Genomic DNA, 46,826 nt, shown 5'->3' on the forward strand with positions numbered 1-46,826 from the left:
GAAATTTGGCAAATGCCAAAACCATGACGCTGCGCACAGTGACAACATGTAACCGAGGTTACACTTCTGTAAAAGAACTGGCTAAAACAACATCAAAAATCCAAGCCAGCCTCAGAGACGCTCATCAGTCATCTTTAAATCAGCCGCCAATAACAAGAAGCGGCCGCGGTGAGATGTGACTATGAGTAAACCATTTTATTCGCTTCTCCTCCTGCCTTTACTGGCCTCGGGGGTCAACGCCGAACTGCGCCCGATTTCAGATCGACAGATGTCTGAAGTCACAGGGCAGGCCTTTGTATCGGTTGACCGCCAGTACCATCCTGATGCCAACGACAACACCGCCTATACCCGGGTCAATCTCGGAATGGACATTGAAATCCAGACCAATGTGGATGTGCTGAAAATGGGCCGTTACGACCGGGAAGGTGAGAAACCGGGCACTTCGGATGTCTATATTGAAGATTTTGCCCTTGGTTACATTAACAATCAGGCTTACTTTGACGCCAATCCCAAAGCTCCGAGACAGCGAAAGCCCGATGGCAGTGCCTATGCAGAGGGGGAAATCGTTCCTTTTTTGATCCAGAATCCGTTTCTGGAGTTTGCCTTCGATGAACAAACTGAAGAGGTGGTCGGCTTCCGACTGGGTTTCGGTGAATCCATGGGTGTCCTGTCCGGCAAGATTGAAACGCTGACTGGCAATGTGAACGTGGACATCATTGACCGCGGTGAAGGGCTGAGCCAGGCCAGCTCAAGCGGTAACCTTTTTGACCAAATCATCGTGCTCCTCACCCCTCTACTCGAAGGCGGTAGTCCATTATCCACCAAGGCAGAGCTGGTTTACGGTGCGGAGGGCGATCCAAACATTGGCTCCCTGGACCCGGTAAGAGCGGAATACATCGGTATACCGGATGGCGAACGGTTCATTCTCGAAGGCGCAAGCGGCTTTACCCGCTGGTCGGTAAAGAATCTGATCGGCTGGGGGTCGAGTTCCCGAATCGAGGTTCCGGATTGTTCCTTTTTCAGCTGTTCAGGCGGTGACATTTATGTTTACGCGGAGGACTGCCTGGTCCTTGGAATAGATTCCTGTTTCGACCTGGATATCTATAACAGCTTCCCGGTAGGAGAGGTTGGTGAGGTCAATGGCGAGCGACGTATCACCGGGCCGGCCGACGGTGCTTTTATCTCATTCCAGACCAAAGATCTTGATTGGCTGAAGGATGTAAAGAAAACAGACTTCACGCCCGAAGATTTTATCAAGGCCACATCAGGTGCCTTCTTCAATATTCCCAACGGCGCTACTGAGGTCAATCTCAACGAGGCGCTCTATGGCACCCAGCGTTACCGCACCGAATACATCGACCGCGGCAAAGGTCTGTTCTGAGGAGCTTCGTATGAAATGGTTGAGTTTCAGTCAGCTTCCTGTTTTCGCGCGGCTCCTTCCGGTGATGGCGGCTGTTCTGCCCGCCCCAGTGCCTGTTGAGGCGGAACTTCAGGGGCTTTCGGAAACTGAAATGTCCTCGATTGATGGAGCCGGGATCGGCCTTGTACTGGAGAATTTCAAATTCTCCCATGGAACGGATGAGCCGGATGCCTCGGGAGAGCAGGCACGCATTTTCCGGATTGGCGGGATCAAAAGCACCGACGGCCGTGATGTCGATATTACGGTAAACCATCTCTACATCGCCGGGGCCAATAGCAACTACGGAGAGACCCTGGGCCCGGTCAATCTCGGGAGACTCCTGAACCCGTGGAAAATTGATGTGGTGGATGGCAATGATATTGGTATCGCTAACAAGGCGGTGCTGGAGTTCGCAGCCAGTGCCATGGTCAATAGCGACCAGGGTTATGACTGCATGGACTCCGGGGCCGGTCCTGGCAGCGGCACCTGCTCGAGTCGCCCGGCGTCCGCTGGATACATCGGGGAACGAGCGGACATCGGCATGCAGATGAACGTGGCAGTTGGTGACGACCGGTCTGCCAATATCAATATCCACGCAAAGAGTGCTGTCATCGATGGGAGCTATCTGCGCCTTTGGGGCGATAACGATCGGCGCCAGATGGTCGGCCAGTTCAAGCTGAATTTCTATTCCCCGGAACTTTCTATCAATGCCTGCGCACAGGACGGTTCTACCTGCGGATCACGAATACTGATGAGCAATTTTGCGCTCGAACTGGCGATTGGCAACCAGCTTCAACCGGTATTCTTCGACGTTGATGGCAGTGGAAACTTTGTAGTGGAGGTTGCTGCAATTCGGCGCCCTCAGCCGGGCGAGATCGGTGCCGACGGTCTCCGCGGCAGCAGTGATGTGGACGCCTGGGATTTCTACGAGTCCTACTACACGAACCCGGAGTTTCGCAGCAATCTCAAGATCGGAAATTTCAGTGTTGGCGACCGCGATTTTGGTTCGGCCCGTGTACAGGGAATGCTGATACAACACTTGAACATTAAGACCAGGGATCTGAGCCAATGAAATCCTTTCTGCGCAGAACAATACTTGCTCTCCCTGTTTTTCTGTTTTCACTCCCCAGCCTTGCCGAACTCGCCCGCCTGGGAGATGAAGCTCTCTCGCATATCTCCGGACAGGGTGGAATCTACCTGTCCGGCGACATCAGCATCAATGAAATGGGTGGCCCGGTTGAGAACAGCTATTTCGGACGCTGTGATGATGCTGACAAGAAGTGCGGTGCCCGCTTTGCCTACCGTCTGAAAGAGGACGGGGGATGGGTGGTTCTTGATGATATTCGGGGCAATTTCGCGTTTGAGGGCCTGACACTGCGGGTCCGCAAAGTCGATTCCGGATTCGGTGGTGATGGCGAACTGTTCAATCGGGATGTGCTGGAGCTTGGGCTACCCAATACTGTTCGGTTCAACGACGTTCAATTCAAGATTTCTTCCAGCAGCACGGCCCGGCCCACCGACCCCGGCTTTCAGCAGACCGACATATTCTCTGTTGATATGCGAGGGGACGTTGTGATGGAAGGAAACCTGCTCGTGTTTCCGGCGGGGAATCCGTGAGATTGAAGAGGTTAACGGTTATGGGCGCGCCAGACAGAATCAAACAACTTGCCCCGATGGCCACTGGGCTGTTTTGTGTGGTCCTCGCCTTGCCGGTGGTCGCCGACATGAAAAGCCTGGACGATTCCACGCTGGCAAACATCAGTGGCCAGAGTGGTTTGTCGGTAGAGCTCGATCTTGGCCTGACGGCAGATCGACTGTCCTATGTTGATGATGGCAGCAGCATCCATCTGGACGGTTTTCGCATTGGGTCCGCCGTTGATCCTTCTGGTCAGGCATTCCACCTGATTCGCATCGATGTTGAGGAGGATGCATCCCTTAACCTCGATTACCTGGTGAAAGACCGACGGATCGAGTTCGGTGATATCCGGCTCGCCGGGGCCCCCGGTGTCAGTATGGGGGGGATCTTTTTCGATCATTCTCTGGAAGGGTATTTAAATATAAGGCAGGGCAGCTCCGTTGGCGGGGCCGGATATACCTTTGACTCCGCCTACACGATGACTGGCGGCCGTCTGGGATATCGCACCAATGGCAATGAAGTTTTTCTGGACGATATCACCATGAATGTGGAGGCACTGGGAGTAACCCTGGATGTGGTCGGCGACACTCTGGCTCTGAATGCGCCCAGAATAACCGGGGATTGGGAGGTCGGCGCGATTCGTTACAGCAGCAACCCCCTGAATCATGGCGTATCTGTCGATTCCGGCAACGGACAGCCTCTACCCAGCTATGGCAGCCTGAGTGGAAGTTACGAGCTTTCCTCCAGCACCAGCCTGACTGCCGGCGGCCGATCCGGAGAGGGCCTGCGAATCGATAATGAGACCGTTATACACTCGGCCTCTTTTCTGTACAGGGATGACGGAAAGGCCCTCGCGCTTCGAGACATCACTGGCGTCTATCGGATTAACGACCTCCGGCTCGATGTGGCGACCGACTGGCAGAATAGACCGGCCCTGGCCCTGCCCCTTGGCTCCATGGATGGTGAATTCAGCATTGGCGCTATTGAGGTGGGTGGCAATGGCAAGAGTATCGGTCAGGTGAATGTCAGCTTTCTGCTTGAAGATCAGGTGTTCAACGGCCGCAGCTATTCCAATGCGATCTATCTGCAGGGGGGTGGACACCCTGACGCCGGGCCGCAGGGCTTGCGACTTGCCACTGAATGGAGTCTTCGGCTTGCTGATTTCAGCTACACCGAAGACGGCAACCGGGTGATCTTCAGTGGCCTGCAGTCCTGGGGGCAGGGCGATGTAACGGTCAATGTAACTCGCGATGGCGTCACCAACGATACCGAGTTCTTCGATGGTCTGCGGATTGGTTTCGAGGACATCAGGGCCGGCTACCGGATCAACGGTCTGCGAGTAGGAAGTGATGACGCCCCCTTGCAGGGTGGCACAGAGCTGCTGCTGGCACTGGGGTTCTATCCGGCTTACGAATTCGAGCTTGATGGCCATGTGACGCTCGGTGCAGGCGGCGCATCGGGTGAGGGGATAACCATCAATTCCGATGTCAGCATCAGGAACGGCAAGGCGGCGATTATCGCGGTGCCCTACGATGAAGGTAATGGTGAGATTCCCCAGAAGGGTCTCTGGATTACCGAACTGGATTATGACGCGCATGTGCGTGACATGACCGTTGATGTCAGCCAGGAGGGGCTTGCGGTGATCAAGGGCGAATCCTGGAGCACCATGGATATCGGCAATCTGAGAATCGGCGACAAGGAATCCGGTCAGAGTTTCGGGAGGTTCGTGATTCAGAAATACGAAACCGGCAGCAGCATGACCGTCGTCCCCGGCGGGGCCGGCGATGTCTGCGCCGGTGGCATGGGTGATAGCCCATCCGCCTGTGCGGCTTCCGGAGGCGTCTGGGAACCCCGGGGTGAGGAGGGGCTGACGGTCCGCCTGAAGCAGGTGCTTGCCAAGGCCATCAATGAAGCCCGGAAGAACTCGCTGACCTGGGAAACCAACCGGCAAAGCAGCGGTGTTGGTGAGGCCATGAACGGAACCGGGACGAGCCTCGTTCTGAACGATATCCATACCAGCGATGGTGGGGACTTTGATGGTGATGGCGTAGACGACAACTCGTTTGGGCTACGGACCGATCTTTCCGTGGATGTCTATCAAACCCGGGTTGTGAAGAAGGAGGACGGTCCGGATGCAATGGGAGTGACAGGCAACCGGGGCGATGAAAAAATCATGGATGGTTCGTCCACTGCCGGTTACCGCTATGTCTCCAATCCAACCCTCGCCGAGGCCGACAACAGACCGCTCGGGTTTGCTGTGAAGGCGAGAAGCCGGTTCAAGGAACTCTCGATCAACAATATCGACCTGGTTCATCCCGTTGGTGGTGCTCAGACGGCCGTCTATGGCGTCAAAATGCAGAACTTTGATATCAAGGCCAATCTGACCGCAACCCCGATTCCCTGATCTTCCCGCAGGCGGTTCGCAAAGCGACGCCGTCAACTTTGTCTTTTTCCCTTCCCTGGTGTTTAATCCGGCCTTACCCAATTTCATGGCTGGATGCATCTTATGAAATCCAAAGCACTTATAGAGCTGCTCAGTGACGGTCAGGTTCACTCCGGAGCCGCGCTGGCCGAAAAGCTCGGGGTTAGTCGTACCGCAATCTGGAAGCAGATTCGTCGCGCGATGGAGGAAGGTGCTGACATTGCCACGATTCGCGGACGTGGATATCAGCTGGTGTCCCGGGTCGACCTGCTCGATAGGGCACGGGTGCTTCGTGAAATTGCCGCCGGCCGGGAACAGGAGCTTTCACTGACAGTCCTCGACGAGGTTGACTCGACCAATGCCGAGGTGATCAGGCAGATTAACGCCGGAAGCAAGGGTGTCCCGGTGGCTATCGCCGACTGTCAGACGTCCGGCCGAGGCCGACGGGGGCGTGTATGGCAAAGCCCCCGGGGCGAAAACCTGTACCTGAGCATGGGGCTCACCTTCCACGGCGGCTTCGGAGTACTGGATGGGTTGAGTCTGGTGCTCGGCGTTGCGGTGGCCAATGCCCTGGAACGACTGGGAGTGCCGGAGGTCGGACTCAAGTGGCCAAATGATATTTTTCTGCCGGACGGCAAGCTTGGCGGCATCCTGGTGGAGCTCCAGGGTGAGCTGGAGGAAGGCGTGGTGCAGGTAATTGCGGGTATCGGGCTGAATGTACATATGTCCCGGGCTGATGGCGTCGATCAACCCTGGAGCAGCCTCGCCAGGGCCTGCCCTCAAGTCGGGTGGTCGCGCAGCCAGATCGGTGGTGCAATCATCGATGCTGTATTCGATGCTGTCGCGCTGTTCTCGGATATCGGGTTTGCAGATTTTCGGGAGTCCTGGCAGCGTCGCGATGTGTTCATGGGAAAATCGCTCAAGGCCCGGGGCGGTGATGTCGAAGGTGTCGGTTGTGGCATTGATGACGCCGGCAACTATCAAATCCGGACCGAAAACGGGCTTGTTCCGGTGCGCGCAGGGGAAATCAGTCTGCGAGTGGCAAAATGAATCTGTTTATTGACGCGGGTAACACCCGGCTGAAGTGGTGTCTTGCAAACCAGGATGAGGTTCTGGCCTCGGGGACCGGCTCTCTCGAAGACGAGAACCCCCTGGGCATGTCGGGAGAACTGATCGGAAAGGTTGTGTCTGTCGCCATATCCACCGTCGCCTCTGAAGAAAGGCGAACTCATTTGGCGGGCTCCGTCGAGAAGCTGTGTCAGGCGCCGGTTCGCTTTTACTGGTCGGAACAGTCCCGGAATGGCCTCATGAACGCCTACCAGGATGTCTCGAGAATGGGGGCTGATCGGTGGCATGGAATGTACGGTGCCTGGCTCGATCACAGGCAGGGCTTTGCGGTCTTGGACGCAGGCAGTGCCGTTACTGTCGATTATGTTGATCGGCATGGTCAGCATCTGGGTGGTTATATTCTTCCTGGCCTGCAGATGATGCTGCGCAGTCTCCGGACCGATGCCGCCCGGATCTGGTTCGACCCGGACCAGGGGCTGGCAACGGACCCTGGCAAGAGTACCGGAGAGTGCGTGAACCATGGTCTTGCCTGGCTGTCTGCTGCGATGATTGAGCGGGTGATCGCTGACGCCCGAAAACTGTCACTGTCTGAAATTCTGGTTACTGGCGGCGATGCTGACCGGCTTATCGGTCTTGGTCTGCCCGGTATTTCTCGCCCGGATCTTGTGTTGTCGGGACTTCGTGCAATTCATGCGGAGGAAACCTCCGGATGAGGTGGTTGGCGTTGGTGCTGGTGCTGGTGAGTATTGCTATTTATTACCTGCCGGACTTCGTGGGGCCATCGGGCGGCATGGCCAATGTTGCCAGTGGCAGCCTGCCAAGGGTGGCCAGCCTCAAATCGCCGGGGCCGGCAGACTCCGGTGTCGGGCCTGGTGCACCCGCCGACGAATCCGAAATGTCCTGTGCCCGCCTTGGATGGATTGAAACCGCGGAGCGCGCCCGAAGCCTGGTGGACAGTCAACCTCTCGCGGAGGAGGCGGGTTTCAGGATTGAAGAAGTCGAAAGAGAGCTGGCACCCCTGCACTGGGTTCTTATTCCACCCCAGCCCGAGGCTGTCGCCCTGAGCCAGTTCCGTGACATTCAGAGGCAGGGGATCGACTCCTATCTGGTTACCGAGGGCGAAAACCGCAATGCCATTTCGCTGGGGCTGTTCGAGTCCCGCGAATCTGCAATTTCCGTGCTGGAAGAAAAAAACGTCAGAATCTTAATGCGGTACTGGTCAACTTCCCCCGAAATCAGATAAGCTACGCGCTCTCTTTTGAGGCGGAACCAGAACTCGCTGAAGAACTGGTTCAGGCGGTGAAAGCGGATTACGGCAGCAATTTTGATTTCGTTGAAATCAGGCCTTGTGAAGGTGTTGCAACGCCAGAAAAAAATCCGTAGTATACCGCCCTCGCTGACGAGGCGAATGTGAGCTGGCGTAGCTCAGTTGGTAGAGCAGCTGACTTGTAATCAGCAGGTCGGGGGTTCGATTCCGTCCGCCAGCTCCACTTTAAGTTTTGACGGATTCGCTCACGCGAATCCGACTCGGAGGGGTTCCCGAGTGGCCAAAGGGATCAGACTGTAAATCTGACGGCATCGCCTTCGCAGGTTCGAATCCTGCCCCCTCCACCACTAAATTGCTCGCGGGCATCGTATAGTGGCTATTACCTCAGCCTTCCAAGCTGATGACGCGGGTTCGATTCCCGCTGCCCGCTCCAATTTGTTTTGTAATGCTCATGTAGCTCAGTTGGTAGAGCACACCCTTGGTAAGGGTGAGGTCGGCGGTTCAAATCCGCCCATGAGCTCCATTATTTATCCGGTCAACGTTACGATCCTGGTTGATTAGGGAGATTGGTCGAATGTCTAAGTCTAAGTTTGAACGTAATAAGCCGCACTTGAACGTAGGCACCATTGGTCACGTTGACCATGGTAAAACCACTTTGACTGCTGCCCTGACCCGTGTATGTCACGAAGTTTGGGGTACAGGCTCTGCGAGTGCCTTCGACCAGATCGATAACGCACCGGAAGAGAAGGCGCGTGGTATTACCATTGCGACTTCCCACGTTGAGTACGATTCCCCGAATCGCCACTACGCTCACGTAGACTGCCCGGGCCACGCTGACTATGTGAAGAACATGATCACTGGTGCAGCGCAGATGGACGGCGCGATCCTGGTTTGCTCCGCAGCTGACGGCCCCATGCCGCAGACCCGTGAGCACATCCTGCTGTCCCGTCAGGTTGGCGTACCTTACATCGTTGTGTTCCTGAACAAAGCGGACATGGTAGACGATGAAGAGCTGCTCGAGCTGGTTGAGATGGAAGTTCGTGACCTGCTGAGCCAGTACGACTTCCCGGGTGACGACACTCCGATCATCACCGGTTCTGCGTTGATGGCGCTGGAAGGCAAAGACGACAACGAGATGGGTACTACCGCTGTTAAGAAGCTGGTAGAAGCTCTGGATGACTACATCCCCGAGCCGGAGCGTGCGATCGATCAGCCGTTCCTGATGCCGATCGAGGACGTTTTCTCTATCTCTGGTCGTGGTACTGTTGTGACCGGCCGTGTTGAGCGTGGCGTTATCAAGACTGGTGACGAAGTGGAAATCGTTGGTATCAAGGATACCGTGAAGACCACTTGTACTGGTGTTGAGATGTTCCGCAAGCTGCTGGACGAAGGTCGTGCCGGTGAGAACATTGGTGCGCTGCTGCGTGGCACCAAGCGTGACGACGTTGAGCGTGGTCAGGTTCTGGCGGTTCCGGGTTCCATCACTCCGCACACCAAGTTCGAGTGCGAAGTGTACGTACTGTCCAAAGAAGAAGGCGGCCGTCATACTCCGTTCTTCAAGGGCTACCGTCCGCAGTTCTACTTCCGTACCACCGACGTAACCGGTTCTTGCGAACTGCCGGAAGGTGTGGAAATGGTTATGCCGGGTGACAACGTCAAGATGAGTGTTACCCTGATTGCTCCGATCGCCATGGAAGATGGCCTGCGCTTCGCGATTCGTGAAGGCGGCCGTACCGTTGGTGCCGGCGTAGTCTCCAAGATTATCGAGTAATAGACTCGAGAGTAAGTGCACTGAGTTGTTTCGGTGCAGGCCAGTAGCTCAATTGGCAGAGCAGCGGTCTCCAAAACCGCAGGTTGGGGGTTCGATTCCCTCCTGGCCTGCCATTTTTTAACATCCGGATACATAAGTTGATTCCTATGGAGTCAAAAGCCGTTCAGTCAGCCAGCCGTTTCGATTTCGTGAAGTGGCTGGTTGTTTTCGTTCTGATCGCCATCGGTGTGGTGGGGAATCAGTATTATAGTGCCGAGTCTCTGCTGTATCGGGTTCTGGCTCTTGTAGGTCTCGCAATTGTGGCGGCGCTTGTTGCCCTCCAGACCGACCGTGGTCGTCGCTTCGCGACGCTGCTGAAGGAAGCGAGAGTAGAGATCCGGAAAGTGGTATGGCCCACCAGGCCCGAGCTCGTGCAGACGACAGCGATTGTTGTGGTGTTTGTGCTCGTTGTGGCTCTGTTGTTGTGGGGTATGGATTCGCTGATCAGCTGGCTGGTCGCCGGGTTTATCGGTTAACAGGAGTGGGCAATGGCTAAGCGCTGGTACGTCGTTCATGCGTATTCTGGCTTCGAAAAGCAGGTAATGCGCACTCTCAGGGAGCGCGTCGCGCTGCACGAGATGGAAGACCGTTTCGGCGAGATCCTGGTTCCGACCGAGGAAGTCGTCGAAATGCGAGAAGGGAAGAAGCGCAAGAGTGAGCGCAAATTCTATCCCGGGTACGTACTGGTCCAGATGGAAATGGACGATGCGACGTGGCACCTTGTGAAGAACACCCCGCGTGTTCTTGGTTTTATTGGTGGTACCAAGGATAAGCCTGCACCGATCACCGAAAAGGAAGCGGAAGCGATCCTTCGTCGAGTCGAAAGCGGTGCAGACAAGCCCAAGCCGAAGACGCTGTTCGAGCCGGGTGAGATTGTTCGCGTTGTTGAAGGTCCTTTTGCGGACTTCAATGGTGTGGTTGAGGAAGTTGACTACGACAAGAGTCGGGTCAAGGTTGCCGTTCTGATCTTTGGTCGTTCAACTCCGGTAGAGCTGGAGTTTGGGCAGGTCGAAAAAGACTGACCGGTAACGGGAAAGCTGAAAGCTCGCGCGCTCAAGCGACGCGGGCTTTTTGTGTCTGCTCTTAGCAGTTGTAAAAACGGGGAGCCGAGAGGCGTTTGAACCCACAGGAGATCTATCATGGCAAAGAAAATTGAAGCGTACATCAAGCTTCAGGTTGCTGCCGGCAAGGCCAACCCGAGTCCCCCCGTTGGTCCTGCACTGGGTCAGCGCGGCGTAAACATCATGGAATTCTGCAAGGCGTTCAACGCCCAGACTCAGGACATGGAGCCTGGTCTGCCGATTCCGACCGTGATCACCGTTTACAGTGATCGCAGCTTTACCTTTATTACCAAGACTCCGCCTGCACCGGTTCTTCTCCTGAAGGCCGCTGGCATCAAGAGTGGCTCCGGTCGTCCGAATACCGAGAAAGTCGGTACCGTGACCCGCGAGCAGCTTGAAGAAATTGCCAAGACCAAAGAGCCGGACCTGACTGCAGCCGATATGGACGCAGCGGTACGTACCATTGCAGGAACAGCCCGCAGCATGGGCCTGAACGTGGAGGGCCTGTAACATGGCGAAGCTGAGCAAGCGTCAGAAGCTTATTCGTGAAAAGGTAGACTCTACCCGTTCCTACTCTGTCGACGAAGCAGTTGCACTGCTGGTTGAGCTGGGCCAGAACGTGAAGTTCAAAGAGTCTGTCGACGTAGCCGTCAATCTGGGCGTTGACGCACGTAAATCCGACCAGGTTGTCCGTAGCAGCACTGTTCTGCCTCACGGCACCGGCAAGACCGTTCGCGTCGCTGTATTTACCCAGGGCGCCAATGCCGAGAAAGCAACGGCTGCTGGTGCAGACGTTGTAGGCATGGACGATCTGGCGGACGAAGTTAAGAAAGGCAACATGGATTTCGACGTGGTTATCGCCACTCCGGACGCCATGCGTGTTGTTGGTCAGCTGGGCCAGATTCTTGGTCCCCGTGGCCTGATGCCGAACCCGAAGGTGGGTACTGTGACTCCTGACGTCGAGACTGCGGTCAAGAACGCCAAGGCCGGTCAGGTTCGTTACCGCACCGACAAGAACGGCATTATCCACGCTCCGCTGGGTAACGTTGAATTCTCTGCGCAGAACATCAAGGAAAACCTTGAAGCTCTGGTAGCAGATCTGAAAAAGGCCAAGCCGTCGTCGGCGAAAGGCGTGTATCTCAAAAAGATCACCATTTCCTCGACTATGGGTCCTGGCCTGACTATCGATCAGAGCGGTCTCGCTATTTGATCCTTTGATCGGTGGTTACTTTGTAGTCTGGGCGGAAGCCAAGGCTGTCAAAGACCGCAGGCCCCCGAAGCACTTTCGGTCTGACTGGAAGTGCTGCAAGGGTTAAAGCAACGCCTGCGCAGACGGTGTGAAGACGTTCTCTCTGAACCCAAACACCGTTAGGAGCCCCGCGAGGGGTATATGTGGGTTTGCCGGGAAGACCCGGCGAAATCGAGGAGAAATCCAGTGGCAATTAGACTCGAAGACAAGAAAGCGATCGTCGCTGAAGTCAACGAGACTGCCGGTGGTGCTCTGTCTGTGGTTATGGCTGACTACCGTGGTGTTACCTCTGGTGACATGACGGCGCTTCGTGCCAAGGCTCGTGCCGAAAACGTGCGTCTGAAGGTTGTTCGTAACAACCTGGCGAAGATCGCGATTCGCGGTACCGAGTTCGAGTGCATCGACGAAGCCCTGGTCGGCCCGACCATTCTGGCATTCTCTATGGAAGATCCGGGCGCGGCAGCGCGTCTGTTGAAGGATTTTGCGAAAGAGAAAGAGGCGTTCGAGATTAAGGCACTGGCCGTCGGCGGAGAGCTGATGGGTGCAGACCAGATCGACCGTCTTGCCAAGCTGCCAACACGTCACGAAGCGCTGACAATGCTGGCCGCAGTAACACAGGCACCGATCACCAAGCTGGCACGGACACTGAACGAAGTTCCTTCGAAAGTGACTCGTGCTGTAGCGGCAGTTCGCGACCAGAAGCAAGAAGCTGCTTGATTCTGTTGAACACCATTTTTTATATTTTTGGGAGAAAGTCATGGCTCTGTCTAACGAAGACATTTTGAACGCAATCGCTGAAATGAGCGTAATGGACGTAGTTGCGCTGGTTGAAGCAATGGAAGAAAAATTCGGTGTTTCTGCCGCTGCAGCCGTTGCTGCTGCGCCGGCAGCTGCTGGTGGTGGCGAAGCCGCTGCTGAAGAGCAGACCGAGTTTGACGTTGTACTTACCGGTCCTGGTGAGAAGAAAGTAAACGTAATCAAGGCCGTTCGTGAACTGACTGGCCTGGGTCTGAAAGAAGCCAAGGAAATGGTCGACAGCGCTCCTTCCGTTATCAAGGAAGCAGCTAGCAAAGACGACGCTGAAGAAGCCAAGAAGAAGCTTGAGGAAGCAGGCGCTTCTGTTGAGCTCAAGTAAGAGTCGGCTGTTGATCGAAACCGTGCGATAAGCATGGACAGGCTGGTGGCTTTGGGCCACCGGCCTTTTTCTGTTGTATATGCTATAGAGTCTGGTGAGCAATTGCAGGTTGATGTCAGATCTATAACCTACAGCCAGAGTCTTGTTCAAGACGGCGCGATAAGCCGAGCAATTCGGCCCCGAAGCAGAACATTGGTTGCTTCTTGATACCAGGTATCAGGTCTAAAGCTGGGGAATGCAGATGACTTACTCCTACACTGAGAAAAAGCGGATTCGCAAAGATTTTAGTAAATTGCCTTCCGTGATGGACGTCCCCTATTTGCTGTCTATTCAGCTGGATTCGTTCCGGGACTTCCTCCAAATGGAAGCCGCTCCTGAAGACCGCCGGGAAACCGGTCTTCACGCAGCATTCAAATCCGTATTCCCGATTGTCAGTTACTCTGGCAATGCCGCGCTCGAATACGTGAGCTATCGTATTGGCGAGCCGGTTTTTGATGTCAAGGAATGCCAGCTTAGGGGCGTAACCTATGCAGCGCCGCTGCGGGTGAAGGTCCGCCTTATCATTTACGATAAGGAATCGTCCAACAAGGCGATCAAGGACATTAAAGAGCAGGAAGTCTACATGGGCGAGATGCCCCTGATGACCGAGAACGGTACCTTCGTTATCAACGGTACCGAGCGCGTTATTGTTTCCCAGCTCCACCGGTCTCCGGGTGTGTTCTTCGATCACGACAAGGGCAAGACCCATTCCTCCGGCAAGCTGCTGTATTCTGCCCGGGTGATTCCTTACCGTGGTTCCTGGCTGGACTTCGAGTTTGATCCGAAGGACTCCGTGTTCGTTCGTATCGACCGTCGTCGTAAGCTTCCGGCATCCATTCTGTTGCGTGCCCTGGGCTACACCTCCGAGCAGATGCTGGAGATGTTCTTCGAAACCAGTAAATTCAGCCTGGGCGCGGAAGTGTGCAAGCTGGAGCTGGTGCCGAGCCGTCTGCGTGGCGACATCGCGACCTTCGATATCAAGGACAATGACGGTAACGTGATTGTCGAAGAAGGTCGCCGGATTACGGCCCGCCACATCAAGCAGTTGGAAAAAGCCGGCATCAACGAGCTTGAGGTGCCGACCGAGTACCTGTACGGCCGTGTACTGGCGAAAGACATGATCGATCAGGGTTCCGGTGAAGTCCTGGTGGAGTGTAACTCCGAGCTGACAGAAGAGCTGGTCACCAAGATTCTCGACGCTGGCGTGAAGGATATCGAAACCCTTTACACCAACGATCTGGACTGTGGTCCGTTCATGTCTGACACCCTGCGTATCGATCCGACTCGCACGCCGCTCGAAGCGCTGGTTGAGATCTACCGGATGATGCGCCCGGGTGAGCCGCCCACCAAGGAGTCGGCTGAGAACCTGTTTAATAACCTGTTCTTCTCTGAAGAGCGCTATGACCTGTCTGCGGTTGGCCGGATGAAGCTGAACCGCCGTCTGCGCCGTGAAGAAAGCACAGGTGAGGGCACCCTGACCCACGAAGACATCATCGACGTTCTCAAGACCCTGATCGACATACGTAACGGCCAGGGCAATGTGGACGATATCGATAACCTGGGTAACCGTCGTGTTCGCTGCGTTGGCGAAATGGCCGAAAACCAGTTCCGCGTTGGCCTGGTTCGGGTTGAGCGAGCGGTTCGTGAGCGTCTGAGCCTTGCTGAAAGCGAAGGGCTGATGCCGCAGGACCTGATTAACGCCAAGCCGGTAGCAGCCGCGGTTAAAGAATTCTTCGGCTCAAGCCAGCTGTCGCAGTTCATGGACCAGAACAACCCGTTGTCCGAGGTCACGCACAAGCGTCGTATCTCTGCGTTGGGCCCAGGTGGTCTGACCCGTGAGCGTGCAGGCTTTGAGGTTCGTGACGTACACCCGACCCACTACGGTCGCGTATGCCCAATCGAGACGCCGGAAGGTCCGAACATCGGTCTTATCAACTCGCTGGCGACTTACGCGCGCTCCAACTCCTACGGTTTCCTCGAGAGTCCGTACCGGAAAGTTGAGAACGGCGTGGTAACCGATGAAGTGGTTTACCTGTCCGCTATCGAGGAGAGCAACTACGTCATCGCCCAGGCCAGTGCTGCCATGGACGAGAAGACCAAGCGTCTGACCGACGAACTGGTTACCGTTCGCCACCAGAACGAATTTACCGTTACTCCGCCGGAGAGCGTTAACTTCATGGATGTATCTCCGCGCCAGGTAGTATCGGTCGCGGCATCCCTGATCCCGTTCCTGGAGCATGACGACGCCAACCGGGCACTGATGGGTGCGAACATGCAGCGTCAGGCGGTTCCGACACTCAAAGCCCAGGTTCCCCTGGTAGGAACCGGTGTTGAGCGTACGGTTGCCCAAGACTCTGGCGTCTGTGTATCGGCTCGCCGCGGCGGTGTGATCGAAAGCGTTGACGCTTCGCGCATCGTGGTTCGTGTCAATAACGAGGAAACCGAAGCGGGTGATGCAGGTGTGGATATCTACAACCTGACCAAGTACACCCGTTCGAACCAGAACACCTGTATCAACCAGCGCTCCATCGTGCGTCAGGGCGACATTATTGCCCGTGGCGACGTGCTGGCAGACGGTCCCTCTGTGGATCTGGGTGAGCTGGCACTGGGGCAGAACATGCGCATCGCGTTCATGCCCTGGAACGGTTACAACTTTGAGGACTCCATCCTCATTTCCGAGAAAGTGGTGCAGGAAGATCGCCTGACCACCATCCACATTCAGGAACTGACCTGTGTGGCTCGGGACACCAAGCTGGGTAGCGAAGAAATCACCGCGGATATTCCGAACGTTGGTGAAAGTGCGCTGTCCAAGCTGGATGAGTCCGGTATTGTTTACATTGGTGCTGAAGTGGGCCCCGGTGACATTCTGGTAGGCAAGGTCACACCGAAGGGTGAGACCCAGCTGACGCCTGAGGAGAAGCTGCTGCGTGCCATCTTTGGTGAGAAGGCGTCCGATGTTAAGGACACCTCCTCCCGCGTGCCGACTGGCACCCGCGGCACCGTTATCGACGTGCAGGTCTTTACCCGCGACGGTATCGAGAAGGATCAGCGTGCCCAGTCCATCGAGAAAGAGCAGCTGGACCAGTATCGCAAGGATCTGAAAGACGAGTACCGGATTGTTGAAGGTGCGACATTCGAGCGTCTGAACAGTGCGTTGAAAGGGCAGGAAGTGATCAGTGGGCCGGGCCTGAAGAAAGGCGCCACCCTCGAAGAGAGCTACCTGGCCGAGCTGCCGCGTTCTGACTGGTTCAAGCTCCGGATGAAAGACGAGAGCCTGAACGAGCTGCTGGAGAAATCCGAGCAGGGTCTGGAAGACCGCAAGAAGGAACACGAAGCGCGCTTTGACGACAAGAAAGGCAAGCTTCAGCAGGGCGACGACCTCGCACCGGGCGTACTGAAGATCGTCAAGGTATACCTGGCTATCAAGCGTCGTATCCAGCCGGGTGACAAGATGGCCGGTCGTCACGGTAACAAGGGTGTTATTTCCTCGGTGATGCCGATCGAAGACATGCCTTACGACGAGCACGGCAACACGGTTGACGTGGTTCTGAACCCGCTGGGTGTTCCCTCGCGGATGAACGTAGGTCAGGTGCTTGAGACTCATCTGGGTGCTGCAGCCAAGGGTCTGGGTGAGCGTATCAGCCAGATGCTGGACGAGCAGCGCAAGGTGGCTGAATTACGCAAGCTGCTGGATGAGATCTACAATCACTCAGACGAAGTGTTCAAGGTGGACCTGGATTCCCTGTCCGACAAGGAAATCCTGGAGATGTGCCACAACCTTCGCGGCGGTGTGCCCATGGCAACGCCGGTATTCGACGGTGCCAAGGAAGCCGAGGTCAAGCGCATGCTTGAGCTTGCGGGACTGAGCACTACCGGTCAGACCATGCTGTATGACGGTCGTACTGGTGATATGTTCGACCGCCCGGTAACGGTTGGCTACATGTACATCCTGAAGCTGAACCACCTGATCGACGACAAGATGCACGCTCGTTCCACCGGCTCTTACAGCCTGGTTACCCAGCAACCGCTGGGTGGTAAGGCGCAGTTCGGTGGCCAGCGCTTCGGTGAGATGGAAGTGTGGGCTCTCGAGGCCTACGGTGCAGCTTACACGCTGCAGGAGATGCTCACCGTCAAGTCTGATGACGTGAACGGTCGGACCAAGATGTACAAGAACATTGTCGATGGCGATCATCGGATGGAGCCGGGCATGCCCGAATCCTTCAACGTTCTTGTCAAGGAAATCCGCTCGCTGGGTATCGACATCGAGCTGGAATCCGAGTGAGCCGAATTGTTTTTGGCAGCGTGAGCGGGCACGACCAGTGCCCGCCCGAGATTAACGCCATCCGGAGCTTTTACTGATGAAAGATTTGCTGAATCTTCTCAAGAGCCAGAACCAAAGCAAGGAATTCGACGCCATCCGTATTGGCCTGGCGTCGCCTGACATGATCCGTTCCTGGTCCTTTGGCGAAGTGAAGAAGCCTGAGACCATTAACTACCGTACCTTCAAGCCGGAGCGCGACGGTCTTTTCTGTGCCAAGATCTTCGGCCCGATCAAGGACTACGAGTGTCTGTGCGGTAAATACAAACGCCTCAAGCATCGCGGTGTTATCTGCGAGAAGTGTGGCGTTGAGGTTGCGCTGGCCAGTGTCCGCCGTGAGCGCATGGGCCATATTGAGCTGGCCAGCCCGGTCGCGCACATCTGGTTCCTGAAGTCACTGCCGTCCCGTATCGGTCTGATGCTGGACATGACCCTGCGCGATATCGAGCGGGTCCTGTACTTCGAATCCTTTATTGTTATCGATCCGGGGATGACCACCCTGGAGAAGGGCCAGCTGCTGAACGATGAGCAGTACTATGAAGCCCTGGAAGAATTCGGCGACGAGTTCGACGCCCGCATGGGTGCCGAAGCGGTCAAGGAGCTCCTTGAAGGTATTGATCTGCAGGAAGAGGTCGATGCCCTGCGTGAGGAGATTCCGCAGACCAACTCCGAAACCAAGATCAAGAAGTTCAGCAAGCGTCTGAAAATTCTTGAGGCGTTCCTGTATTCCGGCAACAAGCCAGGCGACATGGTCATGACCGTGCTTCCGGTGCTTCCGCCGGATCTGCGCCCGCTGGTACCGCTGGACGGTGGCCGCTTCGCGACCTCTGATCTGAACGATCTTTACCGTCGGGTGATCAACCGGAACAACCGTCTCAAGCGCCTGCTGGAGCTGAACGCTCCGGATATCATCGTGCGTAACGAGAAACGGATGCTGCAGGAAGCCGTTGACGCGCTGCTGGACAACGGGCGCCGTGGCCGGGCCATTACCGGCACCAACAAGCGCCCGCTGAAGTCCCTGGCTGACATGATCAAGGGTAAGCAGGGTCGTTTCCGTCAGAACCTGCTTGGTAAGCGTGTGGACTACTCCGGTCGTTCAGTGATCGTGGTCGGTCCGTACCTGCGCCTGCACCAGTGTGGTCTGCCAAAGAAGATGGCACTGGAATTGTTCAAGCCGTTTATTTTCTCCAAGTTGGAGCACCGCGGCCTGGCGACCACCATCAAGGCCGCCAAGAAGATGGTCGAGCGCGAGGAAGGCGTGGTCTGGGATATCCTGGACGAAGTCATCCGTGAGCATCCGATCATGCTGAACCGTGCGCCGACCCTGCACCGTCTGGGTATCCAGGCATTCGAGCCGGTTCTGATCGAAGGCAAGGCGATCCAGCTGCATCCGCTGGTGTGTGCGGCCTACAACGCCGACTTTGACGGCGACCAGATGGCGGTTCACGTACCGCTGACCCTGGAAGCCCAGCTCGAAGCCCGTGCGCTGATGATGTCCACCAACAACGTGCTGTCGCCGGCCAACGGCGAGCCGATTATCGTGCCGTCCCAGGACGTGGTACTCGGCCTGTACTACATGACCCGTGAGCGCAAGAGCGCCCTGGGTGAGGGTATGGTGTTTGCCGACGTCAAAGAGGCGCATCGTGCCTACGGCGCTGGCAAGGTCGACCTTCAGGCGATCGTCAAGGTTCGCGTGAAGGAAGTGGCGATTGCCGAAGATGGCTCCCGTACCGAGCAATACAAGATTGTTGATACCACGGTTGGTCGTGCTCTGCTGTTTGACATCGTGCCTGATGGCCTGTCCTACGAGCTGGTCAACAAGCCGATGGTCAAGAAGGCAATCTCTAACCTGATCAACACCTGCTACCGTGATGCCGGTCTGAAAGACACCGTCATCTTCGCGGATCAGTTGATGTACATGGGTTACCACTATGCGACCGTTTCCGGTATCTCTATTGGTTTCAACGATTTCGAGATTCCGCCGGAGAAGTACGAGCTGGTTGATGCCGCATCCGCTGAGGTGAAGGATATCGAAACCCAGTACGCGTCCGGTCTGCTGACCCAGGGCGAGAAGTACAACAAGGTTATCGACATCTGGTCACGTGCCAACGATAAAGTTTCCAAAGCCATGATGGAGCGTCTGGCGAAGGAGCAGGTTATCGGGCCTGACGGACAACCGGTGAAGGGCGAGGACGGCGAATACCTGATGCAGGAGTCGTTCAACTCGGTTTACATGATGGCCGATTCCGGCGCCCGGGGTTCCGCGGCCCAGATCCGTCAGCTGGCCGGTATGCGTGGCCTTATGGCCAAGCCGGACGGCTCTATTATCGAAACGCCGATCACTGCGAACTTCCGTGAAGGTCTGAACGTACTCCAGTACTTCATCTCCACTCACGGTGCCCGTAAGGGTCTGGCGGATACCGCTCTGAAGACCGCGAACTCCGGTTACCTGACCCGTCGTCTGGTAGATGTCTCCCAGGATCTGGTCGTTACCGAGCCTGACTGTGGTACCGACGAAGGTCTGCTGATGACGCCGCACATCGAAGGTGGCGACGTTGTAGTACCGCTGGGTGACCGGGTTCTGGGTCGTGTGACCGCCCGTGATGCGTTTACTCCGACCGACAAGGATAACGCCGTTATCGAAGCCGGCACTCTGCTGGACGAGAAGGCCGTTGAAACCCTCGAGCGGGCCGGTGTGGATGAAGTCTGGGTTCGCTCTGCGATCACCTGTGAAACCCGCCACGGTATCTGCTCCAAGTGCTACGGCCGTGATCTGGCCCGTGGTCACGAGGTTAACGTCGGTGAAGCTGTGGGCGTTATCGCTGCGCAGTCCATCGGTGAGCCGGGTACCCAGCTGACTATGCGTACCTTCCACATTGGTGGTGCGGCCAGCCGGGCGTCCGCGGTGGACAATATCCAGGTCAAGCATGGCGGTACCGTCCGTCTGCACAATATGAAGTCGATCGAGAAGGCCGACGGTACTCTGGTGGTGATTTCCCGTTCCTCCGCGTTGGCCATTGCCGATGACCAGGGTCGTGAGCGTGAATGGTACAAGCTGCCATACGGTGCTGTTCTATCCGTCAAGCACGGTGATGCGGTTGAAGCGGGCGTTGTGGTTGCCAAGTGGGATCCGCACACCCACCCGATCATCGCCGAGGCTGGTGGTACCGCGAAATTCGTCAACATGGACCAGGGCATCACTGTCCGCACCCAGACCGACGAATTGACGGGCCTGTCCACCATGGAGGTCATCGACTCCAAGGAGCGTCCTGCAGCTGGTAAGGACATTCGTCCTGCGATCCAGCTCATTGATGAGAAGGGTGAAGAAGTGGAGCTGCCAGGTGGCGGTACTGCGATCTTCTTCCTGCCGGCAAACGCTCTGGTCACCATGGCCAACGGTGCGCGGATCGAACTGGGTGACGTGGTAGCACGGATCCCGCAGGAAAGCTCCAAGACCCGGGATATCACCGGTGGTCTGCCGCGGGTTGCCGACCTGTTCGAGGCCCGTCGTCCGAAGGAATCCTCCATCCTGGCTGAAATCAGCGGTATGGTCTCGTTCGGCAAGGAAACCAAGGGCAAAAAGCGTCTGGTTATCACACCGAAGGATGGGGATGCTTACGAAGTTCTGATTCCGAAGCACCGTCAGCTCAACGTCTTCGAAGGCGAGACCGTTGAGAAGGGTGAGGTAATCTCGGACGGTCCGTCCAACCCGCACGATATTCTGCGTCTGCTGGGTGTGGTTGAACTGGCCAAGTACATCACCAACGAAATCCAGGACGTTTACCGGCTGCAGGGTGTTGTCATCAACGATAAACACATTGAGGTTATCGTTCGTCAGATGCTGCGGAAGGTGGAAATCACCGATCCCGGCGATACCACTCTGCTCTCCGGCGACCAGGTGGAAATCACCCAGGTGCTGGAAGAAAACGAGAAGGCCGATGCCGCCGACAAAGAGCCTGCACGGTTCGAGCGTCTGCTGCTGGGTATCACCAAGGCTTCCCTGGCCACCGAGTCGTTCATTTCTGCGGCTTCGTTCCAGGAAACTACCCGGGTACTCACCGAAGGTGCGGTTACCGGTAAGCGTGATTACCTGCGCGGCCTGAAGGAAAACGTTGTGGTTGGTCGACTGATTCCGGCCGGTACCGGTCTGGCATACCACAACGAGCGTCGTCGCAAGCGTGACCTGGAAGAGCAGGGCGTAACCGCGGCCGACGTGGAAGAAGCTCTGAGTGCCGAGCTCAACCGCGAAAGCTGAGTTGGGACGACGCGCCGCCTCCGGGTAGTTACCTACCCGAGAGGTGGTCAAAAAGAGACCAGTCATCTTGACTGTCCGGGGGCGCAGGCTTACACTTGCGTCCCTTAAATTTTACCCCCTGCACAGGGGGTAAGTTTCATTGATATGGTTTTTTGGAGTTTGCTTACATGGCAACGATTAATCAGTTGGTGCGTAAGCCTCGTAAGCGCAAGGTAGCCAAGAGCGATGTTCCTGCTCTCCAGGCCTGCCCTCAGCGCCGTGGTGTGTGCACTCGTGTGTATACCACAACGCCGAAGAAGCCGAACTCAGCACTGCGTAAAGTGTGCCGTGTTCGTCTGACCAACGGCTACGAGGTTTCCTCATACATTGGTGGTGAAGGTCACAACCTTCAGGAGCACAGTGTTGTGCTTATCCGTGGCGGTCGAGTAAAAGACCTTCCGGGTGTGCGCTATCACACTGTTCGCGGAACGCTGGACACCCAGGGTGTACAGAACCGTAAGCAGGGCCGCTCCAAGTACGGTGCAAAACGACCCAAGTCCTGATGTCCCGAGCGGGTGTCTTTTATCGTTGCTTGTCAGAACGGTAAGAGTAAGGCTGAGTAGCATTTGCTATCTCAGGGGTTCCTGAAGACCTTTTAGATATATAAGGGCTTATCGATGCCTAGAAGAAGAGTTGCAGCTAAACGGGAAATTATCCCGGATCCGAAATTCGGCAGTGCACGTCTTGCCAAGTTCATCAACCACGTGATGGAAAGTGGCAAGAAGTCTACCGCAGAGCGCATTGTTTACGGCGCTCTGGACATTGTTGCCGAGAAATCCAAAGAAGAGCCGATCGACATGTTCGAGAAGGCCCTGGAGAACATCCAGCCGATGGTTGAGGTTAAGTCCCGTCGTGTTGGTGGTGCTACTTACCAGGTGCCTGTCGAAGTACGGCCTTCTCGTCAGAACGCGTTGGCAATGCGCTGGCTCGTAGAATATTCACGGAAGCGCGGTGAGAAGTCCATGGCTCAGCGTCTGGCTGGTGAAATCCTGGACGCCGCTGACAGCAAAGGCTCCGCTGTTAAGAAGCGTGAAGATGTTCACCGCATGGCAGAAGCCAACAAGGCGTTCTCTCACTTCCGTTTCTAATCAGCCGAGGTTTATACAGTGGCACGCAAGACTCCTATCAAGCGTTACAGAAACATTGGTATTTGTGCGCACGTTGATGCGGGCAAAACCACGACCACCGAGCGGGTACTGTTCTATACAGGTATTTCCCACAAGATCGGTGAAGTTCATGATGGTGCAGCTACCATGGACTGGATGGAGCAGGAGCAGGAGCGTGGTATTACCATCACCTCTGCTGCGACTACGACATTCTGGCAGGGTATGGACAAGCAGTACCCGGAGCACCGGATCAACATCATCGACACCCCGGGGCACGTTGACTTCACTATCGAAGTAGAGCGCTCCCTGCGCGTACTCGACGGTGCGGTTGTCGTGTTCTGTGGTTCCTCCGGTGTTGAGCCGCAGTCCGAGACTGTATGGCGTCAGGCCAACAAGTACGAAGTTCCGCGCATGGTGTTCGTCAACAAGATGGACCGTGCCGGTGCAAACTTCCTGCGCGTCGTCGAGCAGATCAAAAAGCGTCTCGGTGCGAACTGCGTTCCCATCCAGTTGCCGATCGGTGCTGAAGACAACTTCGCCGGTATCGTTGACCTGATCCGGAACAAGGCCATCTACTGGAACGAAGCTGACTCTGGCGCAACTTACGAGCAGAAAGACGTTCCCGCGGAAATGGAAGACGAAGTCGCCATGTACCGCGAGCAGATGGTTGAAGCTGCTGCAGAAGCCAACGAAGAGTTGATGGAAAAGTACCTCGAAGAGGGTGAGCTCTCCATCGACGATATCAAGAAGGGTCTGCGTATGCGTACCCTGGCGAACGAGATCGTTGTTGCTACCTGTGGTTCTGCGTTCAAGAACAAGGGTGTCCAGGCGGTTCTGGATTCCGTTATCGAGTTCCTGCCGGCGCCGGACGAAGTCAAGGCCATCCGTGGTGAAGTTGACGAAGACGGTACCGAGGAGCTTCGTGAGGCGGATGATGATGCGCCGTTCGCGGCACTGGCGTTCAAAATCGCCACAGACCCGTTTGTGGGCACGCTGACCTTCTTCCGGGTTTACTCCGGTAAGCTTGAGTCCGGTAATGCCGTCTACAACTCGGTCAAAGGCAAGAAAGAGCGCGTCGGCCGTATGGTTCAGATGCACTCCAAGGATCGCCAGGAAATCAAAGAAGTACTGGCGGGCGACATCGCTGCTGCGATCGGCCTGAAGAGCGTAACCACCGGTGACACCCTGTGCGACGAGAATCACAAGATCATTCTCGAGCGCATGGAATTCCCGGAGCCGGTTATCTCTGTTGCCGTTGAGCCGAAGTCCAAGGCGGACCAGGAAAAGATGGGCGTTGCACTGGGTAAGCTGGCTCAGGAAGATCCGTCGTTCCGCGTTCGTACCGACGAAGAATCCGGTCAGACCATCATCTCTGGCATGGGTGAGCTTCACCTGGACATCATCGTTGACCGCATGCGTCGCGAGTTCAAGGTAGAGGCGAACATCGGCAAGCCGCAGGTGGCCTACCGTGAGCGCATTCGCAAGTCGGTAGACGTCGAAGGCAAATTTGTGCGTCAGTCTGGTGGTCGTGGTCAGTACGGTCACGTCAAGATCAAGCTTGAGCCGTTGCCGCTGGATGATGAAGATGGTGAAAACTTTATCTTCGTGAATGAGATTGTTGGTGGTGTTGTTCCCAAGGAATACATCCCGGCAGTTCAGCAGGGTATTGAAGAGCAGATGCAGAACGGCTGTCTGGCCGGTTATCCGCTGCTGCGTATCAAGGCAACCCTGTACGACGGTTCCTACCACGACGTCGACTCGAACGAGATGGCCTTCAAGGTCGCTGGTTCCATGGCAATGAAGAAGGGTGCCCTCGAGGCGAACCCGGCACTGCTCGAGCCGATCATGCGTGTTGAAGTTGTGACGCCGGAAGATTACATGGGTGATGTTGTAGGCGACCTGAACCGTCGTCGCGGCGTTATCCAGGGCATGGACGAAGGTCCTGCCGGTAAGGTCATCCGTGCAGAGGTTCCGTTGTCGGAAATGTTCGGTTACGCCACCGACCTGCGTTCTGCAACGCAAGGCCGGGCGTCCTATGCGATGGAGTTCTCTGGTTATTCAGAGGCACCTTCGAACATTGCCGAAGCGATCATTAAAAAGGGTTGATCCCCAGGACTTAAGAAACAGGAAGAGGTGTAACCGTGTCTAAATCTAAATTTGAGCGTAATAAGCCGCACTTGAACGTAGGCACCATTGGTCACGTTGACCATGGTAAAACCACTTTGACTGCTGCCCTGACCCGTGTATGTCACGAAGTTTGGGGTACAGGCTCTGCGAGTGCCTTCGACCAGATCGATAACGCACCGGAAGAGAAGGCGCGTGGTATTACCATTGCGACTTCCCACGTTGAGTACGATTCCCCGAATCGCCACTACGCTCACGTAGACTGCCCGGGCCACGCTGACTATGTGAAGAACATGATCACTGGTGCGGCGCAGATGGACGGCGCGATCCTGGTTTGCTCCGCAGCTGACGGCCCCATGCCGCAGACCCGTGAGCACATCCTGCTGTCCCGTCAGGTTGGCGTACCTTTCATCGTTGTGTTCCTGAACAAAGCGGACATGGTAGACGATGAAGAGCTGCTCGAGCTGGTTGAGATGGAAGTTCGTGACCTGCTGAGCCAGTACGACTTCCCGGGTGACGACACTCCGATCATCACCGGTTCTGCGCTGATGGCGCTGGAAGGCAAAGACGACAACGAGATGGGTACTACCGCTGTTAAGAAGCTGGTAGAAGCTCTGGATGACTACATCCCCGAGCCGGAGCGTGCGATCGATCAGCCGTTCCTGATGCCGATCGAGGACGTCTTCTCTATCTCTGGTCGTGGTACTGTTGTGACCGGCCGTGTTGAGCGTGGCGTTATCAAGACTGGTGACGAAGTGGAAATCGTTGGTATCAAGGATACCGTGAAGACCACTTGTACTGGTGTTGAGATGTTCCGCAAGCTGCTGGACGAAGGTCGTGCCGGTGAGAACATTGGTGCGCTTCTGCGTGGCACCAAGCGTGACGACGTTGAGCGTGGTCAGGTTCTGGCGGTTCCGGGTTCCATCACTCCGCACACCAAGTTCGAGTGCGAAGTGTACGTACTGTCCAAAGAAGAAGGCGGCCGTCATACTCCGTTCTTCAAGGGCTACCGTCCGCAGTTCTACTTCCGTACCACCGACGTAACCGGTTCTTGCGAACTGCCGGAAGGTGTGGAAATGGTTATGCCGGGTGACAACGTCAAGATGAGTGTTACCCTGATTGCTCCGATCGCCATGGAAGATGGCCTGCGCTTCGCGATTCGTGAAGGCGGCCGTACCGTTGGTGCCGGCGTAGTCTCCAAGATCATCGAGTAATCTGCTCGTTTGATCAGGAAAAAAGGGGCTGATTCTTCAGCCCCTTTTTCTGTTTCAGCCGCAAAGCCAGCCTGACCCGGTCAACCAGTATTGCTGTTGACAGGGTTGGGTATTATGCATACAATGCGGCTCCTTTTTTTGAAGGTCGGCTAACTAGTAGCTGCTACGAGTGGAGTTTGGTGCATCATGCAAAGCCAAAAAATTCGAATCCGGTTGAAGGCGTTTGATTATCGCCTGATCGACCAGTCCACGCAGGAGATCGTCGATACCGCCAAGCGGACCGGCGCTCAGGTGCGTGGCCCTATCCCTCTGCCGACGCGGAAGGAAAAGTACACCGTATTGATCTCTCCGCACGTCAACAAGGACGCGCGCGATCAGTATGAAATTCGTACGCATAAGCGTTTGCTCGACATCGTTGAGCCGACGGAAAAGACAGTAGATGCTCTGATGAAACTGGACCTGGCAGCAGGTGTAGACGTTCAGATCAGCCTCGGCTAATACCGCCCGGTATTAGTCTGTGTAACTGTCATAAGGCCATAGAGGGTGAGAGCCCCGTACACTTAAGAGGTGAAACATGGCAATTGGTGTTGTCGGTCGTAAGGCCGGTATGACCCGTATTTTTACGGAAGATGGGCAGGCGCTGCCCGTAACGGTAATTGAGGTTGAGCCCAACCGCATTACCCAACTGAAAACTCTTGAAAGCGATGGCTACCGCGCCGTTCAGGTGACTGTCGGTACTCGTCGTTCCTCTCGTGTTACCAAGAGCGAAGCGGGCCACTTTGCCAAGGCGGGTGTTGAAGCCGGTCGTGGTATGTGGGAATTCCGTCTTGCCGATGGCGAAGGTGAGGATCTGGCCGCCGGTGGCGAGATTACGGCTTCTGTATTCGAAGACGGTCAGGTGGTAGATGCCATCGGCCAGTCCAAGGGTAAGGGCTTCCAGGGCGGTGTTAAGCGCTGGAACTTCTCCATGCAGGATGCCACTCACGGTAACTCTCTGTCTCACCGTGCTCCGGGTTCCATTGGTCAGAACCAGACTCCGGGCAAGGTATTCAAGGGCAAAAAGATGGCGGGCCAGATGGGTAATGCTCAGGTAACTGTGCAGAACCTGAAAATTGTCCGTGTCGACGCCGAGCGCAACCTGCTGCTGGTAAGTGGTGCCGTTCCCGGCGCAACTGGCGGCGATGTTGTCATCAAGCCTGCAGTTAAAGCCTGAGGAGCGGTGCGATGGAATTGACTATTACAGGTAGCGGCAAGGGAATTTCTGTTTCCGACGCTGCATTCGCCAAAGATTTTAACGAGTCGCTGGTTCACCAGGTAGTGACTGCCTACATGGCAGGCGCCCGCCAGGGTACCAAGGCTCAGAAGACGCGTTCCGAAGTAAGCGGTGGCGGTAAGAAGCCATGGCGTCAGAAGGGCACCGGTCGTGCCCGTGCCGGTACTATCCGTAGTCCGATCTGGCGCTCCGGTGGCGTTACCTTTGCAGCCAAGCCTCGCGGCTTTGAGCAGAAGGTAAACCGCAAAATGTACCGCGCAGCGATGCGCTCCATTTTTTCCGAGCTGGTTCGCCAAGAGCGTCTGGTTGTTGTTGACGACATGAACGTTGACAGCCCGAAGACCAAGGCATTCAACGCCAAGCTGAAGGATATCGGTGTGACCAATGCGCTGATCCTGTCCGACAACGTCGAACAGAACCTGCATCTGGCCTCACGCAACATTCCGCACGTTGACGTGCGTGATATTGCTGGTCTGGATCCGGTTAGCCTGGTTGCCTTCGAGAAGGTCGTTGTGACCGTTCCCGCTCTGAAGAAGATCGAGGAGATGCTGGGATGAATCAGGAACGTATTTACAAGGTCCTGCTTGGGCCGCACGTATCGGAAAAAGCGTCTCTGGCAGCAGAGCGTGGCCAGGTGGTGTTTCGTGTAGCACCTGATGCCACCAAGCCCGAGATCAAGAAAGCCGTTGAGCAGCTGTTCAACGTCACCGTAGAAGGTGTTCAGGTTCTGAACCGTAAGGGTAAGCTCAAGCGCACTATCCGCGGGTTCGGCAAGCGTAATGACATTCGTAAGGCTTACGTAAAGCTGGCAGAAGGTCAGGACATCGATTTTCTGGATGTGGAATAAGGTAAAGGGGTCGTAATATGCCGATCGTCAAAACCAAACCAACATCTGCCGGACGCCGTCACGTTGTAAAGCTTTACAACCCGGATCTGCACACTGGGCGCCCCTACGAGCCGTTGGTAGAAAGAAAGAACAAGACGGGTGGTCGTAACAATGTAGGCCGCATCACAACCCGTCACACGGGTGGTGGCCACAAGAAGCACTACCGTGTCATCGATTTCAAGCGGACCAAAGATGGTATCCCGGCGACTATTGAGCGCCTGGAATACGATCCGAACCGCTCTGCGCACATTGCACTGTTGAAGTATGCCGATGGCGAGCGTCGTTACATCATCGCTCCCAAGGGTATGCAGATCGGTGATCCTGTGCGCTCCGGTATCGACGCGCCAATCAAGGTGGGTAGCACGCTGCCGCTCCGGAATATCCCGGTCGGTTCTGTGATCCACTGCGTCGAACTCAAGCCTGGCAAAGGTGCACAGCTGGCTCGCTCTGCGGGCGCATCCGTACAGCTGGTTGCCCGGGAAGGTGCTTATGCCACCATCCGCCTGCGCTCAGGTGAAATGCGTAAGGTGCTTGTTGACTGTCGCGCAACGTTGGGTGAAGTGTCCAACAGCGAACACAGCCTCAAGCAGCTTGGTAAAGCGGGTGCATCACGTTGGCGCGGCAAACGGCCAACAGTACGTGGTGTTGCTATGAACCCAGTTGACCACCCACATGGTGGTGGTGAAGGGCGTACCTCTGGCGGGCGTCACCCGGTTACTCCGTGGGGTGTTCCGACCAAAGGGCATAAGACTCGTAAGAACAAGCGTACTGACAAGATGATAGTACGTCGTCGTTCGGCCAAGTAAACGACTACATAGAGGTAATTGCTGTGCCACGTTCTTTGAAGAAAGGTCCTTTTATAGACCTGCATCTGTTGAAGAAGGTCGAGGCAGCTCTGGAAGCTAACGACAAGCGGCCGATCAAAACCTGGTCCCGCCGGTCGACAGTCTTTCCGGAGATGGTAGGCCTGACCATTGCAGTCCACAACGGCAAGCAGCACGTGCCGGTTTATGTCACCGAAGATATGGTTGGACATAAGCTGGGTGAGTTCGCGGCAACGCGTACTTATCGTGGTCATGCGGCCGACAAGAAAGCTAAACGCTGATTCTGAGGTAATCAAAATGGAAGTAGCAGCCAAGTATAAGGGCGCTAACCTCTCAGCTCAGAAAGCACGTCTTGTCGCTGACCAAGTACGTGGCAAGGCTGTTGAGGATGCCCTGAACATTCTGACTTTCAGCCCGAAGAAGGCGGCGGTCGTGATCAAGAAAGCTCTTGAGTCCGCCATCGCCAACGCTGAGCACAACGAAGGTCTGGACGTTGACGAACTGCGGGTTTCCACCGTGATGGTGGATGAGGGTCCGACGCTCAAGCGAATCAAAGCTCGAGCCAAGGGGCGCGCTGACCGTATTTTCAAGCGCACCTGCCATATCACCGTCAAGGTCGCCGACAAGTAGGAGATGCTCAGATGGGTCATAAAGTAAATCCAACCGGCATTCGCCTGGGTGTGATCAAAGAGCACAACTCAGTCTGGTATGCCGACAAAAAGGAATACTCCAAGAACCTGCTGAATGATATTCAGGTTCGCGAGTTCCTCGACAAGCGTCTGGTTAAGGCGTCTGTCAGCAAGATTGTGATCGAGCGCCCTGCTCAGAACGCCCGTATCACGATCCATACTGCCCGTCCCGGTATTGTTATCGGTAAGAAGGGTGAAGATGTTGATCGTCTGCGTCGCGAAGTCAGCGACATGATGGGTGTGCCTGTGCACATCAACATCGAAGAAGTCCGCAAGCCGGACCTCGATGCCCGCCTGGTAGCGCAAAACGTTGCCGGCCAGCTGGAGCGTCGTGTGATGTTCCGTCGCGCTATGAAGCGTGCGGTCCAGAACGCCATGCGCCAGGGTGCCAAGGGTATCAAGATCCAGGTTGGCGGTCGTCTCGGGGGTGCTGAAATCGCGCGTTCCGAGTGGTATCGCGAAGGTCGTGTTCCGCTGCACACACTGCGTGCAGATATTGATTACGCAACCTACGAAGCGCATACCACTTACGGCGTAATCGGCGTCAAGGTATGGATCTTCAAAGGTGAGATTCTTGGTGGTATGGAGCAGGTCCGTGCTGACAAGAAAGCCTCTGGGAAGAAAGGTTCTAAGTAAAGGGGCACTCTTATGCTGCAACCAAAACGCACCAAATTCCGCAAGGTAATGAAAGGCCGTAACACCGGGCTTGCTCACCGCGCCAACAAGGTGAGCTTCGGTGAATACGGATTGAAGGCTACGAGCCGTGGGCGTATAACTGCGCGCCAGATTGAGGCAGCGCGTCGTACCATGACTCGTCGCATCAAGCGGGGCGGTAAGATCTGGATTCGGGTATTCCCGGACAAGCCGATCACCGGTAAGCCGCTTGAAGTTCGAATGGGTAAAGGTAAGGGTTCTGTCGAGTATTGGGTGGCTGAAATCCAGCCTGGCCGTATGCTCTACGAGATGGAAGGTGTTTCCGAGGAAATCGCTCGTGACGCATTCACTCTCGCAGCGGCCAAACTGCCGGTACAGACCACCTTTGTAACGAGGACGGTGATGTGATGAAAGCAACAGAGCTGCGTGAAAAGTCAGTCGAGGAGCTGAACAAAGAGCTGATCGACCTCCTGAAGGAGCAGTTCAACCTGCGCATGCGTAAGGCGACAGGTCAGCTGAATCAGTCTCACCTTCTCGGCAAGGTGAAGCGCGACATCGCTCGCGTGAAAACAGTATTGAACGAAAAGGCAGGACAGTGACATGACCGAAGCTACCCAAACTGCCAGAACTCTGAGCGGCAAGGTCGTGAGCAACAAGATGGAGAAGTCCATCGTGGTGCTGGTCGAGCGTCAGGTGAAACACCCGCTGTACGGTAAGTACATGAAGCGTTCAACCAAGATCCACGCTCACGATGAGAGCAATCAGTGCAACATCGGTGACACTGTGACCATTCAGGAAACCCGTCCGGTCTCCAAGACCAAGAGCTGGGCCCTGGTGGAAGTCACTGAACGTGCATCCAAGGTGTAATTCGCCCGGAGAACAACCATGATTCAGACTCAAACAATGCTTGAAGTCGCGGATAACAGCGGTGCGCGTCAGGTGATGTGCATCAAGGTCCTGGGCGGTTCACATCGGCGTTATGCCAGCGTAGGGGATATCATCAAGGTGACCGTCAAGGAAGCCATCCCCCGCGGTAAAGTGAAGAAAGGCCAGGTCCTGAAAGCTGTCGTGGTACGCACCCGCAAGGGTGTTCGCCGTCCCGACGGTTCGCTGATCCGTTTCGACGGAAACGCGGCGGTACTTCTGAACAATCAGGACGCACCGATTGGTACCCGTATCTTCGGACCGGTTACCCGTGAACTGCGTAATGAAAAGTTCATGAAGATTATCTCACTGGCACCCGAAGTACTTTAAAGGACCAGAGGCCGGTTATGAAAAAGATCAAACGAGATGACGAAGTAATCGTCACCACGGGGAAAGATAAAGGCAAACGTGGTAAAGTCCTGAAGGTTCAGGACGATGGCCGCATGGTGGTTTCTGGGATCAATATGATCAAGAAGCACACCAAGCCGAACCCGATGCTGGGCTCCCCAGGTGGCATCGTCGAAAAAGAAGCACCTATCCAGGCTTCCAACGTGGCTATTTTTAATCCGCAGACCGGCAAAGCCGATCGTGTAGGCTTCCAGATCAAGGAAGACGGCGCGAAAGTGCGGATCTTCAAGTCCACGAATGAAGCTGTCGATAACCAGTAAGCGGTGGTGGTTACGATGCTTAACATGAAAGAGCAGTACAGTAAGGAAGTGGTACCCGCCCTGCAGAAAGAGTTCAGCTACAAGAACATCATGCAGGTGCCGCGTATCGAAAAGATCACCCTTAACATGGGTGTCGGCGAAGCGGTTGGTGACAAGAAGCTGATTGAGAATGCTGTGGCGGATCTCGAGCGCCTGGCAGGTCAGAAAGCGGTTGTTACCAAGGCTCGTAAATCCGTCGCGGGTTTCAAAATCCGTGAAGGTTGGCCTATCGGTTGTAAAGTTACCCTGCGCGGCGAGCGTATGTGGGACTTCTTTGATCGTCTGGTTCACATTGCGGTTCCCCGCATTCGTGACTTCCGCGGTCTGAATCCCAAGTCGTTCGACGGTCGCGGTAACTACAGCATGGGTGTGCGTGAGCAGATCATTTTCCCCGAGATCGAGTACGACAAAGTCGACAAGATCCGTGGTCTGGATATCACCATTACCACCACTGCCGGTACCGACGATGAAGGTCGCGAACTGTTGAAAGCCTTTGGCTTTCCGTTCAAGAAATAAGGAACGAGTGTAATGGCTAAGGTTTCCATGAAAAACCGTGAGCTCAAGCGCGAAAAGACCGTTGCGAAGTTTGCAGCGAAGCGTGCCGAGCTCAAGGCGATTATCAAGAACCCGAATACCAGCGATGATGACCGTTGGGACGCACAGATGAAGCTTCAGCAGCTTCCTCGCGATGCTTCTCCTTCGCGTCTTCGTAATCGTTGCCAGGTGACTGGTCGTCCCCACGGCGTTCTGCGCAAGTTTGAGCTGTCACGGATCAAACTCCGTGAATACGGCATGCGCGGTGACGTTCCGGGCCTGACCAAGGCAAGCTGGTAAGATAGGCACCCTGACCTCGGTCGGGTGCCTGTTGGTAAGCGGTGCGGCAAGCCGCTGCACAACTAAAAAGATCAGGAGCCTCATACCAATGAGTATGCAAGACACGCTTGCGGATATGTTTACCCGTATCCGTAATGCACAGATGGCATCGAAAGCAGACGTTACGATGCCGTCTTCAAAAATGAAGATCTCCGTAGCCCAAGTCCTCAAGGACGAAGGTTACGTCGACGATTTCTCCGTTTCAGCCGACGCGAAGCCCGAGCTGACGATTACTCTGAAATACTTCGGTGGCAAGCCGGTTATTGAAGAGATCAAGCGGGTCAGCCGTCCGAGTCTGCGCCAGTACAACGGCGCTGGGGAACTGCCGAAAGTATCCGGTGGTCTGGGAGTCGCGATTGTCTCAACGTCCAAGGGCGTTATGACAGACCGCGCCGCACGAGCTGCTGGCGTGGGTGGCGAAGTCATCTGCACCGTATTCTAGGAGATACACATGTCCAGGGTTGCCAATAATCCTGTCGTGCTGCCTTCCGGTGTTGAGGTTAAGCTGAACGGACAGGAAATTAGTGTGAAGGGCTCCAAGGGAGCGCTTCAAATCACCATTCACCAGGCGGTTGAAGTAAAGCAGGAAGAAAATGTTCTGCGCTTTGCGGCCCGCGATGGTGCTACCAAGTCCCGCGCTCTTGCTGGTACTACTCGTGCACTGGTCAACAACATGGTGACCGGTGTTTCCACAGGCTGGGAACGTAAACTCCAGCTGACGGGCGTAGGTTACCGTGCCCAGGCGCAAGGTAAGAAGCTCAATCTGACTCTGGGTTTCTCACACCCGGTCGAGTATGAGCTGCCCGAGGGGATTACCGCAGAAACTCCGTCCAATACGGAAGTTGTAATTCGCGGTATCGACAAGCAACAGGTTGGCCAGGTCGCTGCGGAAGTCCGCGCGTTCCGTCCGCCCGAGCCTTATAAGGGCAAGGGTGTTCGTTATGCGGATGAGCAGGTCAGACGCAAAGAAGCCAAGAAGAAATAAGGCGGGACTATGAGCGCGAATAACGAAAGATTGCGTCGCGCACGCAAAGTGCGCATGAAGATCCGTGAACTGGGTACTACTCGTCTGTGCGTTCACCGCACGCCGCGTCACATGTACGCCCAGGTCACCACTGCAGACGGCAGCAAAGTGCTGGCTTCTGCCTCCACGTTGGATAAGGAACTGCGCCAGGGTGCAACCGGTAACGTGGACGCTGCCAAGAAGGTTGGTCAGCTGATCGCTGAGCGTGCCAAGGCGGCAGGTGTTGAGCAGGTTGCTTTTGACCGCTCCGGTTACCGTTATCACGGGCGTGTCCAGGCTCTGGCCGACGCAGCCCGTGAAGCTGGCTTGCAATTCTAAGAGGTGGAGAAGATGAGCGTTAACGAACAGAAGGCGCCTGAGCTCCAGGAGAAGCTGGTCCAGGTCAATCGTGTCGCCAAGGTTGTTAAAGGTGGCCGTATTTTCGCCTTCACCGCACTGACTGTAGTGGGTGATGGCAAAGGTCGCGTTGGTTTCGGTCGTGGCAAGGCGCGTGAAGTGCCGGTCGCCATCCAGAAGGCCATGGAAGCTGCACGCAAGAACATGGTAGAGGTTCCGCTTGACGGCACTACCCTGCAATACCCGGTCAAGGCTCAGCATGGCGGCTCCAAGGTCTACATGCAGCCGGCGTCCGAAGGTACTGGTATCATCGCCGGCGGTGCGATGCGTGCAGTACTGGAAGTGGCGGGTGTTCAGAACGTACTGTCCAAGTGTTACGGGTCTACCAACCCGGTGAACGTTGTACGTTCCACCATCAAGGGTCTCCAGGCGACACAGGCGCCTGAAGATATTGCAGCCAAGCGCGGTAAGACCGTGGAAGAGATTCTGGGTTGAAGTCATGGCGAACGCAAAAACGATCAAAGTAACTCTGACCCGCAGCCCGATCGGCTGTCAGCCCAAGCACAAATTGTGTGTGAAGGGCCTGGGTCTTCGTAAAATCGGTCACACCGTGGAAGTGGAAGACACACCGTCCATCCGCGGCATGATCAACCGGGTTAACTACCTGGTTCGGGTTGAGGAGAACTAAGATGCGTCTGAACGAACTTAGTCCAGAGCCCGGTTCACGTCCCGCCGCACGGCGCGTCGGTCGTGGTATCGGTAGCGGTCTCGGTAAAACCGGTGGTCGCGGTCACAAAGGTCTGAAGGCACGCTCCGGTGGCAGTGTAGCGCCCGGTTTCGAGGGCGGTCAGCAGCCGTTGGCCCGTCGTCTGCCGAAGTTTGGCTTCACGTCCCGTCAGCAGCGCTACGTTGCTGAAATTCGCCTGAACGAGCTGGCGAAGGTCGAGGGCGATGTGGTTGATCTGGAAGCCCTGAAAAAGGCAGACATCATTCGCGGAGAGATTCGCGAAGCCAAGGTTATCCTGTCCGGCGAACTGAGCCGTGCGGTAACCGTGAAGGGACTTCGGGTAACCAAAGGCGCGCGCGAGGCAATTTCTGCCGCGGGTGGTAAAGTCGAAGACTAAGGCGAGTCGAGGACTAAATGGCCAAGAACGCATCATTGCCTGCGGGCGCGGGTAAAGGACTGGCGGAGCTGCGATCGCGGCTCTGGTTTGTCTTCCTGGCATTGCTGGTGTACCGGATCGGTGCCCACATTCCGGTGCCGGGTATCAACCCCGACCGTCTGGCGGCACTGTTTGAACAGAACCAGGGCACAATCCTGAGCATGTTCAACATGTTTTCCGGTGGTGCGCTTGAGCGCATGAGTATCTTCGCTCTCGGTATCATGCCGTATATCTCGGCCTCCATTATCATGCAGCTCATGACTGCGGTCAGTCCGCAGCTTGAGCAGCTGAAAAAGGAAGGCGAAGCTGGTCGTCGCAAGATCAGCCAGTACACGCGGTATGGTACGGTTATCCTGGCCCTGGTTCAGGGCTTTGGTATTTCTGTCGGTCTGGCATCGCAGGGTGTTACCTTCAATGACAGCTTCAGCTTCCACTTTGTGGCGGTTGTGTCATTTGTAAGTGGCGCCGTGTTCATGATGTGGCTTGGCGAGCAGATCACCGAAAGGGGTGTTGGCAACGGCATCTCGCTGCTGATCTTCGCTGGTATTGTCGCCGGATTGCCCGGCGCTATCGGCCAGACGCTCGAGCAGGCCCGTAATGGCGAGATGAGCTTGCTGGTGGTTCTTGGTATCGGCGTTCTCGCGGTCGCTGTTATCGGCTTCGTGGTATTCATGGAGCGCGGTCAGCGGCGGCTGACGATCAACTATGCCAAGCGCCAACAGGGCCGCCGGGTGTTTGCCCAGCAGTCCAGTCATCTGCCCCTGAAAGTGAATATGGCCGGTGTTATTCCGCCCATCTTTGCATCTTCCATTCTGCTCTTCCCGGCATCCCTGGGGCAGTGGTTTGGACAGGGTGAAGGCATGGAATGGCTGAGCGATGTCTCTCAGGCTTTGGCGCCAAGCCAGCCGTTGTATATCATTCTGTTTGCGGCAGCAGTGGTCTTCTTCTGCTTCTTCTACACAGCTCTGATGTACAACCCGAAAGAAGTTGCGGATAACCTCAAGCGCTCTGGAGCGTTTATTCCGGGCATTCGTCCAGGTGATCAGACCGCCAAGTATATCGATGGTGTTCTGACTCGACTGACGCTGTTCGGTGCAATGTACATTGCAGCAGTTTCCCTGTTCCCTCAGTTCCTGATGGTGGCCGGGAATGTACCGTTCTATCTGGGCGGCACCTCTCTGCTGATTGTTGTAGTCGTGGTGATGGATTTCATGGCGCAGGTTCAGTCGCACCTGATGTCTCATCAGTATGAATCGCTGATGAAGAAGTCCAATCTCAAGGGCTATGGTCGGAACGGCTAACCCCGTTCCCCTTGAAAACTGGAGTCGACAATGAAAGTACGCGCTTCGGTAAAGAAAATTTGCCGTAACTGCAAAGTAATTCGTCGCAATGGCTCGGTACGGGTCATTTGCTCGGAGCCTCGTCACAAGCAACGCCAGGGCTGATTCCGAAAGGAATCGTTCCTGACATTGTAGGGTTTCGGAATAATGGCGCTTGACTCCATGCGGGGTCAGGCGCTATTATTTCGCGCCCTTTTGTGGCGGAAAATTCACACAGCAAAGCTTTGAACGCGGAGTAATTTGGATGGCACGTATAGCCGGTGTCAATATACCCGATCACAAACATGCTGTTGTCTCGCTGACCTACATCTTTGGTGTTGGCAAGACCACAGCCCAGAAGCTTTGCGACGCTACCGGTGTCAAGCCGGACCTTAAGGTCAAAGACCTTAGCGACGAGCAGCTTGAAGCACTTCGTACTGAAGTGGGCAAGGTGTCTGTCGAAGGTGATCTGCGTCGTGAAGTACAGATGAACATCAAGCGTTTGAAGGATCTCGGATGCCACCGTGGTCTGCGTCATCGTCATGGACTTCCTGTCCGTGGCCAGCGCACCAAGACCAACGCACGCACCCGTAAAGGTCCACGCAAACCTATTCGTAAGTAACAGGTAGGCAAACATGGCAAAGCCAGGTACACGTACCCGTAAAAAGGTGAAAAAGACGGTTGTTGATGGCGTCGCGCACATTCACGCGTCCTTCAACAACACTATCGTGACCATTTCTGACCGTCAGGGCAACGTCCTGTCCTGGGCCACTTCTGGTGGTTCCGGTTTCCGTGGGTCACGCAAGAGTACACCTTTTGCTGCGCAGGTAGCAGCTGAAAGAGCCGGTAATGCGGCTGCTGAATACGGCCTTAAAAACCTGGACGTAGAGGTTAAGGGTCCTGGGCCCGGACGTGAGTCTGCAGTTCGCGCGCTGAATGCGTGTGGCTACAAGATCACCAACATCACAGATGTGACGCCGATTCCCCACAACGGCTGTCGTCCGCCCAAGAAGCGCCGCGTCTAACACAGGAGACAGTGAATTATGGCTCGTTATATAGGCCCGAAGTGCAAGCTGTCTCGTCGTGAAGGGACAGATCTTTTTCTGAAGAGCGGTGTTCGCGCGCTCGATTCCAAGTGCAACATCGAGACTCCGCCGGGTATGCACGGCGCGCGTCGCGGTCGTCTGTCCGAGTACGGCGTACAGCTTCGTGAGAAACAGAAAGTTCGTCGTATCTACGGCGTTCTCGAGAAGCAGTTCCGCAACTATTACAAAGAAGCAGCCCGAGGCAAAGGTGCAACTGGTGAAAACCTGCTGCAACTGCTGGAAGGCCGTCTTGACAACGTTGTATATCGCATGGGCTTTGGTTCTACCCGTGCAGAAGCCCGTCAGCTCGTCTCTCACAAGGCGATCCTGGTCAATGATAAGCCGGTTAACATTCCGTCCTATCAGGTCCGTCCGGGTGACGTTGTGAGCTTGCGTGAAAAGGCGAAGAATCAGCTGCGTGTTAAAGGCGCACTGGATCTGTCTGCAAGCCGTGCACCGGTGAGCTGGGTAGAGGTCGACGCCAACAAGATGTCCGGCGTTTACAAGTCAGTACCTGAGCGTACTGAGCTGCCGGCCGACATCAACGAGAACCTCATCGTCGAGCTTTACTCCAAGTAAAGCCCAGTTAGCAACGATAGCAGATAGGGGCGTCTATGCAGCGTTCAGTACATGAGTTATTGACACCTCGTACCATTGACGTGAAGGAATCAAGCGCCACACGTGCCAAGGTTACGCTTGAGCCTCTGGAAAGGGGCTTTGGTCATACCCTGGGCAGTGCACTGCGCCGGATTCTCTTGTCTTCGATGCCGGGCTGCGCCGTGACTGAAGCGCAGATTGACGGTGTCCTGCACGAGTACAGCGCCATTGAGGGTGTCCAGGAAGACGTCATCGAGATTCTGCTGAATCTCAAAGGCGTTGCCGTAAAAATGAACGGTCGGGACGATGCCGAGCTCACGCTCAGCAAGAAAGGCCCGGGCGTTGTGACAGCCGGTGATATCAAGCTGGATCATGACGTCGAGATTGCCAACCCGGAGCACGTGATCTGTCACCTTAGCGAGAATGGTGAAGTGAACATGCGTCTCCGTGTTGCTCGCGGTCGCGGCTATGAGCCGGCAGACCAGCGTGGTCTTGACGAGGACGAAACTCGCGCCATCGGACGCCTGCAGCTGGATGCAACATTCAGCCCGGTTCGTCGTGTGGCTTACGCCGTGGAAAGTGCACGGGTAGAGCAGCGGACCGACCTGGACAAGCTGGTTATCGACCTGGAGACCAATGGCACCATCGACCCGGAAGAAGCAATTCGCCGGGCGGCCACCATCCTCCAGCAGCAACTGGCGGTGTTTGTTGATTTCGATCATGAGAAAGAGCCCGAGCGTGTTGAGGAAGAGGAAGAAATCGATCCGATCCTGCTGCGTCCGGTTGATGATCTGGAATTGACAGTGCGTTCAGCTAACTGCTTGAAGGCTGAGAACATTTACTACATCGGCGATCTTATCCAGCGCACAGAAGTTGAGCTGTTGAAGACGCCTAACCTTGGTAAAAAGTCGCTGACCGAGATCAAGGACGTTCTGGCGTCCCGTGGTCTGTCACTGGGCATGCGTCTTGATAACTGGCCGCCGGCTAGCCTTCGTGGCGACGACCGGGTTCTGGGCGGTTAATCGCCGATTAGTTTAAGGTAAGGAATCAGAGCAATGCGTCATCGTAAGAGTGGTCGTAAGTTCAGCAGGACCAGTGCGCATCGCAAGGCCATGTTCCGTAACATGACTGCGTCACTGGTTGAACACGAGCTGATCAAAACAACGCTGCCGAAAGCCAAAGAGCTTCGTCGGGTAGCTGAGCCTTTGATCACGCTTTCCAAGAATGATTCGGTCGCGAATCGTCGTCTGGCGTTCTCACGCCTGCGTGACGATGCAGCGGTTGCCAAGCTGTTTGACGAGCTTGGTCCTCGCTACAACGAGCGTCCGGGTGGATACCTTCGTATCCTGAAGTGCGGCTTCCGTGCTGGCGACAATGCCCCTATGGCATTCGTTGAGCTGGTCGGTCGTCCGCTGGATATCGAAGCGGAAGAGGTGGACGAAGACGAGGATTAATTTCTTCGGCTTTGGCCAACCACAAAAAACCGGGTTCCGTGAGGTTCCCGGTTTTTTTGTGCCTCGGTTGTAGATAACTCCTAGCCTGGAAGTATGGGGGCTGGCAAGGGGGTGGAGGTTTATTTTCTTTGGAAAAATAACTCGCTGCGCTCAGACATCTTTTTCCGGCAGAAAATAAACCTCCACCCCCTCGCCGACAGAGCTATTCCTTGCCCGCCAGTTACTTCGTCAACATTGGCTTCAGATAGCGGCCTGTGTGAGAAGCGGGGTTCTCGGCGACTTCCTCCGGCGTTCCCTCGGCAATGATCTGGCCGCCGCCAGAGCCGCCTTCGGGGCCCAGGTCGACAATCCAGTCGGCGGTCTTGATCACGTCCAGATTGTGTTCGATGACCACGATGGTGTTGCCATGGTCCCGCAGCCTCTCCAGAACGTTGAGCAGTTGCTGGATGTCGTAGAAGTGCAGGCCGGTGGTTGGCTCGTCAAGAATGTAGAGTGTCTTGCCTGTATCCCGCTTGGAGAGCTCTTTGGCCAGTTTAACCCGCTGGGCTTCGCCACCAGAGAGGGTGACCGCGCTCTGCCCCAGTCGGATGTATGAGAGGCCGACATCCATCAATGTCTGTAGTTTGCGGGCCAGGAAAGGCACGGCATCGAAGAACTCGCGCCCTTCCTCAACGGTCATTTCAAGTACTTCGTTGATATTCTTGCCCTTGTAGCGGACTTCCAGAGTTTCCCGGTTGTAGCGCTTGCCCTTGCAGACGTCGCAGGGCACGTAGACATCCGGCAGGAAATGCATCTCTACCTTGATCACGCCGTCGCCCTGGCATGCCTCGCATCGTCCACCTTTGACGTTGAAAGAGAATCGGCCAGGTTTGTAGCCCCGGGAACGTGCCTCCTGTGTTCCGGCAAAGAGTTCACGGATGGGAGTGAACAGGCCGGTGTAGGTGGCCGGGTTCGAGCGGGGGGTGCGGCCGATGGGGCTCTGGTCAATGTCGATGACCTTGTCCAGGTGGTCCAGTCCTTTGAGCGACTGGTAGGGGGCATGGTTGAGGCTGGTGGCCTTGTTGAGTTTGGCGGCAGCTACCGGATACAGGGTGCTGTTGATCAGCGTGGACTTGCCAGACCCGGATACACCAGTGACGCAGGTCATGATGCCCAGGGGCAAATCGAGCGTAACGTCTTTCAGGTTGTTGCCAGTAGCACCTGACAGGGTCAGTGCTTTTCCGCTGCCTTTGTTGCGCTGTTTCGGGATGGCGATTTCCCGGGTGCCGTTGAGGTATTGCCCGGTAAGTGAATCGGGGTTGTCGATGATCTGTTGCGGGGTGCCCTGGCCGATAATCTTGCCGCCATGAACGCCAGCACCCGGTCCGATATCAATGACATGATCTGCAGCGCGGATCGCATCCTCATCGTGTTCGACAACAATCACGGTATTGCCCAGATCCCGGAGATGGGTGAGGGTGGCCAAAAGCCGGTCATTGTCCCGTTGATGCAACCCGATGGAGGGTTCGTCAAGAATGTACATGACGCCTACCAGCCCGGCGCCGATCTGGCTTGCCAGACGAATACGCTGGGCCTCGCCGCCGGAGAGGGTGTCGGCACTACGCTCAAGGGTCAGATATTCCAGACCTACGTTTACCAGGAACTGGAGCCTCTGGCGTACTTCTTTCAGGATTTTCTCGGCAATTTCGCCTTTCCGGCCCGGCAGCGCCAGGGTTTCGAAGTAATCGTGGGCCTCGCCAACCGGCAAGTGGGTAACATCAGAAATATTGTGTTCTTCAATAAAGACATGGCGGGCGCTTCGGCGCAGTCGGGAACCTCCGCACTCCTTGCACGGTTGGGTGCTGAGGTTGCGAGCCAGTTCCTCCCGCATGCTCTGTGAGTCGGTCTCACGGTAACGCCGTTCAAGGTTTGGCAGAATGCCCTCGAATGGATGTGCCTTCTCCATGATATGGCCACGTGAATTCACATAACGGAATGGGATATCCTCATCGCCCGAGCCGAACAGCAGCACGTTGCGAAAATCCTCGGGGAGATCCGCCCAGGGCGTTTCCAGATCGATGCCGTAGTGATCTGCCACGCTGCCCAGCATCTGGAAGTAATAGACGGCCCGGCGATCCCAGCCCTTGATGGCGCCGGATGCCAAAGTGGCTTCCGGGTGCTGGACAATTTTTTCGGGATCAAAGAACTGTTTAACACCCAGTCCGTCGCAGGTAGGGCAGGCACCCGCCGGGTTGTTAAAGGAAAACAGTTTCGGCTCGAGCTCGCTCAGGGCATAGCCGCACTGGGTGCAGGCATAACGGGCGGAGAAGGTCTGTTCTTCTCCCTCACCACTCATGGGCGCCACAAGGGCAATCCCGTCCGCCAGGTCCAGGGCGGTTTCGAAACTCTCGGCAAGCCGCTGCTCCAGGCCTGGCTTGACCTTAAACCGATCGACGACCACATCAATCTGATGTTTGCGTTTTTTGTCCAGGGCCGGCACATCGTCGATGTCATAAACCGTGCCGTCCACGCGCAGGCGGATAAAGCCCTGGCTGCGCATGGTTTCGATAACCTGCAGATGTTCGCCTTTCCGATCCCGGATTACCGGTGCCAGGATCATGAGTTTGCTGTCCTCTGGCATGGCCACCACCTGGTCTACCATCTGGCTGATGGTCTGCGCTTCCAGAGGTTGGCCATGGTCAGGGCACCGGGGCTCCCCGGCGCGGGCGAAGAGCAGGCGCAGGTAATCGTAGATTTCCGTGATGGTGCCAACGGTGGAGCGAGGGTTGTGGGAAGTGGACTTCTGCTCTATGGATATCGCTGGCGACAGGCCTTCGATATGGTCCACATCCGGCTTCTCCATCATCGAGAGAAACTGGCGGGCGTAGGTAGACAGCGACTCCACATAACGTCGCTGCCCTTCAGCATAGAGCGTATCGAACGCAAGGGACGATTTACCGGAACCGGAGAGGCCGGTAATCACAATCAGTTTGTCCCTTGGCATATCCAGGTCGATGTTCTTCAGGTTGTGGGTTCGTGCCCCTTTGATCTGGATATGGTCCATAACACCTCGCTCGGATAAAAACGAAAATTATACCGCGTTGGGCCCGCTGCGGCGAAAATGATACCGGGGCCAGCATCACGCGGGTTGTCCCCCGTCAGCGCCCCTTCTGTTACAATGCGCCGCCTGCGATGGGTATCTGCCCTCAATCTGACCGCTTTCAACCCCGGCTGAGGTACGTAATTGCCATGAATGCGCTGGAAAAACGCTCCGTATCGGCCCTGGCGTCTGTCTACGCCATGCGCATGCTCGGACTGTTCATGGTGCTGCCGGTATTCATGCTGCTTGGCGAAGACCTCAAGGATGCAACGCCGGCTCTCCTGGGGTTTGCCATAGGCGCGTACGGCCTGAGCCAGGCGCTGTTACAGATTCCCTTTGGCATGCTGTCGGACCGGGTCGGCCGTAAGCGCATGATCTACATCGGGCTCGTATTATTTGCCGCTGGCAGTCTTCTGGCCGCGGCCACGGACTCCATATACGTTGTGATTGCCGGTCGGATTCTTCAGGGAGCCGGTGCGATCGCCAGTGTGCTGATGGCGCTGCTCAGTGACCTGACTCGCGAGGAAGAGCGGACCAAGGCCATGGCAACGGTGGGGATCACCATCGGCCTGTCGTTTTCGGTATCGCTGGTTCTTGGGCCTCTTCTCGGAGCCTGGTGGGGACTGTCCGGGATCTTCTACGCCACGGCAGCACTGGCCGTGGTGGCGCTGGTGATCGTCAACCGCGTGGTTCCGACGCCCCATCAGCACAAGACCAGCCCCGACACGCATCCTGCCCGGGAGATGCTGGGGCGCGTGCTTTCAGACGGTCGTCTTCTCCGGTTGGATTTCGGTATCTTCGCACTGCATCTGGTGCTGACCGCCCTGTTTCTGGTGTTTCCCTCCATGCTTCAGGAGCGGTTTGGCCTTGCCAGCAGTTCACACTGGTGGTTTTACCTGAGCGTGATGGTCACGTCTTTCTTCGCCATGGTGCCGTTCATCATCATTGGCGAGAAAAAGCGCAGGATGAAACCGGTGCTTTGCGGGGCGATTGCCTTGCTGACATTGGCCACTGCCGGGTTTACCGGTGTTTCCAGCAGCCTGGTTGCGGCCTGGGCTGTGCTGTTTTTCTTCTTCATGGCCTTCAACCTGCTCGAGGCCAGCCTGCCGTCATTGATCAGCAAGGAGGCGCCGGCTGCAAGCAAAGGCACGGCGATGGGGGTTTACTCCACCTCCCAGTTCATGGGTGCGTTTCTGGGGGGCGCATTCGGCGGCTACCTCCTGGAGGTAGCCGGGCTGCAGGGCGTGCTCTGGTTCATGGTGGTAGTGCTGGGCCTCTGGCTGCTGATAGCGCTCACCATGCCCGCGCCCGGTCACACCACAAGTTTCGTGGTACAGTTGCAGCAGGTAATGAACGACCAGTACGACGACATCGATGACAATCTCCGCCGCCTTCCGGGCGTTCAGGATGTGGTGATTGTGGAAGACGCTGCCACCGCCTATCTTAAGGTGGATCGTCAGCAATTTGATGAAGCGTTACTTGCGGACTTTTCCTTTGTCCGGCAGGCTAACCATTCTTGAAATCCGGAGGCTCGCACGGAACGCGGGCGTCCCTGAAAACAGAGTCAGGAGCAGAACATGGCACGAGGCGTAAACAAGGTAATCCTAATCGGTAATCTGGGGCAGGACCCGGATACCCGCTACACCCCCAACGGCAATGCCGTAGTAAACCTGAACCTTGCAACAGACGAAAGCTACAAGGATCGTCAGACCGGTCAGCTGGTGCCGAAAACCGAATGGCACCGGGTTGTCATGTTCGGCAAGATCGCCGAAGTTGCGGGACAGTACCTGCGAAAGGGCTCAAAGGTTTATATTGAGGGCAAGCTTCAGACCCGCAAATGGCAGAACAAGGAAGGGCAGGATGTCTATACCACCGAGGTTGTGGTGGATATCAATGGCCAGATGCAGATGCTGGACAGCCGTGGCGGCGAAGGCGGAATGAGCCAGGGTGCGCCGGCAGGACGGCCTCAGCAGTCCGGCTACAACGCGCCGGCTGGACAGCAGAACAATCCGCCACCGCAATCCGGTGGCTACAGCAACCAGCCTTCGCAGGGCAGCATGCCCGAACCGGTTGACGACTTTGATGATGACATTCCGTTCTAGTCAAGAGTATACGGATAATGTAACGTTTAGGCTTTGTCTGAACTCCAAGCCCCTGCAAATGCAGGGGTTTTTTATTTTATGGAGTGTAATATTTTCTTGATGCATTTTTATAGTTGGGCTAATATGTAAAATGTAACAAAAAAAGGAAGATGGGCGGTGAGGATTAAGCGGTTAATTGCAGATGGCGGTGAGCGGGTTTCTGTGCTTGTCGATGAGGCGGGAATGCCGCTTTATGACCCGAATTTGTTCATCACACGCACTGTGCGGAATGCGAACATGTCGATCAGCTACGCTGAGGGCTACTTGAGGGCGATCATATCATTGATGGCTTGGGAGAAAGATTTCGGTACGGATTTAAAAGAGAGGTTTCGTACTGGGGAAATTTTGACTGATCTCGAGTTGGAGTCTCTGACAAATTTTATGTCTCTTAAACAAGAGACGATTACGAAGATCAGGAAAGGCGTCAAGCTCTTACCAAAGGCTTATAAATATAAAAGCTCAGAGGTGACTTACGCGGCAATAGGTTGCGTAGCTGAGTATTTGGGGTATCTGGTCAAGACACACTCCCCTGATCCAGGAAGGTTCGAGCGCGCCGAAACGTTAACCCAACTTATCAAAAATCGCAGAGCCAAGTAAGCGACCGGTAATCCCATCTTGAGTCAGACGTTGCCTTCGTGAAGATAGTGTCCAGTGGACAAATGGCTTGAAAAATCGCCCAGAGCTTGTCTTTTTGTTCTAGAAATATGGGCGGCGGTTTATTTGCGCCTCTTGTGTCGTTACCCTTCTCAAGATAAGCGCAAATTCTATACCTATCAGCAATCGCCGTGTTAGAGCTGATTTCAAGACGTTTTCAGATTTGCACTAGCTGTAAAAGCGAAAGCCGTTCTTTTTCTCCCGTTTCACGGCATACATGGCCATGTCTGCCCGCTCTACCAGCGTTTCCGCCTCATCACCGTTTTCAGGGTACAGTGCAATCCCGATGCTGGTTCCGATAGAAACGCGAAGGTCGCAGCCCGCAAAACGAAAAGGGGTTTCGAGCGAGGTCAAAAGTTTGCGTGCGACCGTTGCGGCATCCTTTTTTTCATCAAGCGAGGGCAACAGAGCCATAAATTCATCACCACCATAGCGAGCAAGCGTATCCCCTTCTCGCAAACAATTTTTCAGACCGGATGCGACTTTCTGCAATAGTTGATCACCAATCCCATGCCCGTATGCGTCGTTTACCGCTTTAAAATTGTCGAGGTCGATAAAAAGCACAGCAAACTTTTGCCCATTACGTCTCGCCTGACTGACAGCCAGCCTAAGTCGGTCCATAAACAGGTTTCTATTAGGCAAATCGGTCAATGAATCGTGAGAAGCACGAAACTCCATTAATTCCAGTGTCTGTTTGCGCTCAGTTATGTCCCGGGCAATGCCCAAAAAAGGAGGATCCTCTGGAGAGAAGTTCGCTTGAGCTAGCGCGGGATTCACCCCAAGCGTAGAGGTAAGGATAATTTCAAAGTCCTTGTGACCAACTCCTCCACTGTGGGTCTTAAGCTTGATCTCTTGGGTAATTGGCTCGCCAGCCTCGGCTCTCTCAAAGAACAGTGGAAGCTTCGCAATGTCATCTTCATGAACGAGCCGGGAAAGCGGTTGACCAATTAACTCCTCTGCGGGCAATCCTGTAAGGCTCTCTACTTTATGGTTCAGATATTC

At 55.6% G+C, this 46,826-nt stretch carries 53 protein-coding genes and 5 tRNA genes; 56 read left to right on the forward strand and 2 right to left on the reverse strand.

Annotated features, from left to right (window positions below; translation table 11 throughout):
* The first annotated feature begins 181 nt into the window (after window positions 1–181).
* The 53 genes from KYE_RS14645 to rplQ all read left to right on the forward strand — a co-directional run bounded on the left by KYE_RS14645 (window position 182) and on the right by rplQ (window position 39,950).
* On the forward strand, window positions 182–1,381 hold the full coding sequence (locus KYE_RS14645) for a hypothetical protein (protein WP_008174806.1): 1,200 nt from the start codon (window positions 182–184) through the stop codon (window positions 1,379–1,381).
* 10 nt (window positions 1,382–1,391) lie between these two features.
* Window positions 1,392–2,471: a hypothetical protein gene (locus KYE_RS14650; protein WP_008174808.1), complete on the forward strand. Its 1,080-nt coding sequence runs from the start codon at window positions 1,392–1,394 to the stop codon at window positions 2,469–2,471.
* On the forward strand, window positions 2,468–3,016 hold the full coding sequence (locus tag KYE_RS14655) for a hypothetical protein (RefSeq protein WP_008174810.1): 549 nt from the start codon (window positions 2,468–2,470) through the stop codon (window positions 3,014–3,016). Before KYE_RS14650 ends, KYE_RS14655 begins: the two co-directional genes overlap by 4 nt.
* 20 nt (window positions 3,017–3,036) lie before the next feature.
* Window positions 3,037–5,439 (forward strand): DUF6160 family protein, encoded by a 2,403-nt coding sequence (locus KYE_RS14660; RefSeq protein WP_008174812.1) that lies wholly within the window; start codon window positions 3,037–3,039, stop codon window positions 5,437–5,439.
* Window positions 5,440–5,541: 102 nt separating this feature from the next.
* Window positions 5,542–6,507, forward strand: a complete 966-nt coding sequence (locus KYE_RS14665) for a biotin--[acetyl-CoA-carboxylase] ligase (protein WP_008174814.1) — start codon at window positions 5,542–5,544, stop codon at window positions 6,505–6,507.
* Window positions 6,504–7,238 carry a type III pantothenate kinase gene (locus KYE_RS14670; protein ID WP_008174817.1) on the forward strand — a complete coding sequence of 245 codons (735 nt, stop codon included), beginning with the start codon at window positions 6,504–6,506 and terminating at the stop codon, window positions 7,236–7,238. Before KYE_RS14665 ends, KYE_RS14670 begins: the two co-directional genes overlap by 4 nt.
* Window positions 7,235–7,768: a hypothetical protein gene (locus KYE_RS14675; protein WP_008174820.1), complete on the forward strand. Its 534-nt coding sequence runs from the start codon at window positions 7,235–7,237 to the stop codon at window positions 7,766–7,768. The genes KYE_RS14670 and KYE_RS14675 overlap by 4 nt, the downstream gene beginning before the upstream one ends.
* A gap of 171 nt (window positions 7,769–7,939) precedes the next feature.
* Window positions 7,940–8,015: transfer RNA gene (locus KYE_RS14680), tRNA-Thr, on the forward strand.
* Window positions 8,016–8,054: 39 nt separating this feature from the next.
* A tRNA-Tyr gene (locus KYE_RS14685) sits at window positions 8,055–8,139 on the forward strand.
* An 11-nt stretch (window positions 8,140–8,150) separates the two neighbouring features.
* Window positions 8,151–8,225: transfer RNA gene (locus KYE_RS14690), tRNA-Gly, on the forward strand.
* A gap of 14 nt (window positions 8,226–8,239) precedes the next feature.
* Window positions 8,240–8,315: transfer RNA gene (locus KYE_RS14695), tRNA-Thr, on the forward strand.
* Window positions 8,316–8,366: 51 nt separating this feature from the next.
* Window positions 8,367–9,563 carry an elongation factor Tu gene (gene tuf / locus KYE_RS14700; protein WP_008174823.1) on the forward strand — a complete coding sequence of 399 codons (1,197 nt, stop codon included), beginning with the start codon at window positions 8,367–8,369 and terminating at the stop codon, window positions 9,561–9,563.
* Between the two features lie 37 nt (window positions 9,564–9,600).
* Window positions 9,601–9,676 (forward strand) — tRNA-Trp (locus KYE_RS14705).
* A gap of 33 nt (window positions 9,677–9,709) precedes the next feature.
* Window positions 9,710–10,078, forward strand: coding sequence for a preprotein translocase subunit SecE (secE, locus tag KYE_RS14710; protein WP_008174826.1), 369 nt, complete (start codon window positions 9,710–9,712; stop codon window positions 10,076–10,078).
* 12 nt (window positions 10,079–10,090) lie between these two features.
* Entirely contained in the window at window positions 10,091–10,624 is a 534-nt protein-coding gene (nusG, locus tag KYE_RS14715) for a transcription termination/antitermination protein NusG (RefSeq protein WP_008174829.1), read from the forward strand.
* 117 nt (window positions 10,625–10,741) lie between these two features.
* Window positions 10,742–11,173 carry a 50S ribosomal protein L11 gene (gene rplK / locus KYE_RS14720; protein ID WP_008174831.1) on the forward strand — a complete coding sequence of 144 codons (432 nt, stop codon included), beginning with the start codon at window positions 10,742–10,744 and terminating at the stop codon, window positions 11,171–11,173.
* A 1-nt stretch (window position 11,174) separates the two neighbouring features.
* On the forward strand, window positions 11,175–11,873 hold the full coding sequence (gene rplA, locus KYE_RS14725; protein ID WP_008174833.1) for a 50S ribosomal protein L1: 699 nt from the start codon (window positions 11,175–11,177) through the stop codon (window positions 11,871–11,873).
* A gap of 225 nt (window positions 11,874–12,098) precedes the next feature.
* Window positions 12,099–12,629: a 50S ribosomal protein L10 gene (gene rplJ, locus KYE_RS14730; RefSeq protein ID WP_008174835.1), complete on the forward strand. Its 531-nt coding sequence runs from the start codon at window positions 12,099–12,101 to the stop codon at window positions 12,627–12,629.
* A gap of 40 nt (window positions 12,630–12,669) precedes the next feature.
* Window positions 12,670–13,047, forward strand: a complete 378-nt coding sequence (gene rplL / locus KYE_RS14735; protein ID WP_008174836.1) for a 50S ribosomal protein L7/L12 — start codon at window positions 12,670–12,672, stop codon at window positions 13,045–13,047.
* Window positions 13,048–13,288: 241 nt separating this feature from the next.
* The gene (rpoB, locus tag KYE_RS14740; RefSeq protein ID WP_008174839.1) at window positions 13,289–17,368 is read left to right on the forward strand and encodes a DNA-directed RNA polymerase subunit beta; all 4,080 of its coding nucleotides are present in this window, start codon (window positions 13,289–13,291) and stop codon (window positions 17,366–17,368) included.
* 76 nt (window positions 17,369–17,444) lie between these two features.
* The gene (rpoC, locus tag KYE_RS14745) at window positions 17,445–21,659 is read left to right on the forward strand and encodes a DNA-directed RNA polymerase subunit beta' (protein ID WP_008174840.1); all 4,215 of its coding nucleotides are present in this window, start codon (window positions 17,445–17,447) and stop codon (window positions 21,657–21,659) included.
* Between the two features lie 167 nt (window positions 21,660–21,826).
* Complete coding sequence (gene rpsL, locus KYE_RS14750) at window positions 21,827–22,201, forward strand: 30S ribosomal protein S12 (RefSeq protein ID WP_008174844.1); 375 nt, start codon at window positions 21,827–21,829, stop codon at window positions 22,199–22,201.
* A gap of 114 nt (window positions 22,202–22,315) precedes the next feature.
* Window positions 22,316–22,786, forward strand: a complete 471-nt coding sequence (gene rpsG, locus KYE_RS14755) for a 30S ribosomal protein S7 (protein ID WP_008174847.1) — start codon at window positions 22,316–22,318, stop codon at window positions 22,784–22,786.
* 18 nt (window positions 22,787–22,804) lie between these two features.
* Window positions 22,805–24,910, forward strand: a complete 2,106-nt coding sequence (gene fusA, locus KYE_RS14760) for an elongation factor G (RefSeq protein WP_008174849.1) — start codon at window positions 22,805–22,807, stop codon at window positions 24,908–24,910.
* Window positions 24,911–24,945: 35 nt separating this feature from the next.
* Window positions 24,946–26,142 (forward strand): elongation factor Tu, encoded by a 1,197-nt coding sequence (gene tuf, locus KYE_RS14765; RefSeq protein ID WP_008174851.1) that lies wholly within the window; start codon window positions 24,946–24,948, stop codon window positions 26,140–26,142.
* Between the two features lie 186 nt (window positions 26,143–26,328).
* Window positions 26,329–26,640, forward strand: a complete 312-nt coding sequence (gene rpsJ / locus KYE_RS14770; protein ID WP_004580743.1) for a 30S ribosomal protein S10 — start codon at window positions 26,329–26,331, stop codon at window positions 26,638–26,640.
* Between the two features lie 76 nt (window positions 26,641–26,716).
* Window positions 26,717–27,355: a 50S ribosomal protein L3 gene (gene rplC, locus KYE_RS14775; protein ID WP_008174858.1), complete on the forward strand. Its 639-nt coding sequence runs from the start codon at window positions 26,717–26,719 to the stop codon at window positions 27,353–27,355.
* Window positions 27,356–27,366: 11 nt separating this feature from the next.
* Window positions 27,367–27,972, forward strand: coding sequence for a 50S ribosomal protein L4 (gene rplD, locus KYE_RS14780; protein ID WP_008174860.1), 606 nt, complete (start codon window positions 27,367–27,369; stop codon window positions 27,970–27,972).
* Entirely contained in the window at window positions 27,969–28,262 is a 294-nt protein-coding gene (gene rplW / locus KYE_RS14785; RefSeq protein WP_008174862.1) for a 50S ribosomal protein L23, read from the forward strand. Before rplD ends, rplW begins: the two co-directional genes overlap by 4 nt.
* A gap of 17 nt (window positions 28,263–28,279) precedes the next feature.
* A complete protein-coding gene (gene rplB / locus KYE_RS14790; protein ID WP_008174864.1) occupies window positions 28,280–29,107 on the forward strand; it encodes a 50S ribosomal protein L2 in 828 nt (275 codons plus the stop codon).
* A 23-nt stretch (window positions 29,108–29,130) separates the two neighbouring features.
* Window positions 29,131–29,406 carry a 30S ribosomal protein S19 gene (gene rpsS, locus KYE_RS14795; protein WP_007154011.1) on the forward strand — a complete coding sequence of 92 codons (276 nt, stop codon included), beginning with the start codon at window positions 29,131–29,133 and terminating at the stop codon, window positions 29,404–29,406.
* 16 nt (window positions 29,407–29,422) lie between these two features.
* Window positions 29,423–29,755 carry a 50S ribosomal protein L22 gene (rplV, locus tag KYE_RS14800; protein ID WP_008174870.1) on the forward strand — a complete coding sequence of 111 codons (333 nt, stop codon included), beginning with the start codon at window positions 29,423–29,425 and terminating at the stop codon, window positions 29,753–29,755.
* Window positions 29,756–29,766: 11 nt separating this feature from the next.
* The gene (rpsC, locus tag KYE_RS14805) at window positions 29,767–30,450 is read left to right on the forward strand and encodes a 30S ribosomal protein S3 (protein ID WP_008174872.1); all 684 of its coding nucleotides are present in this window, start codon (window positions 29,767–29,769) and stop codon (window positions 30,448–30,450) included.
* 12 nt (window positions 30,451–30,462) lie between these two features.
* Window positions 30,463–30,876, forward strand: a complete 414-nt coding sequence (gene rplP / locus KYE_RS14810; protein WP_008174875.1) for a 50S ribosomal protein L16 — start codon at window positions 30,463–30,465, stop codon at window positions 30,874–30,876.
* Entirely contained in the window at window positions 30,876–31,067 is a 192-nt protein-coding gene (gene rpmC / locus KYE_RS14815) for a 50S ribosomal protein L29 (RefSeq protein WP_008174877.1), read from the forward strand. Before rplP ends, rpmC begins: the two co-directional genes overlap by 1 nt.
* A gap of 1 nt (window position 31,068) precedes the next feature.
* Entirely contained in the window at window positions 31,069–31,335 is a 267-nt protein-coding gene (rpsQ, locus tag KYE_RS14820; RefSeq protein WP_008174879.1) for a 30S ribosomal protein S17, read from the forward strand.
* An 18-nt stretch (window positions 31,336–31,353) separates the two neighbouring features.
* Window positions 31,354–31,722 (forward strand): 50S ribosomal protein L14, encoded by a 369-nt coding sequence (rplN, locus tag KYE_RS14825; protein WP_007154005.1) that lies wholly within the window; start codon window positions 31,354–31,356, stop codon window positions 31,720–31,722.
* 17 nt (window positions 31,723–31,739) lie between these two features.
* Complete coding sequence (gene rplX, locus KYE_RS14830) at window positions 31,740–32,060, forward strand: 50S ribosomal protein L24 (protein WP_008174881.1); 321 nt, start codon at window positions 31,740–31,742, stop codon at window positions 32,058–32,060.
* 15 nt (window positions 32,061–32,075) lie between these two features.
* The gene (gene rplE, locus KYE_RS14835) at window positions 32,076–32,615 is read left to right on the forward strand and encodes a 50S ribosomal protein L5 (protein ID WP_008174883.1); all 540 of its coding nucleotides are present in this window, start codon (window positions 32,076–32,078) and stop codon (window positions 32,613–32,615) included.
* 12 nt (window positions 32,616–32,627) lie between these two features.
* Window positions 32,628–32,933, forward strand: coding sequence for a 30S ribosomal protein S14 (gene rpsN / locus KYE_RS14840; protein WP_008174884.1), 306 nt, complete (start codon window positions 32,628–32,630; stop codon window positions 32,931–32,933).
* Between the two features lie 88 nt (window positions 32,934–33,021).
* A complete protein-coding gene (rpsH, locus tag KYE_RS14845) occupies window positions 33,022–33,414 on the forward strand; it encodes a 30S ribosomal protein S8 (RefSeq protein ID WP_008174886.1) in 393 nt (130 codons plus the stop codon).
* Between the two features lie 9 nt (window positions 33,415–33,423).
* The gene (rplF, locus tag KYE_RS14850; protein WP_008174888.1) at window positions 33,424–33,957 is read left to right on the forward strand and encodes a 50S ribosomal protein L6; all 534 of its coding nucleotides are present in this window, start codon (window positions 33,424–33,426) and stop codon (window positions 33,955–33,957) included.
* Between the two features lie 9 nt (window positions 33,958–33,966).
* Complete coding sequence (gene rplR, locus KYE_RS14855) at window positions 33,967–34,314, forward strand: 50S ribosomal protein L18 (protein WP_008174890.1); 348 nt, start codon at window positions 33,967–33,969, stop codon at window positions 34,312–34,314.
* 12 nt (window positions 34,315–34,326) lie between these two features.
* Window positions 34,327–34,827, forward strand: coding sequence for a 30S ribosomal protein S5 (rpsE, locus tag KYE_RS14860; protein ID WP_008174892.1), 501 nt, complete (start codon window positions 34,327–34,329; stop codon window positions 34,825–34,827).
* 4 nt (window positions 34,828–34,831) lie between these two features.
* Complete coding sequence (rpmD, locus tag KYE_RS14865; protein ID WP_008174894.1) at window positions 34,832–35,020, forward strand: 50S ribosomal protein L30; 189 nt, start codon at window positions 34,832–34,834, stop codon at window positions 35,018–35,020.
* 1 nt (window position 35,021) lies between these two features.
* Complete coding sequence (rplO, locus tag KYE_RS14870) at window positions 35,022–35,456, forward strand: 50S ribosomal protein L15 (protein ID WP_008174897.1); 435 nt, start codon at window positions 35,022–35,024, stop codon at window positions 35,454–35,456.
* 17 nt (window positions 35,457–35,473) lie between these two features.
* On the forward strand, window positions 35,474–36,796 hold the full coding sequence (gene secY / locus KYE_RS14875) for a preprotein translocase subunit SecY (protein WP_008174899.1): 1,323 nt from the start codon (window positions 35,474–35,476) through the stop codon (window positions 36,794–36,796).
* Between the two features lie 30 nt (window positions 36,797–36,826).
* Window positions 36,827–36,940: a 50S ribosomal protein L36 gene (rpmJ, locus tag KYE_RS21205; protein WP_008174902.1), complete on the forward strand. Its 114-nt coding sequence runs from the start codon at window positions 36,827–36,829 to the stop codon at window positions 36,938–36,940.
* A 139-nt stretch (window positions 36,941–37,079) separates the two neighbouring features.
* Window positions 37,080–37,436: a 30S ribosomal protein S13 gene (gene rpsM, locus KYE_RS14880; protein ID WP_008174904.1), complete on the forward strand. Its 357-nt coding sequence runs from the start codon at window positions 37,080–37,082 to the stop codon at window positions 37,434–37,436.
* A 13-nt stretch (window positions 37,437–37,449) separates the two neighbouring features.
* Window positions 37,450–37,839 (forward strand): 30S ribosomal protein S11, encoded by a 390-nt coding sequence (rpsK, locus tag KYE_RS14885; protein WP_007153992.1) that lies wholly within the window; start codon window positions 37,450–37,452, stop codon window positions 37,837–37,839.
* A gap of 18 nt (window positions 37,840–37,857) precedes the next feature.
* On the forward strand, window positions 37,858–38,478 hold the full coding sequence (rpsD, locus tag KYE_RS14890) for a 30S ribosomal protein S4 (protein WP_008174909.1): 621 nt from the start codon (window positions 37,858–37,860) through the stop codon (window positions 38,476–38,478).
* Between the two features lie 35 nt (window positions 38,479–38,513).
* Complete coding sequence (locus KYE_RS14895; protein ID WP_008174911.1) at window positions 38,514–39,518, forward strand: DNA-directed RNA polymerase subunit alpha; 1,005 nt, start codon at window positions 38,514–38,516, stop codon at window positions 39,516–39,518.
* A gap of 33 nt (window positions 39,519–39,551) precedes the next feature.
* Window positions 39,552–39,950 carry a 50S ribosomal protein L17 gene (gene rplQ / locus KYE_RS14900; RefSeq protein ID WP_008174913.1) on the forward strand — a complete coding sequence of 133 codons (399 nt, stop codon included), beginning with the start codon at window positions 39,552–39,554 and terminating at the stop codon, window positions 39,948–39,950.
* A 220-nt stretch (window positions 39,951–40,170) separates the two neighbouring features.
* On the opposite strand, the gene uvrA is transcribed toward rplQ, so the two are convergent.
* Window positions 40,171–42,993 carry an excinuclease ABC subunit UvrA gene (gene uvrA / locus KYE_RS14905; RefSeq protein WP_008174915.1) on the reverse strand — a complete coding sequence of 941 codons (2,823 nt, stop codon included), beginning with the start codon at window positions 42,991–42,993 and terminating at the stop codon, window positions 40,171–40,173.
* 185 nt (window positions 42,994–43,178) lie between these two features.
* On the opposite strand from uvrA, the gene KYE_RS14910 reads away from it, so the two are divergent.
* From KYE_RS14910 to KYE_RS14920, 3 genes are all read left to right on the forward strand, one after another.
* Window positions 43,179–44,549 (forward strand): MFS transporter, encoded by a 1,371-nt coding sequence (locus KYE_RS14910; RefSeq protein ID WP_008174917.1) that lies wholly within the window; start codon window positions 43,179–43,181, stop codon window positions 44,547–44,549.
* A 57-nt stretch (window positions 44,550–44,606) separates the two neighbouring features.
* Window positions 44,607–45,131: a single-stranded DNA-binding protein gene (gene ssb / locus KYE_RS14915; RefSeq protein WP_008174919.1), complete on the forward strand. Its 525-nt coding sequence runs from the start codon at window positions 44,607–44,609 to the stop codon at window positions 45,129–45,131.
* A gap of 156 nt (window positions 45,132–45,287) precedes the next feature.
* Window positions 45,288–45,767 (forward strand): hypothetical protein, encoded by a 480-nt coding sequence (locus tag KYE_RS14920; RefSeq protein ID WP_008174920.1) that lies wholly within the window; start codon window positions 45,288–45,290, stop codon window positions 45,765–45,767.
* Between the two features lie 225 nt (window positions 45,768–45,992).
* On the opposite strand, the gene KYE_RS14925 is transcribed toward KYE_RS14920, so the two are convergent.
* On the reverse strand, window positions 45,993–46,826 hold an 834-nt coding region (locus KYE_RS14925), incomplete at its 5' end, for a sensor domain-containing diguanylate cyclase (RefSeq protein WP_008174923.1).

The sequence above is a fragment of the Marinobacter manganoxydans MnI7-9 genome, assembly GCF_000235625.1.
Lineage (GTDB): Bacteria > Pseudomonadota > Gammaproteobacteria > Pseudomonadales > Oleiphilaceae > Marinobacter > Marinobacter manganoxydans.

Bases quoted from the DNA above. Each gene is read 5' to 3' on its own strand.
- rpmJ (WP_008174902.1), top strand. From the start codon at position 36,827: ATGAAAGTACGCGCTTCGGTAAAGAAAATTTGCCGTAACTGCAAAGTA.
- uvrA (WP_008174915.1), bottom strand. From the start codon at position 42,993: ATGGACCATATCCAGATCAAAGGGGCACGAACCCACAACCTGAAGAAC.
- rpsE (WP_008174892.1), top strand. From the start codon at position 34,327: ATGAGCGTTAACGAACAGAAGGCGCCTGAGCTCCAGGAGAAGCTGGTC.
- secY (WP_008174899.1), top strand. From the start codon at position 35,474: ATGGCCAAGAACGCATCATTGCCTGCGGGCGCGGGTAAAGGACTGGCG.
- rpsH (WP_008174886.1), top strand. From the start codon at position 33,022: ATGAGTATGCAAGACACGCTTGCGGATATGTTTACCCGTATCCGTAAT.
- rpsJ (WP_004580743.1), top strand. From the start codon at position 26,329: ATGCAAAGCCAAAAAATTCGAATCCGGTTGAAGGCGTTTGATTATCGC.
- rpmD (WP_008174894.1), top strand. From the start codon at position 34,832: ATGGCGAACGCAAAAACGATCAAAGTAACTCTGACCCGCAGCCCGATC.
- rplO (WP_008174897.1), top strand. From the start codon at position 35,022: ATGCGTCTGAACGAACTTAGTCCAGAGCCCGGTTCACGTCCCGCCGCA.
- rplE (WP_008174883.1), top strand. From the start codon at position 32,076: ATGCTTAACATGAAAGAGCAGTACAGTAAGGAAGTGGTACCCGCCCTG.
- rpsK (WP_007153992.1), top strand. From the start codon at position 37,450: ATGGCAAAGCCAGGTACACGTACCCGTAAAAAGGTGAAAAAGACGGTT.
- rplR (WP_008174890.1), top strand. From the start codon at position 33,967: ATGAGCGCGAATAACGAAAGATTGCGTCGCGCACGCAAAGTGCGCATG.
- rpoB (WP_008174839.1), top strand. From the start codon at position 13,289: ATGACTTACTCCTACACTGAGAAAAAGCGGATTCGCAAAGATTTTAGT.
- rpsM (WP_008174904.1), top strand. From the start codon at position 37,080: ATGGCACGTATAGCCGGTGTCAATATACCCGATCACAAACATGCTGTT.
- rplB (WP_008174864.1), top strand. From the start codon at position 28,280: ATGCCGATCGTCAAAACCAAACCAACATCTGCCGGACGCCGTCACGTT.
- ssb (WP_008174919.1), top strand. From the start codon at position 44,607: ATGGCACGAGGCGTAAACAAGGTAATCCTAATCGGTAATCTGGGGCAG.
- rpsL (WP_008174844.1), top strand. From the start codon at position 21,827: ATGGCAACGATTAATCAGTTGGTGCGTAAGCCTCGTAAGCGCAAGGTA.
- rpsG (WP_008174847.1), top strand. From the start codon at position 22,316: ATGCCTAGAAGAAGAGTTGCAGCTAAACGGGAAATTATCCCGGATCCG.
- KYE_RS14895 (WP_008174911.1), top strand. From the start codon at position 38,514: ATGCAGCGTTCAGTACATGAGTTATTGACACCTCGTACCATTGACGTG.
- rpsC (WP_008174872.1), top strand. From the start codon at position 29,767: ATGGGTCATAAAGTAAATCCAACCGGCATTCGCCTGGGTGTGATCAAA.
- rplX (WP_008174881.1), top strand. From the start codon at position 31,740: ATGAAAAAGATCAAACGAGATGACGAAGTAATCGTCACCACGGGGAAA.
- KYE_RS14675 (WP_008174820.1), top strand. From the start codon at position 7,235: ATGAGGTGGTTGGCGTTGGTGCTGGTGCTGGTGAGTATTGCTATTTAT.
- rplQ (WP_008174913.1), top strand. From the start codon at position 39,552: ATGCGTCATCGTAAGAGTGGTCGTAAGTTCAGCAGGACCAGTGCGCAT.
- rplA (WP_008174833.1), top strand. From the start codon at position 11,175: ATGGCGAAGCTGAGCAAGCGTCAGAAGCTTATTCGTGAAAAGGTAGAC.
- KYE_RS14660 (WP_008174812.1), top strand. From the start codon at position 3,037: ATGGGCGCGCCAGACAGAATCAAACAACTTGCCCCGATGGCCACTGGG.
- KYE_RS14655 (WP_008174810.1), top strand. From the start codon at position 2,468: ATGAAATCCTTTCTGCGCAGAACAATACTTGCTCTCCCTGTTTTTCTG.
- KYE_RS14665 (WP_008174814.1), top strand. From the start codon at position 5,542: ATGAAATCCAAAGCACTTATAGAGCTGCTCAGTGACGGTCAGGTTCAC.
- tuf (WP_008174823.1), top strand. From the start codon at position 8,367: ATGTCTAAGTCTAAGTTTGAACGTAATAAGCCGCACTTGAACGTAGGC.
- rpoC (WP_008174840.1), top strand. From the start codon at position 17,445: ATGAAAGATTTGCTGAATCTTCTCAAGAGCCAGAACCAAAGCAAGGAA.
- rplN (WP_007154005.1), top strand. From the start codon at position 31,354: ATGATTCAGACTCAAACAATGCTTGAAGTCGCGGATAACAGCGGTGCG.
- rplD (WP_008174860.1), top strand. From the start codon at position 27,367: ATGGAATTGACTATTACAGGTAGCGGCAAGGGAATTTCTGTTTCCGAC.
- KYE_RS14650 (WP_008174808.1), top strand. From the start codon at position 1,392: ATGAAATGGTTGAGTTTCAGTCAGCTTCCTGTTTTCGCGCGGCTCCTT.
- KYE_RS14645 (WP_008174806.1), top strand. From the start codon at position 182: ATGAGTAAACCATTTTATTCGCTTCTCCTCCTGCCTTTACTGGCCTCG.
- rplC (WP_008174858.1), top strand. From the start codon at position 26,717: ATGGCAATTGGTGTTGTCGGTCGTAAGGCCGGTATGACCCGTATTTTT.
- rplL (WP_008174836.1), top strand. From the start codon at position 12,670: ATGGCTCTGTCTAACGAAGACATTTTGAACGCAATCGCTGAAATGAGC.
- rpsD (WP_008174909.1), top strand. From the start codon at position 37,858: ATGGCTCGTTATATAGGCCCGAAGTGCAAGCTGTCTCGTCGTGAAGGG.
- rplW (WP_008174862.1), top strand. From the start codon at position 27,969: ATGAATCAGGAACGTATTTACAAGGTCCTGCTTGGGCCGCACGTATCG.
- nusG (WP_008174829.1), top strand. From the start codon at position 10,091: ATGGCTAAGCGCTGGTACGTCGTTCATGCGTATTCTGGCTTCGAAAAG.
- KYE_RS14910 (WP_008174917.1), top strand. From the start codon at position 43,179: ATGAATGCGCTGGAAAAACGCTCCGTATCGGCCCTGGCGTCTGTCTAC.
- rplF (WP_008174888.1), top strand. From the start codon at position 33,424: ATGTCCAGGGTTGCCAATAATCCTGTCGTGCTGCCTTCCGGTGTTGAG.
- rplK (WP_008174831.1), top strand. From the start codon at position 10,742: ATGGCAAAGAAAATTGAAGCGTACATCAAGCTTCAGGTTGCTGCCGGC.
- rpsN (WP_008174884.1), top strand. From the start codon at position 32,628: ATGGCTAAGGTTTCCATGAAAAACCGTGAGCTCAAGCGCGAAAAGACC.
- rplP (WP_008174875.1), top strand. From the start codon at position 30,463: ATGCTGCAACCAAAACGCACCAAATTCCGCAAGGTAATGAAAGGCCGT.
- rplV (WP_008174870.1), top strand. From the start codon at position 29,423: ATGGAAGTAGCAGCCAAGTATAAGGGCGCTAACCTCTCAGCTCAGAAA.
- secE (WP_008174826.1), top strand. From the start codon at position 9,710: ATGGAGTCAAAAGCCGTTCAGTCAGCCAGCCGTTTCGATTTCGTGAAG.
- rpmC (WP_008174877.1), top strand. From the start codon at position 30,876: ATGAAAGCAACAGAGCTGCGTGAAAAGTCAGTCGAGGAGCTGAACAAA.
- KYE_RS14670 (WP_008174817.1), top strand. From the start codon at position 6,504: ATGAATCTGTTTATTGACGCGGGTAACACCCGGCTGAAGTGGTGTCTT.
- rpsQ (WP_008174879.1), top strand. From the start codon at position 31,069: ATGACCGAAGCTACCCAAACTGCCAGAACTCTGAGCGGCAAGGTCGTG.